This is a genomic window from Neisseria sp. 27098_8_112, from assembly GCF_041433235.1.
GTDB lineage: Bacteria > Pseudomonadota > Gammaproteobacteria > Burkholderiales > Neisseriaceae > Neisseria.
In genome coordinates this window covers 114873-169937 of sequence record NZ_JAPWBB010000003.1, presented here as the reverse complement: position 1 = coordinate 169937, position 55065 = coordinate 114873, and the positions used below count along the sequence as shown (strand labels likewise).

At 49.4% G+C, this 55065-nt stretch carries 67 protein-coding genes (2 of these 67 running past the window's edge); 19 read left to right on the top strand and 48 right to left on the bottom strand.

Annotated features, from left to right (window positions below):
- A protein-coding gene (trpD, locus tag O3682_RS03520) for an anthranilate phosphoribosyltransferase (protein ID WP_371508465.1) crosses the window boundary here: on the top strand, window positions 1–1022 show its 3' portion. Its footprint begins 7 nt before the window's first position; only the last 1022 of its 1029 coding nucleotides appear in the window; its start codon lies beyond the left edge, outside the window; its stop codon occupies window positions 1020–1022.
- Window positions 1023–1085: 63 nt separating this feature from the next.
- On the opposite strand, the gene O3682_RS03515 is transcribed toward trpD, so the two are convergent.
- From O3682_RS03515 to O3682_RS03490, 6 genes are all read right to left on the bottom strand, one after another.
- The gene (locus O3682_RS03515) at window positions 1086–1334 is read right to left on the bottom strand and encodes a CsbD family protein (protein WP_371508464.1); all 249 of its coding nucleotides are present in this window, start codon (window positions 1332–1334) and stop codon (window positions 1086–1088) included.
- Between the two features lie 119 nt (window positions 1335–1453).
- On the bottom strand, window positions 1454–2020 hold the full coding sequence (locus O3682_RS03510; protein ID WP_371508462.1) for an SGNH/GDSL hydrolase family protein: 567 nt from the start codon (window positions 2018–2020) through the stop codon (window positions 1454–1456).
- 122 nt (window positions 2021–2142) lie between these two features.
- Window positions 2143–2400 carry a hypothetical protein gene (locus O3682_RS03505; protein WP_371508460.1) on the bottom strand — a complete coding sequence of 86 codons (258 nt, stop codon included), beginning with the start codon at window positions 2398–2400 and terminating at the stop codon, window positions 2143–2145.
- 90 nt (window positions 2401–2490) lie between these two features.
- Window positions 2491–2973, bottom strand: coding sequence for an SEL1-like repeat protein (locus tag O3682_RS03500; protein ID WP_371508458.1), 483 nt, complete (start codon window positions 2971–2973; stop codon window positions 2491–2493).
- A gap of 71 nt (window positions 2974–3044) precedes the next feature.
- Complete coding sequence (locus tag O3682_RS03495; protein WP_371508456.1) at window positions 3045–5207, bottom strand: heavy metal translocating P-type ATPase; 2163 nt, start codon at window positions 5205–5207, stop codon at window positions 3045–3047.
- A 149-nt stretch (window positions 5208–5356) separates the two neighbouring features.
- Window positions 5357–5566, bottom strand: coding sequence for a heavy-metal-associated domain-containing protein (locus tag O3682_RS03490; protein WP_049344680.1), 210 nt, complete (start codon window positions 5564–5566; stop codon window positions 5357–5359).
- A 144-nt stretch (window positions 5567–5710) separates the two neighbouring features.
- Between O3682_RS03490 and O3682_RS03485 the strand changes: the two genes are divergently transcribed.
- The 3 genes from O3682_RS03485 (at window position 5711) to O3682_RS03475 (ending at window position 9190) form a co-directional block, all read left to right on the top strand.
- Window positions 5711–6883 (top strand): sugar transporter, encoded by a 1173-nt coding sequence (locus O3682_RS03485; protein WP_371508454.1) that lies wholly within the window; start codon window positions 5711–5713, stop codon window positions 6881–6883.
- A 264-nt stretch (window positions 6884–7147) separates the two neighbouring features.
- Window positions 7148–8563, top strand: a complete 1416-nt coding sequence (locus O3682_RS03480; RefSeq protein ID WP_371508452.1) for an SLC13 family permease — start codon at window positions 7148–7150, stop codon at window positions 8561–8563.
- 117 nt (window positions 8564–8680) lie between these two features.
- Complete coding sequence (locus O3682_RS03475) at window positions 8681–9190, top strand: peptidylprolyl isomerase (RefSeq protein ID WP_004519830.1); 510 nt, start codon at window positions 8681–8683, stop codon at window positions 9188–9190.
- A gap of 76 nt (window positions 9191–9266) precedes the next feature.
- Here O3682_RS03475 and O3682_RS03470 read toward each other — a convergent pair whose 3' ends face one another.
- On the bottom strand, window positions 9267–9764 hold the full coding sequence (locus O3682_RS03470; protein ID WP_219088661.1) for a YbhB/YbcL family Raf kinase inhibitor-like protein: 498 nt from the start codon (window positions 9762–9764) through the stop codon (window positions 9267–9269).
- 186 nt (window positions 9765–9950) lie between these two features.
- Between O3682_RS03470 and ypfJ the strand changes: the two genes are divergently transcribed.
- Both ypfJ and O3682_RS03460 read left to right on the top strand, forming a co-directional pair.
- A complete protein-coding gene (gene ypfJ / locus O3682_RS03465; protein WP_371508450.1) occupies window positions 9951–10793 on the top strand; it encodes a KPN_02809 family neutral zinc metallopeptidase in 843 nt (280 codons plus the stop codon).
- Between the two features lie 121 nt (window positions 10794–10914).
- Window positions 10915–12297 carry a phosphomannomutase/phosphoglucomutase gene (locus O3682_RS03460; RefSeq protein ID WP_371508449.1) on the top strand — a complete coding sequence of 461 codons (1383 nt, stop codon included), beginning with the start codon at window positions 10915–10917 and terminating at the stop codon, window positions 12295–12297.
- 104 nt (window positions 12298–12401) lie between these two features.
- Here the strand turns inward: O3682_RS03460 and rpe are convergent, their stop codons facing one another.
- Window positions 12402–13082 carry a ribulose-phosphate 3-epimerase gene (gene rpe, locus O3682_RS03455; RefSeq protein ID WP_371508447.1) on the bottom strand — a complete coding sequence of 227 codons (681 nt, stop codon included), beginning with the start codon at window positions 13080–13082 and terminating at the stop codon, window positions 12402–12404.
- A gap of 277 nt (window positions 13083–13359) precedes the next feature.
- Here rpe and O3682_RS03450 point away from each other — a divergent pair, with 277 nt between their 5' ends.
- Window positions 13360–13788: a Spy/CpxP family protein refolding chaperone gene (locus tag O3682_RS03450; RefSeq protein ID WP_049336552.1), complete on the top strand. Its 429-nt coding sequence runs from the start codon at window positions 13360–13362 to the stop codon at window positions 13786–13788.
- Window positions 13789–13853: 65 nt separating this feature from the next.
- Here O3682_RS03450 and O3682_RS03445 read toward each other — a convergent pair whose 3' ends face one another.
- Together O3682_RS03445 and O3682_RS03440 are read right to left on the bottom strand one after the other, a co-directional pair.
- On the bottom strand, window positions 13854–14720 hold the full coding sequence (locus O3682_RS03445) for an ATP-binding protein (protein ID WP_371508445.1): 867 nt from the start codon (window positions 14718–14720) through the stop codon (window positions 13854–13856).
- 16 nt (window positions 14721–14736) lie between these two features.
- Window positions 14737–15351: a riboflavin synthase gene (locus tag O3682_RS03440; RefSeq protein WP_003683409.1), complete on the bottom strand. Its 615-nt coding sequence runs from the start codon at window positions 15349–15351 to the stop codon at window positions 14737–14739.
- A 125-nt stretch (window positions 15352–15476) separates the two neighbouring features.
- Here O3682_RS03440 and O3682_RS03435 point away from each other — a divergent pair, with 125 nt between their 5' ends.
- The 3 genes from O3682_RS03435 (at window position 15477) to O3682_RS03425 (ending at window position 17847) form a co-directional block, all read left to right on the top strand.
- The gene (locus tag O3682_RS03435; protein WP_371508444.1) at window positions 15477–16322 is read left to right on the top strand and encodes a 23S rRNA (adenine(2030)-N(6))-methyltransferase RlmJ; all 846 of its coding nucleotides are present in this window, start codon (window positions 15477–15479) and stop codon (window positions 16320–16322) included.
- Between the two features lie 129 nt (window positions 16323–16451).
- Window positions 16452–16805 (top strand): hypothetical protein, encoded by a 354-nt coding sequence (locus O3682_RS03430; protein ID WP_371508442.1) that lies wholly within the window; start codon window positions 16452–16454, stop codon window positions 16803–16805.
- 67 nt (window positions 16806–16872) lie between these two features.
- The gene (locus O3682_RS03425; RefSeq protein WP_371508440.1) at window positions 16873–17847 is read left to right on the top strand and encodes a class 1 fructose-bisphosphatase; all 975 of its coding nucleotides are present in this window, start codon (window positions 16873–16875) and stop codon (window positions 17845–17847) included.
- 147 nt (window positions 17848–17994) lie between these two features.
- Here the strand turns inward: O3682_RS03425 and waaF are convergent, their stop codons facing one another.
- Together waaF and guaB are read right to left on the bottom strand one after the other, a co-directional pair.
- Window positions 17995–19014, bottom strand: coding sequence for a lipopolysaccharide heptosyltransferase II (gene waaF / locus O3682_RS03420; RefSeq protein ID WP_371508439.1), 1020 nt, complete (start codon window positions 19012–19014; stop codon window positions 17995–17997).
- Between the two features lie 284 nt (window positions 19015–19298).
- Window positions 19299–20762, bottom strand: coding sequence for an IMP dehydrogenase (guaB, locus tag O3682_RS03415; protein ID WP_003678893.1), 1464 nt, complete (start codon window positions 20760–20762; stop codon window positions 19299–19301).
- 189 nt (window positions 20763–20951) lie between these two features.
- Between guaB and O3682_RS03410 the strand changes: the two genes are divergently transcribed.
- A complete protein-coding gene (locus tag O3682_RS03410; RefSeq protein WP_371460139.1) occupies window positions 20952–21377 on the top strand; it encodes a DUF4124 domain-containing protein in 426 nt (141 codons plus the stop codon).
- Window positions 21378–21447: 70 nt separating this feature from the next.
- Here the strand turns inward: O3682_RS03410 and O3682_RS03405 are convergent, their stop codons facing one another.
- Both O3682_RS03405 and O3682_RS03400 read right to left on the bottom strand, forming a co-directional pair.
- Complete coding sequence (locus tag O3682_RS03405) at window positions 21448–22776, bottom strand: anaerobic C4-dicarboxylate transporter family protein (RefSeq protein WP_371508487.1); 1329 nt, start codon at window positions 22774–22776, stop codon at window positions 21448–21450.
- A 222-nt stretch (window positions 22777–22998) separates the two neighbouring features.
- The gene (locus O3682_RS03400) at window positions 22999–24573 is read right to left on the bottom strand and encodes a glycosyltransferase family 2 protein (protein WP_371508437.1); all 1575 of its coding nucleotides are present in this window, start codon (window positions 24571–24573) and stop codon (window positions 22999–23001) included.
- 329 nt (window positions 24574–24902) lie between these two features.
- Here O3682_RS03400 and O3682_RS03395 point away from each other — a divergent pair, with 329 nt between their 5' ends.
- The 6 genes from O3682_RS03395 to O3682_RS03370 all read left to right on the top strand — a co-directional run bounded on the left by O3682_RS03395 (window position 24903) and on the right by O3682_RS03370 (window position 26711).
- On the top strand, window positions 24903–25208 hold the full coding sequence (locus O3682_RS03395) for a hypothetical protein (protein WP_371508436.1): 306 nt from the start codon (window positions 24903–24905) through the stop codon (window positions 25206–25208).
- Window positions 25209–25248: 40 nt separating this feature from the next.
- Window positions 25249–25590 carry a hypothetical protein gene (locus tag O3682_RS03390; protein ID WP_371508433.1) on the top strand — a complete coding sequence of 114 codons (342 nt, stop codon included), beginning with the start codon at window positions 25249–25251 and terminating at the stop codon, window positions 25588–25590.
- Entirely contained in the window at window positions 25587–25916 is a 330-nt protein-coding gene (locus O3682_RS03385) for a hypothetical protein (protein ID WP_371508432.1), read from the top strand. The genes O3682_RS03390 and O3682_RS03385 overlap by 4 nt, the downstream gene beginning before the upstream one ends.
- Window positions 25909–26115: a helix-turn-helix domain-containing protein gene (locus tag O3682_RS03380; protein ID WP_371508430.1), complete on the top strand. Its 207-nt coding sequence runs from the start codon at window positions 25909–25911 to the stop codon at window positions 26113–26115. Before O3682_RS03385 ends, O3682_RS03380 begins: the two co-directional genes overlap by 8 nt.
- 96 nt (window positions 26116–26211) lie before the next feature.
- Window positions 26212–26427, top strand: coding sequence for a hypothetical protein (locus O3682_RS03375; RefSeq protein ID WP_371508428.1), 216 nt, complete (start codon window positions 26212–26214; stop codon window positions 26425–26427).
- A gap of 50 nt (window positions 26428–26477) precedes the next feature.
- On the top strand, window positions 26478–26711 hold the full coding sequence (locus tag O3682_RS03370; protein ID WP_371508427.1) for a hypothetical protein: 234 nt from the start codon (window positions 26478–26480) through the stop codon (window positions 26709–26711).
- Between the two features lie 74 nt (window positions 26712–26785).
- Here the strand turns inward: O3682_RS03370 and O3682_RS03365 are convergent, their stop codons facing one another.
- The 22 genes from O3682_RS03365 to O3682_RS03260 all read right to left on the bottom strand — a co-directional run bounded on the left by O3682_RS03365 (window position 26786) and on the right by O3682_RS03260 (window position 43776).
- Window positions 26786–26953 (bottom strand): hypothetical protein, encoded by a 168-nt coding sequence (locus O3682_RS03365; protein ID WP_526023249.1) that lies wholly within the window; start codon window positions 26951–26953, stop codon window positions 26786–26788.
- The gene (locus tag O3682_RS03360) at window positions 26937–27281 is read right to left on the bottom strand and encodes a hypothetical protein (protein WP_371508425.1); all 345 of its coding nucleotides are present in this window, start codon (window positions 27279–27281) and stop codon (window positions 26937–26939) included. Before O3682_RS03360 ends, O3682_RS03365 begins: the two co-directional genes overlap by 17 nt.
- Window positions 27262–27420 carry a hypothetical protein gene (locus O3682_RS03355; protein WP_371508423.1) on the bottom strand — a complete coding sequence of 53 codons (159 nt, stop codon included), beginning with the start codon at window positions 27418–27420 and terminating at the stop codon, window positions 27262–27264. Before O3682_RS03355 ends, O3682_RS03360 begins: the two co-directional genes overlap by 20 nt.
- 9 nt (window positions 27421–27429) lie before the next feature.
- Window positions 27430–27903: a D-Ala-D-Ala carboxypeptidase family metallohydrolase gene (locus O3682_RS03350; RefSeq protein WP_049344747.1), complete on the bottom strand. Its 474-nt coding sequence runs from the start codon at window positions 27901–27903 to the stop codon at window positions 27430–27432.
- Between the two features lie 50 nt (window positions 27904–27953).
- Window positions 27954–28262: a hypothetical protein gene (locus O3682_RS03345; protein ID WP_371508422.1), complete on the bottom strand. Its 309-nt coding sequence runs from the start codon at window positions 28260–28262 to the stop codon at window positions 27954–27956.
- A complete protein-coding gene (locus O3682_RS03340; RefSeq protein WP_371508419.1) occupies window positions 28262–28747 on the bottom strand; it encodes a hypothetical protein in 486 nt (161 codons plus the stop codon). Before O3682_RS03340 ends, O3682_RS03345 begins: the two co-directional genes overlap by 1 nt.
- A gap of 123 nt (window positions 28748–28870) precedes the next feature.
- On the bottom strand, window positions 28871–29182 hold the full coding sequence (locus O3682_RS03335; RefSeq protein ID WP_371508417.1) for a hypothetical protein: 312 nt from the start codon (window positions 29180–29182) through the stop codon (window positions 28871–28873).
- 46 nt (window positions 29183–29228) lie between these two features.
- Complete coding sequence (locus tag O3682_RS03330; RefSeq protein ID WP_371508416.1) at window positions 29229–31196, bottom strand: hypothetical protein; 1968 nt, start codon at window positions 31194–31196, stop codon at window positions 29229–29231.
- Window positions 31180–31524: a hypothetical protein gene (locus tag O3682_RS03325; RefSeq protein WP_371508414.1), complete on the bottom strand. Its 345-nt coding sequence runs from the start codon at window positions 31522–31524 to the stop codon at window positions 31180–31182. The genes O3682_RS03330 and O3682_RS03325 overlap by 17 nt, the downstream gene beginning before the upstream one ends.
- Window positions 31524–34574 carry a TipJ family phage tail tip protein gene (locus O3682_RS03320; RefSeq protein ID WP_371508412.1) on the bottom strand — a complete coding sequence of 1017 codons (3051 nt, stop codon included), beginning with the start codon at window positions 34572–34574 and terminating at the stop codon, window positions 31524–31526. The genes O3682_RS03325 and O3682_RS03320 overlap by 1 nt, the downstream gene beginning before the upstream one ends.
- A 10-nt stretch (window positions 34575–34584) precedes the next feature.
- A complete protein-coding gene (locus tag O3682_RS03315; RefSeq protein WP_371508410.1) occupies window positions 34585–35376 on the bottom strand; it encodes a tail assembly protein in 792 nt (263 codons plus the stop codon).
- A complete protein-coding gene (locus O3682_RS03310; RefSeq protein ID WP_371508408.1) occupies window positions 35373–36122 on the bottom strand; it encodes a C40 family peptidase in 750 nt (249 codons plus the stop codon). Before O3682_RS03310 ends, O3682_RS03315 begins: the two co-directional genes overlap by 4 nt.
- Window positions 36119–36841, bottom strand: a complete 723-nt coding sequence (locus O3682_RS03305; protein ID WP_371508407.1) for a phage minor tail protein L — start codon at window positions 36839–36841, stop codon at window positions 36119–36121. Before O3682_RS03305 ends, O3682_RS03310 begins: the two co-directional genes overlap by 4 nt.
- Window positions 36838–37170 carry a phage tail protein gene (locus O3682_RS03300; RefSeq protein ID WP_371508405.1) on the bottom strand — a complete coding sequence of 111 codons (333 nt, stop codon included), beginning with the start codon at window positions 37168–37170 and terminating at the stop codon, window positions 36838–36840. Before O3682_RS03300 ends, O3682_RS03305 begins: the two co-directional genes overlap by 4 nt.
- An 18-nt stretch (window positions 37171–37188) precedes the next feature.
- Entirely contained in the window at window positions 37189–40398 is a 3210-nt protein-coding gene (locus tag O3682_RS03295; protein WP_371508403.1) for a phage tail length tape measure family protein, read from the bottom strand.
- Window positions 40391–40693: a DUF1799 domain-containing protein gene (locus O3682_RS03290; protein ID WP_371508401.1), complete on the bottom strand. Its 303-nt coding sequence runs from the start codon at window positions 40691–40693 to the stop codon at window positions 40391–40393. The genes O3682_RS03295 and O3682_RS03290 overlap by 8 nt, the downstream gene beginning before the upstream one ends.
- Before the next feature lie 17 nt (window positions 40694–40710).
- Entirely contained in the window at window positions 40711–41028 is a 318-nt protein-coding gene (locus O3682_RS03285) for a phage tail assembly chaperone (RefSeq protein ID WP_371508399.1), read from the bottom strand.
- 75 nt (window positions 41029–41103) lie between these two features.
- Window positions 41104–41748 carry a phage tail protein gene (locus tag O3682_RS03280; RefSeq protein WP_371508397.1) on the bottom strand — a complete coding sequence of 215 codons (645 nt, stop codon included), beginning with the start codon at window positions 41746–41748 and terminating at the stop codon, window positions 41104–41106.
- Between the two features lie 67 nt (window positions 41749–41815).
- Window positions 41816–42154 carry a hypothetical protein gene (locus O3682_RS03275; protein WP_314459148.1) on the bottom strand — a complete coding sequence of 113 codons (339 nt, stop codon included), beginning with the start codon at window positions 42152–42154 and terminating at the stop codon, window positions 41816–41818.
- A complete protein-coding gene (locus O3682_RS03270) occupies window positions 42135–42656 on the bottom strand; it encodes a hypothetical protein (protein WP_371508395.1) in 522 nt (173 codons plus the stop codon). The genes O3682_RS03275 and O3682_RS03270 overlap by 20 nt, the downstream gene beginning before the upstream one ends.
- The gene (locus tag O3682_RS03265) at window positions 42640–42972 is read right to left on the bottom strand and encodes a phage head closure protein (protein WP_003681001.1); all 333 of its coding nucleotides are present in this window, start codon (window positions 42970–42972) and stop codon (window positions 42640–42642) included. The genes O3682_RS03270 and O3682_RS03265 overlap by 17 nt, the downstream gene beginning before the upstream one ends.
- A gap of 51 nt (window positions 42973–43023) precedes the next feature.
- Complete coding sequence (locus O3682_RS03260) at window positions 43024–43776, bottom strand: hypothetical protein (RefSeq protein WP_003681002.1); 753 nt, start codon at window positions 43774–43776, stop codon at window positions 43024–43026.
- Between the two features lie 338 nt (window positions 43777–44114).
- On the opposite strand from O3682_RS03260, the gene O3682_RS03255 reads away from it, so the two are divergent.
- Window positions 44115–45140 (top strand): phage antirepressor N-terminal domain-containing protein, encoded by a 1026-nt coding sequence (locus O3682_RS03255; RefSeq protein ID WP_371508392.1) that lies wholly within the window; start codon window positions 44115–44117, stop codon window positions 45138–45140.
- Between the two features lie 23 nt (window positions 45141–45163).
- On the opposite strand, the gene O3682_RS03250 is transcribed toward O3682_RS03255, so the two are convergent.
- From O3682_RS03250 to O3682_RS03200, 11 genes are all read right to left on the bottom strand, one after another.
- Complete coding sequence (locus O3682_RS03250) at window positions 45164–45385, bottom strand: hypothetical protein (protein WP_371508391.1); 222 nt, start codon at window positions 45383–45385, stop codon at window positions 45164–45166.
- Window positions 45386–45590: 205 nt separating this feature from the next.
- Window positions 45591–45908 carry a head-tail connector protein gene (locus tag O3682_RS03245; RefSeq protein ID WP_371508390.1) on the bottom strand — a complete coding sequence of 106 codons (318 nt, stop codon included), beginning with the start codon at window positions 45906–45908 and terminating at the stop codon, window positions 45591–45593.
- A gap of 2 nt (window positions 45909–45910) precedes the next feature.
- Window positions 45911–46120 carry a hypothetical protein gene (locus tag O3682_RS03240; RefSeq protein ID WP_371508388.1) on the bottom strand — a complete coding sequence of 70 codons (210 nt, stop codon included), beginning with the start codon at window positions 46118–46120 and terminating at the stop codon, window positions 45911–45913.
- A 91-nt stretch (window positions 46121–46211) separates the two neighbouring features.
- Complete coding sequence (locus O3682_RS03235; protein WP_371508386.1) at window positions 46212–47447, bottom strand: phage major capsid protein; 1236 nt, start codon at window positions 47445–47447, stop codon at window positions 46212–46214.
- Window positions 47448–47449: 2 nt separating this feature from the next.
- A complete protein-coding gene (locus O3682_RS03230; protein WP_371508385.1) occupies window positions 47450–48295 on the bottom strand; it encodes a head maturation protease, ClpP-related in 846 nt (281 codons plus the stop codon).
- Window positions 48267–49508, bottom strand: coding sequence for a phage portal protein (locus tag O3682_RS03225; protein ID WP_371508384.1), 1242 nt, complete (start codon window positions 49506–49508; stop codon window positions 48267–48269). The genes O3682_RS03230 and O3682_RS03225 overlap by 29 nt, the downstream gene beginning before the upstream one ends.
- A gap of 8 nt (window positions 49509–49516) precedes the next feature.
- On the bottom strand, window positions 49517–51205 hold the full coding sequence (locus O3682_RS03220; RefSeq protein WP_371508382.1) for a terminase large subunit: 1689 nt from the start codon (window positions 51203–51205) through the stop codon (window positions 49517–49519).
- Complete coding sequence (locus O3682_RS03215; RefSeq protein WP_371508380.1) at window positions 51199–51834, bottom strand: terminase small subunit; 636 nt, start codon at window positions 51832–51834, stop codon at window positions 51199–51201. Before O3682_RS03215 ends, O3682_RS03220 begins: the two co-directional genes overlap by 7 nt.
- 137 nt (window positions 51835–51971) lie before the next feature.
- The gene (locus tag O3682_RS03210; RefSeq protein ID WP_371508378.1) at window positions 51972–52229 is read right to left on the bottom strand and encodes an HNH endonuclease; all 258 of its coding nucleotides are present in this window, start codon (window positions 52227–52229) and stop codon (window positions 51972–51974) included.
- A gap of 204 nt (window positions 52230–52433) precedes the next feature.
- Window positions 52434–52814: an RNA polymerase sigma factor sigma-70 region 4 domain-containing protein gene (locus O3682_RS03205; RefSeq protein WP_371508377.1), complete on the bottom strand. Its 381-nt coding sequence runs from the start codon at window positions 52812–52814 to the stop codon at window positions 52434–52436.
- A gap of 114 nt (window positions 52815–52928) precedes the next feature.
- Window positions 52929–53075: a hypothetical protein gene (locus O3682_RS03200; RefSeq protein WP_371508375.1), complete on the bottom strand. Its 147-nt coding sequence runs from the start codon at window positions 53073–53075 to the stop codon at window positions 52929–52931.
- A 136-nt stretch (window positions 53076–53211) separates the two neighbouring features.
- Here O3682_RS03200 and O3682_RS03195 point away from each other — a divergent pair, with 136 nt between their 5' ends.
- Window positions 53212–53358 (top strand): hypothetical protein, encoded by a 147-nt coding sequence (locus tag O3682_RS03195; protein ID WP_371508373.1) that lies wholly within the window; start codon window positions 53212–53214, stop codon window positions 53356–53358.
- A 29-nt stretch (window positions 53359–53387) separates the two neighbouring features.
- Here the strand turns inward: O3682_RS03195 and O3682_RS03190 are convergent, their stop codons facing one another.
- Window positions 53388–55065, bottom strand: the 3' portion of a protein-coding gene (locus tag O3682_RS03190; protein WP_371508371.1) for a DUF5906 domain-containing protein. The gene runs 1169 nt beyond the window's last position; 1678 of the gene's 2847 nt are visible here — the last part of the coding sequence; its start codon lies off the right edge, out of view — the gene reads right to left on this strand; it ends in the stop codon at window positions 53388–53390.

The window sequence follows — 55065 nt, the reverse complement described above, 5'->3', positions numbered from 1 at the left end:
CCCCTCAACAAGCGATTGAACGCCTCATCAGCAACAACGAACTTTTCTACGATGAAATGACCGACCTCATGCGCCAAATCATGAGCGGCCAAGTTCCGCCCGAGCAAATCGCCGCCATCCTGACCGGCCTGCGGATTAAAGTTGAAACCGTTTCCGAGATTACCGCCGCAGCCAGCGTGATGCGCGAATTTGCCACCAAAGTGCCGCTGGAAAACGCCGATGACTTGGTCGATATTGTCGGCACAGGCGGCGACGGTGCCAAAACCTTCAATATTTCCACGACTTCCATGTTTGTCGCGGCTGCGGCAGGCGCGAAAGTCGCCAAACATGGCGGACGCTCTGTTTCTTCATCCAGCGGCGCTGCCGATGTCATGGAACAAATGGGCGCCAACCTCAACCTCAACCCCGAACAGGTCGCCCAAAGCATTCAGCAAACCGGCATCGGCTTTATGTTCGCGCCCCACCATCACAGCGCCATGCGCTATGTTGCCCCAGTCCGCCGTTCGCTCGGTTTCCGTAGCATCTTCAATATCTTGGGCCCGCTGACCAATCCTGCCGGCGCGGCAAACCAACTCTTGGGCGTGTTCCACATCGACTTGTGCGGCATTCTTTCCCGCGTATTGCAACAGCTTGGCTCCAAACATGTTTTGGTCGTGTGCGGCGAAGGCGGTTTGGATGAAATCACGCTGACCGGCAAAACCCGCGTTGCCGAACTGAAAGACGGCAAAATTACCGAATACGACATCAGCCCAGCCGATTTCGGCATGGAGGTCCGCCGCAATTTGGACGAAATCAAAGTCGAAAATGCGCAAGAATCCCTGCAAAAAATGAACGAAGTGTTGGACGGCAAAGCCGGTGCCGCACGCGATATCGTCGTCCTCAATGCCGCCGCCGCGCTCTATGCAGGAAATGTGGTTGCTTCGCTGGCAGATGGTGTCAAAGCCGCTCAAGAAGCCATCGACTCCGGCAAAGCCAAAGCCCAAAAAGACGAATTTATCGAATTTGGCAAACAGTTTGTCTAAACTTTAAAACCATAAACAAAGGCCGTCTGAAAATCTTTCAAACGGCCTTTTATTCTTTAAATATTAAAATTTGCTTTTAATATCATTAATCAAGCTTTCAGCTTTTTCTTTGGCTTCATCAACCAAATGCTCGGCTTCTTCTTTGCCTTTTTGCAAAACATCGCCTGCTTTTTCTTCAATATCGCCGACCACTTCTTTTACTTTGCCAACGCCTTGTTGAACCAAGCCCCCAGCTTCAAGTTTAGCATTGCTGGATACTTCGCCAGCCACTTCTTTTACTTTACCGCTGATTTTATCTAATTCGCCGCTCATGGTTATACTCCTGGATTAATGTTGATAAGATTAGTGCTGCATTACCTTATGTCGGGGGCTTCGTTTCAACTTTAAAGGCCGTCTGAAAGCCAAAACATGACAAAACGAGTTAAGTCAGGTTAATCCATCTGTTTCAATATCGCTTCGGCTACTGCCTCGCCTATCATCTTACTGCCGAACTCATTGAAATGAAGCCCGTCACACAGCATCACATCAGTCAAGTCCTGCTCAAACATCAGACTGTATAAATCATTGATGGCAAAGCCATATTGCTTTGCCAAATCCTCCGCCACACGGTTATAGGCCTTCAAATCAGCCAGATAGCGGCGCGAGGGTTTGACGATATTGTGTACGCTTTCCAAAAACGGCGTACTGCACGCCCAAATAATTTTTGCACCTGTCTGTTTCAGACAATCGAAAATTTGGGTCAGGTTATTGCGGTAGGTTTCTATATCGGCCCCCGGCCCGTTACAGCCTTGATTGTGGCGGATGTCGTGCAAACCGCAGTTGATGTGGATAATGTCTCCCACAGTCGCGCCCTCTGTCCATTGCCCGATATGCTCTAACACATCATGCGACGAACGGCAGTTTTCCGATGGAGAAACAATATCCACCTCAGGCAAAGCGGCGCGCGTGTAAGGCTCCGAAGCAAGCCGAACGGAATCGCCGATTAAGTAAACGGTCATTTTTGTTCTCCTCCCTTTATTTGAACCAACAGTAAGGCCGTCTGAAATATCACTTATATTATTATAAGAGTGCTATTTCAGACGGCCTTAACTTCAGTCAAGTTCTATCGTTAAATCATCAATTAACGCTGACTGTTTTTATAAAAATCAATTAATTGCTTGGCCTGCAACATGGGCAGCCCAAAACGGTCGCTCACGGCTTTCAAATCCTTCCATTCCTGACCAGTCAGATTTTGCCCAACCCATTTGAGGTTTTCCGGATTGCTTTTGATTTTCTCAAAATACGCCTGCTTGCGTTTCCAGTTGCGCGACCACACCAGCAACATGGTAAAAATACATAAAACAATCAATACAATATTGGTTAACAACATCATGTCCATACAACATACTCCCGCTTGGGCCTCAAAATCAGAAAATATGGATTAAAGGCCGTCTGAAAAAACAGTCTTCAGGCGGCCTCAGCGTGACGCTCAACGTTGCATTTCCAGCATCAATGCCTGACAAGCGGCTTCATTTTCCAAAGCACAAGATTGGCTTAATTGATTTAAACGACTGTCTCGGTCTGGTGTATTGCCTTGCGCCATCTCTGCTTTAGTTTCTTCAAGATTGGTACAGGCATTTTCATAACCGCCTTTACAGGCTCGCTCGTAGAGCTTGATCGCAGCGGCATAATCCATGCCTAAACCGCTGGACGGATTGAGATACAGATTACCCAAAACATTGCAGCCGCGCATATTGCCGCCATCGCAGGCTTTTTTCAGAAACGGATAAGCATGAGCAGGCGCTTCAAGATAATCACGCGTCCAAATGGCCGCAGTGACACAACTTTCCAGATTGTTCCGATTGCATTCTCGTATCAGCTTATCGTGCTGCTTCTCGCTGTAATCCCCAGCCTGCACGCTAAACCCAGTAACAACCAATGCCAAGCCAAACAATAAACGAAGTGTTTTCATCTGATTATTCCTTCAAAAATACTTGATGACAGGCCATCTGAAAAAACAGTCTTCAGACGGCCTTTATATTATCACTCAATATTCACCCGTTTCAGGCGCAAGGCATTACTCAATACTGAAACCGAGCTTGCCGCCATTGCCGCGCCTGCGATGACGGGGTTTAAAAAGCCGAGCGCGGCGAGCGGGATGCCTAATATGTTGTAGAAGAAGGCGAAAAACAGGTTTTGCTTGATGTTTTTCAACGTCGCCTGCGATACCAACAGGGCATCGGCGAGTTGGTTGACCGAATGCTGCATCAACGTCGCAGATGCGGTGTGTTCGGCAACATCCGCACCGCCTTTCATCGCAAAGCTGACGTTGGCGGCAGCGAGCGCGGGCGCGTCGTTGATGCCGTCGCCGACCATCGCCACGGTTTTGCCGGCGGCTTTGAGTTTCTGCACTTCGGCGGCTTTATCGCGCGGACTCATATTACCGAAGGCGTGTGCGATGCCCAGTTGTTTGGCAACATATTCGACCGTGCCTTGGTTGTCGCCGCTCATAATATAGACATCGATATTGTGTTTTTTCAGACGGCCTACGGCTTCGGCGGTATCGGCTTTCAACGCGTCTGCAAGTGCGAATGCACCGATAGGTTTGTTATCGACTGAGACTACAACAATGCTTGCAATGTCCCAAACGCCGTCTGAAAACTTCGGCAAGGTCAGTTCGGCAAATTCGGCTTTGCCTGCTTTCACCAAACCCACGCCTTCCACTTCGGCGGTAATACCTGCGCCGACAACGGTTTGCGCGTTTTGTGCGGTAGGAATATCCAAACCGCGCGCTTGGGCGGCGGAGACGATGGCTCGGGCGAGCGGATGAGCGGCGTTTTGTTCGACGGCGGCGGCGATGCGGTACAAAGCGTCTTCGTCAAAGCCGCTGTCGGGAACGCAATAAACGGCGGCAACCTGCGGCCTGCCTTCGGTCAGCGTGCCGGTTTTGTCCAACACGACGGCATCGACGTGAGCGGCTTCTTCCATTGCCGCCGCATCTTTAAACCAAATACCGTGTTTCACTGCTTTGCCCATGCCGACCATAATCGCGGCGGGCGTCGCCAGACCGAGCGCGCACGGACAAGCAATCACCAAAACGGCAACGGCGTGCATCAACGCAACCGTCCAATCGCCTTTCACCAGCCAAGTGGCGATAAAAGTCAGAAGCGCGATGCCCACGACGGCAGGCACAAACACCGCCGCCGCTTTATCGGCTACGCGCGCAATCGGTGCTTTACTGCCTTGTGCTTCAGAGAGCGCATTCATCATGTCGCCGAGCAGGGTTTGGCTGCCGAGCTGCGTAGCGCGGTATACCACGCTGCCTTCGGTCATCAGCGCACCTGCCAACACTTTGCCGCCCACCTTTTTCTCTTCGGGGTTGGATTCGCCGGTAAGATGGCTCTCGTCCGCCCAACCGCTGCCGCTCTCGATGATGCCGTCGGCGGCAATGCGTTCGCCGTGGTTGGCGCGGATAAGGTCGCCGATTTGCACTTGGTCGATGGGCAGTTGTTTCCATTCACCATCGCGTTGCACGTTGACTTGGGTCGGCGTGAGTTTGAGCAGCAAGCCCAAGCTGTTGAGGCTAGATTTTTTGGTGCGGTGTTCCAAAAATTTGCCCAGCGACACAAAACCGATCACCATCACGCCTACTTCAAAATACACGTGTGCCATGCCGTGCGCCGCGTGCGGGCTGAAAAACAGCATATAAACGGAATACAGGTAAATCGATACCGTGCCAATGGTAACCAGCACGTCCATGTTCGCCAACCCGCCCTTAATGCTTGCCCACGCGCTTTTGTAAAACGGCACCGCCAGCCAAAGCTGCACCACGCTTGCCAGCACAAATTGCCATACAGGCGGAATCATCCAATCGTGCCGCCCGATCATCATCCCTGCCATGCCGATAAGGAACGGGATGTTGATGACCAGTAAAAGCCACAGCCTCCAGCCGATATGGTGTTCTGCTTCGGCGTGCGGCAATGTATCTTCCGTTTTTTCCTTTGCGCCGTAACCGGTTTTCTCAATGATTTTGGCAATGTCGGCTGCGGAAGTTTTGCTGTCGTCAAACGTAACCTGCGCCTCCTCGCTGGCGAAGTTCACCCCCGCCGATTCGACAAAATCTTTTTTGTTCAACACTTTTTCAATACGCGAAGCGCAGGCCTGACAGGTCATGCCTTCGATTTGGAAACGGACTTTTTGTTGCACGGCAAAGCCTCCTATTGATTGTTTGGCGGGTGTTTTTCGTGTTTATGTATTATCAAACGAAAACGACATAATGGCAAAAAGTAAGTTATCAAGAGACAAAGGCCGTCTGAAGCGTTTCAGACGGCCTTTATTCAAAATACGCTTATCGGTTACAAAGCCACGTCGTAGCCGCCGTCTTCTACGGCATCAATCAGCGCGTCGGCATCTGTCTTGCTTTCATCAAAAGTAATCACTGCATTTTTATTTTCCAGGCTGACTTCTGCTTTTTCCACGCCTTCTACGCCTTCCAAAAGACGGGTTACGCTTTTCACGCAGCCGCCGCAGGTCATGCCGTCGATGTTGAGGGTAACAGTTTGCATTTGTATTTCCTTTCATTCCAACAAATATGGTTGCCAAATACTTTACTCCTTACACAAACAGCTTGCAAATTCTTCATTAAGGCCGTCTGAAAAATGCAGATAGGCGTACAATAACACCCTTTGCTTCATCAAACGGACATAATAATGACTTCAACATTCAAACAATGGGTTAGTGTATGCGCGCTGGCGGTGGGTGCGTTTATTTTCAATACCACCGAATACATTCCGATTGCGCTTTTGAGCGACATCGGTCAGAGCTTTGGCAAACCGGCAACGGAAGTGGGCATGATGATTACGGTGTATGCGTGGATTGTTGCGCTCCTATCGCTGCCGCTGATGCTGATGACGAAAAACATCGAACGGCGCAAATTATTGCTGATGCTGTTTGCACTGTTTGCGCTGTTTCACGCGCTGTCGTTTTTTTCTTGGAACTTCAACATCCTTTTAGTCAGCCGTATCGGGATTGCGCTGACACATGCGGTCTTTTGGTCGATTACTGCTTCTTTGGCGGTACGGCTTGCGCCCACCGGAAAAACCAATCAGGCTTTGGGCTTGCTCAGTACGGGTACGGTTTTAGCGATGGTTTTGGGTATTCCGCTGGGGCGCGTGGTCGGGCAATACTTCGGCTGGCAGCTCAGCTTCCTGCTGATCGGTGTCTGCGCTGCCGGCGTAATGCTGGTGTTGGCCAAAAACCTGCCTGCTTTACCCAGCCAAAATACCGGCTCTTTAAGCAGCCTGCCGAGTCTGTTCAAACGCCGCAATCTGATGCTGCTTTATGCCATGACGGTGTTGATTATTACGGCACATTTCACGGCATACAGCTATATCGAGCCTTTTGTGTTGCAAGTTGGCGGATTTAAGGCTGAACAAGTTACCATCGTTTTGAGCCTGTACGGTTTGGCAGGCTTTGCCGCTTCTTATCTGTTTGGCAAATGGTTTGCCAAATCGCAACGTTTGTTTATGCTCGGCGCAGTGGCAGTCATCCTGCTCTCTGCCCTGCTGCTTCTGCCGTTTGCCTCTTTCCCGTATGCGGTGTACGCGCTGGTGTTTATTTGGGGCGTGGCCATCGTCATTGTCAGCTTGGGCATGGTGTCGAAAGTCTTGGCATTTGCCTCGGATGCAACTGATGTGGCCAACTCGATTTATTCAGGTTTGTACAACGTCGGTATCGGCGGCGGTGCGCTTTTGGGGCATTATGTGACCACTTGGTTCGGCCTTTCCAATATCGGCATTGCCGGAGCCTTGCTGGCAGCGGCAGGTCTGGCCGTTTGCGGTTTGTTGTTTAAGGAACAAGACAATCTGACGCAAAACGTTTAAATCCATATAAATCAGGATGGTATTACTGACCCGGCCGTAATGTTGGCAGTTTACCGATTTGTCCTAATTCTTATTAACTCACGATGGGCCTTCATTCCGCCGGATAAGCAGTTTTCTTGCTGCTTATCCGGCTTTCATTTCATTTCTAAAAAACAATTTACAATTTGTTTACACTACATCAAATTACAAATATACTGTCGCCTATTAGGCCGTCTGAACGTACGGCTGAAAAGAAAAACCAATCATGTTTCAGAGGAATACATCATGGACTTAAACGCCAAGGATAAGACTCAGCATCCTGAGAACGTCGAGCTTCTCAGTGCACAGAAGCCGATTACCGACTTTAAAGGACTGCTGACGACCATTATCTCTGCTGTTGTCTGCTTCGGCATTTATTACATCCTTCCCTACAGCCCCGATGCTAACAAAGGTATCGCGTTGTTGATTTTCGTTGCCGCGCTTTGGTTTACCGAAGCCGTCCACATTACGGTAACCGCATTGATGGTGCCGATTCTCGCTGTCGTACTCGGTTTCCCGGATATGGACATCAAAAAAGCGATGGCAGGTTTCTCCGACCCGACGATTTACATCTTCTTCGGCGGCTTCGCACTTGCTACCGCACTGCACATGCAGCGTCTCGACCGTAAAATCGCCGTCAGCCTGTTGCGCCTGTCGCGCGGCAATATGAAAGTGGCCGTGTTGATGCTGTTTGCCGTTACCGCCTTCCTGTCTATGTGGATCAGCAACACCGCAACCGCCGCCATGATGCTGCCTTTGGCAATGGGTATGATGAGCCACCTCGATCAAGAAAAAGAACGCAAAACCTACGTTTTCGTCCTGCTCGGTATCGCCTACTGCGCCAGTATCGGCGGCTTGGGCACCGTGGTCGGTTCTCCGCCGAACATGATTGCCGCCAAAGCGCTGAACTTGGACTTCGTCGGCTGGATGAAGCTCGGCCTGCCGATGATGCTGTTGATTCTGCCGCTGATGCTCTTCTCCATGTACGTCATCCTCAAACCTAATTTGAACGAGCGCGTGGAAGTTAAAGCCGAATCTATCCCTTGGACTTTGCACCGCGTTATCGCGCTGTTGATTTTCTTGGCCGCCGCCATCGCTTGGGTATTCAGCTCCAAAATCAAAGCCGCATTCGGTATTTCCAACCCTGATACCGTTATTGCCCTGATTGCCGCCGTTGCCGTCGTCGTATTCGGCGTGGCGCAATGGAAAGAGGTTGCCCGCAATACAGACTGGGGTGTATTGATGCTCTTCGGTGGCGGTATCAGCTTGAGCGCGTTGCTGCAATCTTCCGGTGCATCTGAAGCACTGGGTCAGCAAGTTGCTTCCACATTCTCCCATTCTCCTGCATTGCTGGTGATTTTCGTGGTTGCCACCTTCATCATCTTCCTGACCGAGTTCACCAGTAACACGGCTTCCGCCGCCCTTCTTGTGCCTATTTTCGCCAGCATCGCCGCGCAAATGGGTCTGCCCGAACAAGTCTTGGTATTCGTCATCGGTGTCGGCGCATCTTGTGCCTTCATGTTGCCGGTTGCCACACCGCCTAACGCGATTGTGTTCGGTACAGGCTTAATCAAGCAACGCGAAATGATGAATGTCGGCTTATTGCTGAACATCCTCTGCGTAGTATTGGTTGCTCTGTGGGCTTATGCTGTACTGATGTAAACCATCGACCTAAACAACAAGGCCGTCTGAAAGAATATTTTTCAGACGGCCTTGAAGTTTGTCGTTCAGACACAATTTAACAAATAATTAAAACCGGATTCTAACGAAAGGAAACCCATGATTATCCTGCATACCAACAAAGGCGACATCAAAATCGAACTCGATTTCGACAAAGCCCCCGTTACTGCTAAAAACTTCGAGCAATACGTTAAAGACGGCTTCTACGACGGCGTAATCTTCCACCGCGTTATCAAAGGCTTTATGATTCAAGGCGGCGGCATGGATGAAAACATGAACGAAAAAGAAACCCGCGATCCGATTCAAAACGAAGCGTCCAACGGTTTACCTAACGAAAAATACACCATCGCCATGGCGCGTACTTCCGATCCTCATTCTGCCAGCGCGCAATTCTTCATCAACACTGCCGACAACGCTTTCTTGAACTTCCGTTCTAAAGAGTTGTACGGCAAAACCGTCGTTCAAGACTGGGGCTATGCCGTATTCGGTAAAGTCGTTGACGGTTTTGACGTTGTCGATGCCATCGAAGGCGTTTCTACCAAACGTCACGGCTACCACGACGACGTACCGAGCGAACCTGTCATCATCACTAAAGCCGAAGTGGTTTAATTGATTTGATTTCCCATAAAAACAGCCTGTCCGAATTAAAAACGGACAGGCTGTTTTTCAATAATGATGCATACCGTCACACATCATAAGTACCGACCACGCATGCCGAATCCAAGACATGACCCTGCATGGCAAAATGCAGCTCATTAAAGCGGAAACCGCGCGGTAAATCCAAAACAGTATCCAGCGCGTACACAATCAGTTCATAACGATGGCGGTTGTTCGGTGGTGCCATACCGCCGTAAAAAGAAGCCTCTTCAATTTCAAATTTACCCAACGCACTCGCCCAAGTGTTCGCGCCCTGTGTGAAATCTGTTGCAGAAATACTTTCATTTTCTGCCACGGAAGTACGTTTCAAATCCGAAATCAACCAATGCGTCCATACGAAGCCCGATGCTGAAATGGCATCTTTGTCTTCCAACACCACGGCAAACGATTTTGTTCCTTCCGGCGCATCTTCGATCTCAAAAGGAATCGAATAAGTAGGCATACCGCTCGGGCTGAACTGGCTGCCGCGCTTGCCGTATTTGTCTTCAAATTCGCCGTTGACAATAGCCTTACTGCTGACTTTCATCTTATATCTCCCAATAGTAGGTTGGCTCATTCTAACAAACACCAAGGCTGTCTGAAAGATACTGCCGTTTTCACTTTCCCGATGTCGCATTTTCAGACGGCCTCAAGCAATATTCACAATTCGATCAAACACATTTGGCATTCCATAGTATAATCCGCCGCATGAAAACTACACAGGATACGCATTATGGATTGGAAAGGCCGTGAACAAAGCCAAAACGTCGAAGATCGCCGCGGAAGCCGTGGCGGCGGCGGTGGCGGTAAAACGCCGGGCATACTCGGCATTATCGTGGTTTTGATCGGCGCATATTACGGCGTGGATTTGAGCGGTTTGGTTGGCGGCTCATCTTCGATGGGCATTCCTACCCAGCAAGCTTCCCGACTCGACAGCCAACAAGAAGCCGAGTTGAAAGAACTGTCCCGTGTCGTCCTTGCTGATACCGAAAAAGCATGGAGTAAATATTTCCAGCAACACGGCCAACACTACACACCGACAACCATGGTGTTGTATGAAGGCAGTACGTCCACCGCCTGCGGTACGGGCCAATCTGCCATGGGCCCGTTTTACTGTCCGGGCGACCAAAAAGTTTATTTGGATTTGAGTTTCTACGAAGACATGCGCACCAAGCTCGAATCCGCCAGCGATGCCGCGTTTGCCTACGTTATTGCCCATGAAGTCGGCCATCACGTTCAAAACCTGCTCGGCATTCTGCCTAAAGTCCACAAAATGCAACAGAAAGTCAGCAAAAAAGAGGCCAATGCCCTTTCCGTCAAACTCGAATTGCAGGCCGACTGTTTCGCTGGTATTTGGGGACACTACGCCATCAACAACAATATCTTCAAAACAGAAGACATTCAAAAAGCGATGCTTGCCGCCGAATCCGTCGGTGACGACCGCTTGCAGAAACAGGCTCAGGGCTATGTCGTTCCCGACAGCTTTACCCATGGCTCGTCCGAAGAACGCATGACTTGGCTCAAGCGCGGTTTGGAAAGCGGCGACATCAACCAGTGCAACACTTTCAACAATTGATTCGTCCAAACAACACTGTTCTTTGATGTAACGACAAAAGGCCGTCTGAATTCTTCAGACGGCCTTTTAGCCGTGTTAAAATAACGCCTATTATTTTCCCTTAAATTCAAAGGAAATCCACATGGCAAATATCGCCCGCGACATTTTCAAAGCCTACGACATCCGGGGCATCGTCGGTAAAACCCTGACCGACGAAGCTGCCTACTTAATCGGTAAAGCTATTGCTACCAAAGCCTCCGAAAAAGGCATTACCCGCATCGCACTCGGTCGCGACGGCCGTTTGAGCGGTCCCGGTCTGATGGCACAAATTCAACGCGGTTTTACAGACAGCGGCATCGACGTCCTCAATGTCGGCATGGTTGCCACCCCTATGCTCTACTTCGCAGCCATCAACGAATGCGGCGGCAGCGGCGTAATGATTACCGGCAGCCACAATCCGCCCGATTACAACGGTTTCAAAATGATGCTCGGCGGCGACACGCTCGCAGGCGAAGCCATTCAAGAACTTTTAGCTATTGTTGAAAAAGATGGTTTTGTTGCTGCCGACAAACAAGGCAGCGTAACCGAAAAAGACATCTCCGGCGAATACCACAACAACATCGTCGGCCACATCAAGCTCAAACGCCCGATGAAAATCGCCATCGACGCGGGCAACGGTGTCGGCGGCGCATTTGCAGGCAAACTCTACAAAGGTTTGGGCAATGAAGTTACCGAACTTTTCTGCGAAGTGGACGGCAATTTCCCTAATCACCACCCTGATCCTTCCAAACCGAAAAACCTGCAAGACCTCATCGTCGAGCTTAAAAACAGCGATGCCGAAATCGGCTTGGCATTTGACGGCGATGCCGACCGCTTGGGCGTGGTCACCAAAGACGGCAACATCATCTATCCAGACCGCCAACTGATGCTTTTCGCGCAAGACGTGTTGAGCCGCAATCCTAAAGCCAAAGTGATTTTCGACGTCAAATCTACCCGTCTGCTCGCGCCTTGGATTAAAGAACACGGCGGCGAACCTGTGATGGAAAAAACCGGCCACAGCTTCATCAAATCCACCATGAAAAAAACCGGCGCACTGGTTGCCGGTGAAATGAGTGGCCACGTTTTCTTTAAAGAACGCTGGTTCGGCTTCGACGACGGCATGTATGCCGGTGCACGCCTCTTGGAAATCCTGTCTGCCTTCGACAATCCGTCCGAAGTGTTGAACAAGCTGCCGCAAAGCATTTCCACTCCGGAACTCAACATCGACCTGCAGGAAGGCAGCAACGGCCACAAAGTGATTGAAGAGCTGGCTGCCAATGCCAAGTTTGAAGGTGCGACCGAAATCATTACCATCGACGGCTTGCGTGTTGAATTCCCTGACGGCTTCGGCCTGATGCGTGCTTCCAATACCACGCCGATTTTGGTATTGCGTTTTGAAGCGGATACGCAAGAAGCGATTGAGCGCATTCAAAACCAATTCAAAGCAGTCATTGAAAGCAATCCTGCATTGAAATGGCCGCTGTAAGGGTTTAGGCCAAAACAAAAGGCCGTCTGAAAATCATTTCAGACGGCCTTTAATATTAAACATTGATTATTTAAAGTTTGGAAACCAAGAATATCCCGGCTTAGTTATCCGACTTGCGCCAACTGTTGACGCATTTCATCGATAACAGCTTTGTAATCCGGTTTGCCAAAAATCGCCGAACCGGCAACAAACGTATCCGCACCTACCGCCGCAATTTCAGCAATATTGTCTGTTTTCACGCCGCCATCAACTTCCAATGCGATATGGCGGCCGCTTTGCCGTTCATACTCGTCCAACATCTCGCGCACTTTGCGGATTTTCACCAGCGTATTCGGAATAAAACTTTGTCCGCCAAAGCCCGGGTTGACCGACATCAGCAACACCATATCCAGTTTGTCCAAAACGTTTTCCAGAATATTGACCGGCGTAGCAGGATTCAATACCAAACCAGCCTGACAGCCGTATTCTTTAATCAAACCCAAGCTTCGGTCGACATGGCGGCTGGCTTCAGGATGAAAAGTAATGATATTGGCACCGGCTTTGGCAAACGCATGAATCAAATCGTCCACCGGCTCAACCATCAAATGCACATCGACCGGCACGGTTGCATACGGTTTCAAAGCCGCGCAAACCATAGGGCCGAAAGTCAGATTCGGCACATAATGATTATCCATCACGTCAAAATGAATCAAATCCGCACCAGCGCGGATAACTTCGGCAACCTCTTCGCCCAAACGGGCAAAATCGGCAGACAAAATACTGGGGGCAATACGGTAGTCGGTCATGTTTATTCTCCTAAAGTGTGTTCCTTTATCATTATCGCATTTTTAACCCTATGTTGTATGCTGCCGACAACATCTCTGCCGTCATTTTTATGAATTTACATTTCATATACATTAATGAAACTTATAATCACATAGTAAGGCTTTGAAAATAAATTATTAGGTTACATACATATGCAAAAAAATCTAACATCATTAACAAAAGTTAACTGCATTGATACTGCCTTTCACACGCTTATCGGTTATATTTCCAAACCTGATGAAACATTAGGAAAACACCGTGTCTGTTGCACTTTCCCGCTATCCGACTTTTATTTTCTTAGCACTCGCCCTACTCTGTTCCAGTCTGCCTGCACATGCCGGTCCGTTTCTGGCCACTTTGGACGACTTCCACCCGAATTGCGACATCCGACAGCTCAATTTATCCGCCGACCAACACGCCGCCCTGCGCCGCCTGCGTACCGACTTCAAACAAATCAACGATAAAGCCTACCGCAAAACCGTACGCTCCGACCGCAACCGCCGTCAAACCATCATCAAAATCCTCTCCGGCGACTCATTCGACTCAAACGCCGCCCGCGATTATGTTGAAAACCGCTACCTCTCCAGCATGGACTATGCGGTGGATGAAATGGAAATCCAATACCGCCTCTATCATCTGCTTAATCCGCGCCAACGCCAGCAATGGTTGTCTTCATGCTTGCGCTGATGGATAAATAAAAATACAAAAAGGCCGTCTGAAACCATATTCAGACGGCCTTTACTTTTTCAGCCTTAATCCAGCACTCTTTCTTCCGGCAACCGGCCTGCCCAATCGCAGGCAAACTGCCATGCCGAGCGGCCTGAACGGCTACCGCGCATTTGCGCCCATTGCAACGCGGCTTGGCGCGCCGTATCGTCAAAAGGCACATTGAAATCGCCCAACCAGTTGGCTACGGCAGTCAAATAATCGTTTTGATCGAAAGGATAAAAACTCAGCCATAAGCCGAAGCGGTCGGAAAGGGAGATTTTCTCCTCAACAGCCTCTTTCTGATGGATTTCGCCGCGAGTGCCCGTAGTACCGCCGTTTTCATCCATATATTCAGGAATTAAATGACGGCGGTTGGAAGTGGCATAAACCAAAACATTGGTGCAACGTTGCGACAGTCCGCCGTCTAAAGCCGTTTTCAAGGCTTTATAGGTTTCATCGCCGGTTTCAAACGACAAATCATCGCAGAAAACGATAAATTTCTCGGGACGTTCGGACAACAGCGTCAACAAAGCCGGCAAACTGATTAAATCGCTTTTATCCACCTCAATCAGTCGCAGGCCGCGCTCGGCGTATTCGTGCAACAACGCTTTAACCAAGGAAGATTTCCCCGTACCGCGCGCGCCGGTCATCAAGACATTATTTGCCGGACGGCCTGCCAAAAATTGCTCGGTATTGCGTTTCAGCCTGTCGGTTTGCGAACCGACTGCCGCCAATCTGCTCAAAGGAAACGTATGCGGACGTGGCAGGCTTTCCAAAATGCCTTTTTTGCCCACGCTGTGCCAACGGTAGGCCAAAGCGCGCCAGTCGGTTTTACCGGTTTCGTCAGGCAGGATTAAATCCAGACGGTTTAAAACGGAATTGGCTTTTTTCAAAAAATTGGATAATTTCATTTCGGCTTTCTTTTTTTCAGACGGCCTTTTGCGCCAATACACGCATCACGGTATCGACAACGGCTTGGGTTTGCGGATCGATTTCAATATTGATGAGGTCGCCTTCTTTACGGCTGCCAAACAGGGTACGCTCCAAAGTCTCAGGAATCAGGTGTACGCAAAATTCGCTGTCGCTGACTTCGCCTATGGTCAGGCTGCAACCGTCCAAACCGACAAAGCCTTTGGTCAGGATGTAGGGCTTGAGGTTTTCCGGCAGCTCAAACCAAACGGTACGGTTGAACTCGCTGGATTCGATACGGGAAATTCGGGTAACCGCCATCACATGGCCGCTCATCACATGACCGCCGATTTCGTCGCCAAACCGCGCCGCGCGTTCCAAATTGACACTGTCACCAACTTTCAAGCTGCCGAGATTGGTTTTGCGTAAGGTTTCGTCCATCAAATCAAAGCTGACTTTGTTGCCGTCAATTCGGGTAATGGTCAGGCAGCAGCCGTTGTTGGCGACAGAGGCGCCGGTTTGCAGATTGTCGGCGATTTCGGGGGGCAGCTCGACTGTGTGGGTACGAAAGTCGGGCGAAGGTTGGGCGATGTCTGTAATTTTGCCCATGCCTTGTACGATGCCTGTAAACATGATGTCTTCTTTCCGATGGTACGATAAGGCGGATATTGTAGCATTTTCCAGGCACAAAGGCCGTCTGAAAGCGGTGATGGCGATGGTTTGGGGTATAATCGGATTTTTATTTCCGCAGCCCGATCATGCTCAGCTACCGCCACGCCTTCCATGCCGGCAACCATGCCGATATGCTCAAGCACTTTACCCTCTTCCTTGTCCTCGAATATTTCAACCGCAAAGACAAGCCTTATTGGTATATCGATACGCACAGCGGTGCCGGTTTGTATGATTTGAGCGGCGATGAGGCGCAAAAAGTCAGCGAATACAAACAAGGTATTGCGCTCTTGGAACAAGCTGACAAGCTGCCTGCCGAATTGGCCGAATTTGTGGGCCGTCTGAAACAAATACTGCCGCAAGACAACCTTTACTGCGGCTCGCCTTGGCTGGCACAAGCGCTCACGCGCGACAGCGACAAAATGAGCCTCTTTGAGCTGCATCCTGCCGATTTTGTCCATTTGCAAAACAATATGCGCGAAGTCCGCCCTGCGCGTAAAGTGCAGGTCAGCCAAGCGGACGGTTATCAAGGCCTGATTTCACTCTTGCCTCCTCCGCCTCGCCGCGCCGCCGTCTTGATTGATCCGCCCTACGAAGAAAAACAAGACTACCGCCGCGTCGGCCAAGTCTTGAAAGATGCCTTGAAACGCTTTGAAACCGGCTGCTACATGGTTTGGTATCCTTGCTTGAGCCGCGAAGAAAGCCGCAAACTGCCGGACGAACTCAAAAAAATCGCTCCCGACAATTATCAGCACGCCGAGCTTCATGTCCATACGCCGCGCAGCGACGGCTTCGGTATGCACGGCAGCGGCATGTTCGTCATCAATCCGCCCTATATGCTTGCCGAACAGTTGCAAAACAATCTGCCCGAACTTTCCAAAATTTTGGCGCAAGATGCAGGCGCGCATTATGTATTGGAAAGTAAAACGAAATAAACGCCGTCGTCTGAACGCATACCCAAGCGCTTCGATTTTGCCGCAATACCTGTTCAGACGGCCTTAACCCTTTATACTTAAGCCTTTTTCCACTACAATTCACAACATAACAATTAACGACCGTCCCTCATGAATATACGCACATCCCTAGCCTGCACGCTCCTGCTTTGCGCGTGCAGCGAATCAGTAAAAAACGAATTTAAAGAAGAATTTACCCAAAGTTTCCGCACCGAATTTGTCCGCTCGGCAACCGAAGCCTGCGTAGAAAAAGCCGCAGGAAAAAGCCCGTTTGATTCCGCGACCACTGAAAAAATCTGCCGCTGTATCGGCGAAAAAACAGTCGACCAAATCAATCCTGAAGAAGCAACCTCGCTTTTGGGCGGCAGCGACTCCATGAGCGACGAGCTGAAAAAACGCATCAAAGACACCAGCATCGCCTGCACTAAAGAAGTTTTAGGCATGGCCGAGAGCAAAACCAAATGAACACGCCGTTTTCAGACGGCCTGAAATTGAAAAATATTCGATTCAAACTTAGGAAAAGAGTGAAACCATGAAGACACTGAACCAATTGTTAGCCCAACACCTGCCCGAACACAAACTGCCGCAAGAGCTGGCCAGCGTATTGGAATCCGTAGCCGCCGCCTGTTTGGATATCAACGCCAAAGTCCGCCTCGGTGCGCTTTCCGGCGTTTTGGGCATGGCAGGTACCGGCAACATCCAAGGCGAAGACCAAAAGAAACTTGACGTCATCGCCAACAACATCATGATTGATGTTTTAAAAGCCAATGCCAACATCGCAGGCCTTGCCAGCGAAGAAGAAGACACCTATGTCGCCACACACGAAAACGGCGGCTATTTGGTATTGTTTGATCCGCTGGACGGCTCTTCCAATATCGACGTCAACATCTCCGTCGGCACCATCTTCTCCATTTTGGCGAAACCTGAAGGCGCATTGACTACCGAGTCCTTCCTGCAAAAAGGCCGCGACCAAGTGGCCGCAGGTTATGTTTTATACGGTCCGCAAACCCAACTGGTACTGACTGTCGGTCACGGCGTATTCGTCTTCACTTTGGACGATGCCAACCAATTCCTGCTGACCAAAGAAAATCCGCGCGTTCCCGAATCCACTAAAGAATTTGCCATCAATATGTCCAACCAAAGACATTGGTTCGCCCCTGTTCAACAATACATTGACGAATTACTGGCAGGCGAAACCGGCGTACGCGGCAAAAACTACAATATGCGCTGGGTAGCCAGCATGGTTGCCGAAATTCACCGCATCCTGATGCGCGGCGGCGTATTCATGTATCCGCAAGACAAACGCGATCCATCCAAACCGGGCAAACTGCGCCTGATGTACGAAGCCAACCCGATGAGCCTGCTTATGGAACAAGCCGGCGGCGCATCAAACAACGGCATCGAAGCCATGCTCGACATCCAACCTACCGGCCTGCACCAACGTGTTGCCGTATTCATGGGCAGCCGCGAAGAAGTGGAATACGTTTATAATCTGCATCAAAAATAATCAGATGTATTGATTTCAAACCGACAAAATGGCCGTCTGAAATATGATTTTCAGACGGCCTTTTTGTTAAAAAACAAAAGAAATGAAAAATCAAAGGGCAGATTCAAATCTATCCTTTGCTGCTTTCCAGTCTATATCTTTATTGGATTATGCCGAACGAGCCAGCTCTTCCGCGGCTTTTTGCACCCTATCCGGCGTCAGCTTGTTCAAACAATCCGTATGCCCCAGCGGACATTCGCGTTTGAAACAAGGCGAGCAATCCAAATTCAAACTGACGATTTTTGCCTTTTGGCTTAGAGGCGGCGTATGGTCAGGGCTGGATGAGCCGTAAACCGCAACCAATTTCCGATCAAGCGCGGCCGCAAGGTGCATCAGACCGCTGTCATTGCACACGACCGTATCGGCGCAAGACAACAGATCAATCGCCTCCGGAAGATTGGTTTTGCCGCAAAGATTGGTACACAGGCCGTCTGAAAGTCGGTTGATTTCATCTGCAATATCAAAATCTTTTTGCGAACCGAACAGCCAAACCTGCCAGCCCTTGGCCAAATATCGGCGGCCGAGTTCGGCAAAATGACGCGCAGGCCAACGCTTGGCCGGGCCATATTCCGCACCAGGACAAAATGCCAAAATCGGTTTATCCGTCGTCAAACCATGTTTTTCTAAAGCGGCTTGACGGCTTTCAGGATCAATCGTGAAACAGGGATTATCGGAATACCCGTTAAAATCCGCTTGGGTCGGATGCGCCAGCGCAGTATAGCGGTCAACCATCAGAGGCAACGCGGCCTTATCCAACTTGCGGATATCGTTCAGCAAAAAATAGCGCGACTCGCCGACGTAGCCCGTACGCTGCTTAATGCCCGTAGCCAAGGCAATGATGGCGGATTTGAGCGAACCGGGCAAAACAATTACTTGATCATAGCCTTCTTTTCCCAATTCACGCCCGATACGCCAGCGTTTTTTCAATTCCAACGCACCATGTCCAAACGGATTTTCCATCACACGGTTGATTTCAGGCATACGCTCAAATACGGCCATCGACCATTTGGGTGCAAAAGCATCAATGGTGCAGCCGGGATGCAGCTCATGCAAACGGCGATAAAGCGGTTGGGTCATGACACAGTCGCCAATCCAGCTTGGGGTAATAATCAGGATTTTTTTGGACATAATGGAATGTGTTTTTAATTTTGGCTTATTGTAATACGATTTTTAAAAGGCCGTCTGAAACTCGGTTTAATCGCCTTAATCAGAACGTACTAGTTGATACATGTCATTTCAACAGATGCACTCTGGTTTGAGCGCGTGAAGTGTTTGTCTCCCCAATTATTCTGCAAATACCACGCCCCAAATACTAAGCATAACGGCAGCAAACAATATCTGCTTCATTTTTAAAACCTTATAAAAACAGAAAGGCCGTCTGAAATATTTTCAGACGACCTTTTTATAGTGGTTTAACGATGGTAGTTAGGCGCTTCTTTGGTGATTTGTACGTCGTGAACGTGGGATTCGCTCATACCGGCAGAAGTGATTTCCACAAATTCTGCTTTCTCGTGCATTTCAGCAATATTGGCGCAACCCAAATAACCCATGCTGGAGCGCAGACCGCCGGTCAGCTGGTGGATGATGTTCACAATCGGGCCTTTGTAAGGAACGCGACCTTCGATACCTTCAGGAACATATTTGTCTGTGCTGTCGGTTTTGTCTTGGAAGTAGCGGTCGGCAGAACCTTGGCTCATCGCACCCAACGAACCCATGCCGCGGTAAGACTTGTAAGAGCGGCCTTGGTAGAGTTCGATTTCGCCCGGTGCTTCTTCCGTACCGGCAAACATACCGCCGAGCATGACGCTGTATGCACCTGCTGCCAGAGCTTTGGCAATATCGCCGGAGAAGCGGATACCGCCGTCGGCAATCAGGGGAACGCCTGTACCTTTCAGGGCTTCGGAAACATTGTGAATCGCAGTCAGTTGAGGCACGCCCACGCCGGCCACGATACGGGTCGTACAAATCGAGCCCGGGCCGATACCGACTTTAACGGCATCTGCACCGGCAGCGACTAAATCCAAAGCAGCTTTAGCAGTCGCGATGTTGCCGCCGATGACTTGAATGTGCGGATAAGTTTCTTTTACCCAGCGCACACGATCGATAACACCTTGGCTATGACCGTGGGCAGTATCGACCACAATCACGTCCACGCCTGCTTCTACCAATGCTTTGACGCGCTCTTCGGTATCGCCGCCTGTACCCACCGCGGCACCGACGCGCAGACGGCCTTCGGCATCTTTGTTGGCATTAGGGAATTCGGTTGTTTTCAGAATATCTTTAACTGTAATCAGACCTTTGAGTTCATCTTGGTCGTTCAATACCAAAACGCGCTCAACTTTGTGCGCATGCATGATTTCGCGGGCTTCATCGATGCTGGTACCTTCAGGAACGGTCACCAAACGGTCGCGGGGAGTCATGATGGCAGAAACCGGCAGATCGACACGGTTTTCAAAACGCAGGTCGCGGTTGGTCACGATACCGACCACTTTGCCGTTTTCCACAACAGGCAGACCGGACATTTTGCGTTTGCGTTGTGCGCGCATTTCCAAGACCTCGCGGATCAATGCGGTCGGCGCAACGGTAACGGGATCTTTCACCACGCCGCTCTCATGGCGCTTCACTTTGGAAACGGCACGCGCTTGCAACTCCGGCGTCATGTTTTTATGGATAATGCCGATGCCGCCTTCTTGAGCCATAGAAATGGCCAGACGCGCTTCGGTAACGGTATCCATTGCAGCAGAAAGTAGAGGGAGGTTGAGCGTGATATCGCGGGTGAGTTTGGTTTGGAGTTTGACATCTCGAGGCAGCACGTTTGAGTGCGCTGGAACCAACAAAACGTCGTCGAAAGTATAGGCTTTTTCTACAATACGCATGATGCTCGGTCTTTCAGTTTGTGCAAGATGCACGGCATTATATCACACCGGCTTGATGCTAACATTGGCAATACATGTTTTAACGTTATTTTTTTACATGATTTGATCTGCAGTACAAAAATATGCCAACGCATTGCAGTTTCAAGTAAAATAGGTTGGATGAGAACATCATTTACATAAGGGAAACCCATGAAATCTTCCGTACTCAAAACCTGTCTGACAGCAGCCCTTCTCTCTTCCGCCGCCCTGACCGGCGCGGCCGAGGTTTACACTTGGAAAGGCGCATCGGGCAACAGCTATTCCGATACACCAAACCACCTACAACCGAAGCGTTCCGGCGTGGTCAACATCCGCACGCACAACGTCAAACCCGCCGTTGCGCCTGCTGTTGCGGCATCTGAGCCGGTTGCCGAGCAGCCCAATGAACAGGTTGCGGAACAAAACAAACAAATCGAAGAGCGCAATAAAAAAATCGAAGAGCAAAACCGCCAAAACAAGCTGGAAAACTGCAAAATCGCCAAAATCAACCGCCAAGTCGCCGAAAGCGCACGCTTGGCCAATCGCGACAGCCTAATTAAACAATACCAAAACGACGTTAATAAATACTGCAATTAAGCTCTCGAATAACAATATCAAAAAGGCCGTCTGAAATTTAATTTCAGACGGCCTTTATTTTTTCAGCCTATCAATAATACACCTGAACCAACAACAAGCCGATGGCTAAGCTGAATGCCATGCTCAACAGGCCTGGAATCATGAAGCTGTGGTTGAAGATAAATTTGCCGATTTTGGTCGAGCCGGTTGTATCGAAGTCGATAGCGGCAATAATCGGACCGTAGTTCGGAATGAAGAAATAGCCGTTTACCGCAACAAATGTGCCGATAATGATGGGCGCAGGAATACCTAGTTTGATGGCGATTGGGAACAACGTCGCTACTGTCGCGCCTTGGCTGTTGACCAATACCGACAAGACAAACAGGGCAAAGGCAAAGGTCCATGGTGCAGACTCAACCAAATGGCTGACGGTCGATTCCACTTCTGCCAAGTGGCCGCTCATCAAGGTATCGCCCAACCAAGCCACGCCAAATACCGCAATCACGGCACGCATACCGGCATGGAATACCGAACCTCGGGTAATCGCATCGCCATTGGGTTTACACGCCAGAATAATCAGCGCAGAAGCAGACAACATCACGATTTCAATCGTATGCGCCATGCCCATAGGCTTGATCGCGCCATCGTGTTCAAAAGCCGGACGCAGCTCAGGCAGCGCGCCCATTACAACCACCAGCAATGCCGCAGTCAAGAAAATACCGACCGACAATTTGGCTTTCGGCGAAATAGCGACATCGGTTTGTTGTTCCTCCACATCGATGTATTCTTTCACATAATTCGGGTCTTTCAGCAAAGCCTGATAATGCGGATCGTCTTTCAATTCTTTGCCCAGTTTGTTTACGAACACGCAAGCCAAACCGATACCCAAAATCGTGGACGGAACGGTTATTTTCAACACATCCGCCATCGTGATGTGTTGCGGCTCAAGCATGGTGACGCAGGCAACAACTGCGGCGGCAATCGGGCTGGCGACAATCGCAAATTGGGAAGCGATAACAGCCATCGTCAGCGGACGGGAAGGACGGATGCCATTGCGACGGCTGACTTCGGCAATCACGGGCAAGACCGAGTAAGCCACATGGCCCGTACCTGCCAATACGGTAAAGGTGTAAGTTACCGCCGGCGCGATAAAGGTGATGTATTTCGGATTGCGGTGCAACACGCGCGTGGCAATCTTAATCATATAGTCCAAACCGCCGCTGGCCTGCATGGCCGCGGCGGCAGACACTACCGCCATAATCATCAGCATCACATCAATCGGAGGGCTGGTCGGCTGAAGATGGAAACCAAAAGACAATACAGCCAAGCCGATACCGCCGAGCACGCCCAAACCAATACCGCCAACCTGCGCGCCAATCAGGATACACAGCAGTACAACGGCAAACTGGATAAAAAACATAGTTGACATCACAACTCCCAAAATCCGGCCTTAACCGAAATATAATTACAAACGGTCGAATTATAGAGCAAACCCTCTTTCCTAACCATACTTTACCGAACTATACATACTGATTTACATCAAATAAATAATATTCTCATTTAACCGCTAGGTTTTTAAAAATACAAAAAAGGCCGTCTGAAGATTTTCAGACGGCCTTTATGATTCAAAAAGATGATAAGGCTATTTCCCGGCTACTTCTTCATCTTTTATAAAATCCGATACGCCATGAACACAGCGGATTTTGCGTTCCGACAAAGTTGCCTCCAATAAGGCATCGTTTTGCGGCAAGGAATCGCGTTCTGCCTCATTGTGCCAGAGGTGGTACGCAATGCCGGCAAATTTCAAATTATGGCGTTTCATACCGTTATGATAGCAACGGGCGACAAATTCGCTGTCTTCCCTGCCCCAACCGACAAAGCTATTGTCAAACCCGTTGACGGCAAGCGCATCGCTGCGGAAAAAGCCCATATTGCAAGTTTTGATACCTTTGTGTTTGCGGTTGCCTTTTCGGCCTGCCAATTTGGCCAAACAACGGCAGCGCAGAGCGGAAAGCCGTTTTTCTATCCCAGAGCTAAACATGGATAAGGCAGGCAAATCGCCTTCGTTCAAAATATCCTGCGTTTTATCCTCAGTCAAAATCACGCGGGAACCTTGTATCAGACGGCCTTTGCGGGCAACCTTCAAATGATCGGCAATAAAAGACGGATCCAAGACCATATCGCCGTCAATCAACACAATATAATCGCTTTTCGCCTGCGCCAGCGCACGGTTGCGCGATTCGGCGGCACGAAAACCCCTATCCGGCTGCCATGAATGCTTGACCGGAACGCTTGTTCTGCGGCGGATAAAATCAACCACTTCGGCGGTTTCCTGCCTTGAGCCGTCATCCGCGACAATAATCTCATCCGGCAGACGGGTTTGCGATAAAGCCGATTTCAACACCAGCTCCAAAGCATCAGGGCGGTTGTAAGTGGTGATGATGAGGGAGACGGTTATCGTGCGGTTGCGCTCGTAGAGTTTGACATATTTGTAATACGAACCTTGTGCATTGGAAACTGAAATCGTCAGGCCGTCCGCCCCATAGGCAAAACCGCGCTTGAGCAGGTAATTCTTCACAAACGATACGCCGCCATGCAGCAAAGCCTTAAACGGCGAACTGTCTTTCTTGAAGCGATTTTCTTCCGCATATAGCGAACTGTACTGCTGCATTTTCTGAATCAGCCCTTCGGCGTTTTCAAAAGAATAATGTTTCAGACGGCCATCGAGTTGTTTAACCTTAGCTTCCTGCGGCAACACCAAAGACTCATGCACCTGACGGTCGGAAAAACGGGTAAATCTGCGATGATAAAGGCGTGGAATAATATCCGGATACCAGCCGCAGCCTTTAATCAGTCTGCCGTGATAATGGTTCAAACGAGAAAGCGAAAAAATATGTTCCTTCTCATTTTCCAAAACGGCCGCACGAATGGATTCGATTAAAGCCTCATCCGCCACTTCATCGCTGTCTATGCTAAAAATCCAATCGTTTTGCGCCAGTCTGGCCGCCAGATTTTTCATCGGGCCAAACCCGATAAAGTCATGCTTGTAATAGCTGACATTGGGAAAATCCTTGGCAATTTCAAAAGTACGGTCGGTCGAGCCGTTGTCCAACAGCAGGACTTCGTCAAAGTCTTTCAGCGCACTCAAAACTTCTGAAAGATAACGTTCTGAATTTTTTACCAACATGGCGGCGGTTGCCGGAATTGTGTGCATCATAAAAAGGCCGTCTGAAAAAGGAAGCTGTATTTTAACCGATATACCGCTACAATATGTCCTCCTTTTTTCAGACGGCCTGACTCATGCAGCTTATTCTTGCCCCCATGCAGGGTAATGCAATATTTTATTAAATTAATATATAAATCAAATATTTGAACAAGTTTTATAAAAAAAGGTGCAAATAAGGTGCAAATAAAATAAAAATATTTTCAAAAACCTCTTGCATTACCGCTAAAATAGCGGTAATATACACACATCGGCAGACAACACAAACCGCCGAAAACATGATAAACCAACTGACCGCCTTCGGGCGGATAGGAGCAAAAAAAATGAAAGCGAATCTTTTAAAAACCATGAGCAGCGAAGCACGCGAAGTTCTTTTTTCTAAATTGAACCCTGAAAATGACTACATTTGCCAAGCTTTAAAAAAAGCCCAAGACGAATTTAACGAAAAACTTAATCAAGCTGCCCAACCTAATGGATTCTTTGGCCGCGCGATGATTGACGAAAAATCTGTTTTAGGTGCGGATGACTTTTTAAAATACCAACGCATCGGCAAAATTCTGGCAGCGCGCGAAGAGATGCTCTCAAAAAGAAAAAACCTTATTTTAAATTTCTTGGGCTTTTTTAATTAATTTTTAATACTGCCGCCTTCGGGCGGCAGAAAGGTCAAAAATGAAATTCTTAATAAACATCATCAAAACCGAAAAAGTTGAAGTAAAACGCCAATACGAAACTGTCACACGATTTAATCGAATCAACACGGGCGAAACAAAAGAAGTGGAGTTCAATCATGAACAAAATCTTTTAATCGTAGATGGGCAAGAATTTAAGGTACACGAAGTCTTGTCCAAACAACTCACCATCGGGAACGAAGACGTTCTAACAGCCCAAATCATGACATACAAAAACGGCGAACAACATTTATTCTACTCGCTTGATGTACCGGCATTTTGGGATATGTTCGATGATTTAAATTGGGGCAAAAAAGTTTTCGGTGGTTATATCGCTAAATGAATAAAACTAAAAGCCGCCTGATTTACTCAAGCGGCTTTTTTATCGGAGGCATTATGGCAAAAAACCGAACAAGCATCACCGAGCGGCTCAAAAAGAGCCAAAAACGAGAGGCGCGCCGCGATATGGCGCATGATTGGGCAGATAAGTGGGAGCAGGATTATTTGAGCATAATGTCTCAAATCAAACAGGCAATCAGCAAAGGAAACGATGACGATCTTATCGACTTATTTGCCGATTTACGCGCGCTGCAACAGCCTAAATTTGAGGCATTGCATCGAGTGATTGACGAGCTTATCACACCGACACGGGAGCTTATTGATGATTGATAATATTGAGTTTGGTTATACACCAAACAATCTAAAGGCCTTGCGCCAAAAACACGGATTGACACAACAAGCAACTGCCGATCTATTAGATGTAAAAATATCAGGATTCCAGCGCTGGGAGGCCGATGTAAATCTTAAAAGCCATACAGACATGCCGTTAAAAAAATGGTTTGAGCTTTTACAAAAACTAACAAAATAAATATTGCATTACCGCTAAAATAGCGGTAATATACACATATGGATTCAGCGCACCCGCGCAAACCGCGCCTCGGGTAATCAGGGGTAAGGAACTAAAATGGACTTAGCATACGAACTCAAACAACTTGAATCTTATTATGATATTTGCAACTATCGTGGCAAACTTAGAGCAGATAGCCTGATCCATGGAATTAACTGTATTTTAGAAGGCAAAGAAAGAACAGTTGACATTCATGATTCAACAAGAGAAGAGTTAGAAAATAGAATTTCTGCCTTTTATAAAGATATTGATGATTATTTGACAAACCGGTAAGAAAACAAAGGCCGCCTGAAATATGGCGGCTTTTTTGAAAGGAAAAATGAATGCCTCATCAGAATAGAAACTGGCAGCGTCGATGGTCGGTTGATTTTGAAACACAAACGGCGAGCCATGAAGATGGCTGGATTTTTGAATTTACAAAAGTCTCAGACGGCGTGTTTGACGGTCGGCTAGTTGCTCAGCCCAAAAACCTCACATTAGAGCAAATCAAAAACGCACCCCGAATTGCCAAAGAAGCCGGCGAAGCATGGGAACGCGCCCGAAGAAACAGACAATAACGAATCTTATAAGTAGCCGTCTGAACTCAGACCAGCCCCGTGCAAAAGGCCGTCTGAACTCAGACGGCCTTTATTTATTGAAAAGTATCAGACAACGCCTTATGCCGCGCTTTGCAGTCATTGTATAAGCCGATGACTTGCAACGACCACGGCAACACGTCCGCGCCTGTTCCGCCCTCAAGTTTAGGCAGGTTTGGGCATGGTTGCACAAGGTCGGCCGGCGGTTTAATCGCCGTCGGCAATGGCGGCGTTGATGACTGACAACCCATCAGAATCGACGCAAACATTGCGAAAGACAGGCTTTTCGACAATCTTTTGCACTTGGACATATCTCACACGCTCCTTTTCTTCACGCACGGCTTTTCCTGACTGATACTTTTCAGAAATAACCTGATCGGATTTAGCTTTTTCAATTGCGGCATCTTTCAGACGGCCTGAAATTTCCGCCGCCATTGATTCACGTCCGCGCTTGTATTGGGCGGCATGGTCGTATTGCCACGCGCTGACAACAAGCATGGCACAAACCAGCACCGTAATCAGCTTCCAGTTTTTAAGTAGCAGGCTGTTCATAGGTTTTCAACATCGCTTTGTAGTTTTTAATTTCGCTTTCGGCAAATTCAAACGCTTTCAGGTCTGCTTCTTCGCCTGCCTGTTTGCGCTTCTCTTCCCATTCGGCGATACGCGCTTTCAGAAATTCGACAGGATTCATGATTACCCCTTAAACGTGCAAGCCAGGCAAATAGACAGTCTTGCCGTTCTTCTTGGTTGCCGTCATGATTTGGTTGCGCATTGGGCTGTTTCGGCGGAAACCTACATGCACCCATGCACCATCTCCACGTTCAGGGAACTCAAGAATCAACTGGTCAAATGTGATTTTCCCTTCATCGCGCATTTTGATAATCTCTTTCGCAAACGCCAAAGAGGTTAGGCCAACAGCATCACAATCAGCCGCCAAGCCGAAACGATGGGCGGACGTTGGACTGCCACCTACCAGCTTGTTTACGCGCTCACTGCGGAAACAGCTTGTAACGATGATTCCGCGGCCAACATAGGCGCGGATTTTCTCAAGCTGTTGCGCCGTGTAATAGATGTTGTCCATTTCGGCAGATGACGGCTTGTTCTCAATACCGGCACGGCGTGCAGATTCGCTGCGTGTCAATTCTTTTAAGCTAAAGTGTTCAGTGATTTGCATTTTTACTTCTCCATTAAAAAAGGTCGTCCGAACTTTCAGACGACCTGCCGTTACTCTTTACTATCGATAAATTTGTCAGCCGTTTTCTTCGCCCACTTCTTCATCATTCCCGGGGCAAGGGTTTTGACGGTATCCATCGCATGACCTGTCAAAATGCCGACAAACGCGCCAGCAATAGCACAAGTCCAAACTTGGTTAACCATCAAAAACCGTTCCACTACCGCCGCCGCTGCCACTGCCGATACAACCGCCTCGAAAACACTCGAAACGATTTTGTCGTGGTCTTTAATGCTTGACCACGCACTACCGACAATGCCGCCCCCTATGGCAAACAGGTAGCCAAATTGGAAAAAATCCATTATTCCCCCTTTAGGCTGTCTTTCAATTTTTCGCCCGAAAACAAGAATTTAAGTGAGTTATTGCCAGCCAAAAGGCACAAAAAAGACAGAATCGGCGGTATTACCATACCCGTGTGAGCAGGCGGGAACGCTCCCCAAAACGCCTGCGCCGTCAGATACCAAATAAACGCCGACACTAGCAACAAATAGCCTGAAAAGACGTTTCCGCGGTATGACTGCCAGTACATCGCCGCCAACTGTAACAAACCGATACCGCCGAAAACTGGAATCAGGATAGATTCGGGTATCGTTTTGAATTTGTAATAGATAGGCCAGTTATAAATATCGACAGGCGAGAACGCGAAAACGGCGGCATAACCAATCATCGACAACCCACTGGCAAACTCGACAACACGCGTCCCCGTACCAAACAGCCACTTCTGAAAACGCACAGGCAAAAAACGCCATTCCAAAACATATTTAACCCATTTCAATGAGTTACTCATTTTCCATCTCCAAATAAAAAGGCCGTCTGAATATTCAGACGGCCAGTTAGCAAGTAACGAGGGCCTTTGCCATTCTCGCCTGCGACATGCGTGACCAATGGTTCGGACATTTCTCCACCCCTATTATTTATCTTTGACCAGTTCTGCACCCGAAAAAGGGCTTTTCTCGTTTGCCGTATCCGCCACGGATGACAACGCCCAATCAATTAAATCAACATCACGCGGCGGCGGAACATTGAGCATCAACTGAACAGAATTGACCATCTTCTTACCGGCTTTACAGCAGCTATCGTCATAATAGCTACCAATAGTAACCCCATAAACACCATAGCCATAATCCAAAGAAATTCCCGCTACAACATGGAACGAAGTCGGCACTCCCGTTTCTTCATCAACAATATTTTTTCGCAAACCGATAATATTTTTACTACTCATACAACCTCCATAAAAAATCCGTCTAAAAATAATTAGACGGCAAACATTAAAAATTAGGCGATTGGCACATTAACCAATTTTCCGGCGCAGCTTTTCGGGTTGTTTCACTATTATTTAACGCCACCGGCACCAAAATCTGCAACGACGTATCAGAATGACGATACCCACAACCACCCCAAAACGTAGCATTTCCGTATCTACTGGTATTAATATTCAAAAGATTTCCCAACTGATTCATCAGGGCAAAAGCGTCATTAAACTCTTTTTCCTGCCGTTGCGCCCATTCATTTCCCATTTGCTCATACCATGCGGCGGCGGCATTGCTTCGAGCCAAAGATTCAGTCTGCAACTCTTTCGCCAAGGCATCTTCCGCATTCTGAATCTGATCTTGATAATACTGAGTCTCAGAAACAGGGTTAGCTTTGCTGTAAAAAACAATATCCCCGCCACGCACTACCTTTGACACTTCGAGCATCTTATTGTACTGCTTGTAAGATGCCGCCAAATTTTCCGCCATCCGACCATTGAACGCCGATAACAGCCCAACCTTGAACGACTGCCATTTCGATAAATTAAAACGCGGATCACCATCCCATGCGTCTTTTAAATAATCCGAATATTTATAGTTCAAAATCGGCTGATAACGAGGTATATTGCTCAGATTCCATCGAAAGACATCATCAGGCGTAGGTGCCGGCGTCCGAATACCGGAAGCCGACCAAAGACTATGAACACCCGCACTCATACCTGGATCAATTTTCTGACCGAGCAGATATTCGGCTGACTCGTAGCCCAAAATACCAACAGGCTGGCAAACCCGATTAAACAGATACCCGCCGGTGACAACATATTTATAACCATCACCAGACGGCATCTTTTGCACGCTGCTTGCATCAGGATTGATACTCCCAAGCAATTTCAAAGGCTTCATGCTGCTACTGTATTGCTCGTACTTTAGCTTTAATTTCGGGCTGCCTTCCAAATAGGTTGTAACCCTATCCCTTAAGGCGGCATCTTCACCGCTGGATAAAGTCGCAACAACGTTCGCCAAGCTTTCACGCGGCTGCCTTTTATCGACGCGCGAAGTAAAGAACCATCGCGCCCGCTCCACCTGACCAGTAATCAGATTTGACGGACGAGCAGGCAAACCGAAAGTCTCCGCAGTTGCCGAGCTATCACCTGTCGCCATTACATAATTTAGTAACGGCGACGAAGGGTTGTACATATCCAACCCAAACTCTTCAAACACATGCACCGTCGAACATCGACACAAATACTGATACGGCAAACCTGCGGTTTCGTAGAAAAAGATTTCAAGCTCCGTTCCACCCGTCATTTCAACGACCATAAATCCCGCGCCAAGTGACACATTGCTATATCCGCTATGCTCATGCTCAACGGTTGCAGTACTCCGAAAGGACATAGTTACAGGCATTCCCGACACAGGATTACGACCGGACTGCAAACTGCGTAATACAAAATTCCGCTGCTCCTCCTCAGTCAACACACCCTGCATCTTCTTCCTCAACAACGCCGCATTTTGAATATCACCACCCGATTTGAGCGCATTGCACATTAATTCAGCCATTTCCCATTTTTCACGGTCGTAGCCGTTGCCCCAGCCGTGTATTACCGACGGAACAATACCTTTTGCACCCTCAAAAAACCATTGATCACTGTACAGCGGCAGCAAAAAACGAATGCCCCGATTCAGCGAATTGTAATAGCCCGGATTAGAAATATTACCAACCGGATTATTCAAATTCATGGGTCGGATAGAAATAGAACGACCGAGATGATGACTAAACGGCAAATTTTTACTGGCATCATCAATCGCCAACTCCCGCCCATCTTCAGCAACAATCCGCAACAAAGATGGGTGAGTCCCCTGGTTAAACGGATATCTCAATTTCAGACGACCTATATATCTCGGAACGAATACCCCGTAATTACACAAATCAACGCCGTTGTCGTTGTAAATCGACAAACCCCAATCATCAGTTGAAATAGCCATACAAAAAATTCCGACCAGCAAATGCCCCACCGCCAAAATAAATATCAGGCCAGAAGCGGGAATGATAAAAATTATGCGCCCAACACAGCATCCCATTTTTAATATAAAGCGGAGATAAATGCTCCACCTCCGGCGGAGCATTGAAATGAGATTGCGGCATCAGGAAAATACCCTTAAAAAAATGACGACGAGGGAACAGCATATCAATCGGAACCATGCCCGTCTCAGAATTGCCAAGATACAAAACACCTTCAACAACCAACGAAGATTCCAGATTCAAATCAATTTGCCGCCCATCGCTGTCAAAACAAAAAAGTCCGTAATCCATTACCACAATCCCGGGCGATAGCCCAACAAAATCCGCAATCCGCCTGACGAATCGCGGGCAACAAAACCATGCTGGTTCATTACCACACTCCCGCCACCTGCCGCAGAAGACGATTGAAAATCTCCATTCGGATTGACGCTGAACGTCCCCATCCGCAACGTACCCGCAACAATCGTCGGCGATTGAATCGTCTGACTTGCCGCAATATGCCGACCGTGAATCGTACCGTCTGCAATCAAATCGCCATTCAGACCAAGCGTTGACCGTCCGTTTTTCACATCCACAACCATCGCAGGCACGATCTGATTGCTGTTCGGATCGACAAACATAACCTTATCGGCCATCATCATGATATGACCTTCGGCAGTCTTGCTGTCCGCACCTACCGCAATACCGGAAATCGCCCGTCGTCCGTTGCCGAATGCCTGAGTCTGCAACGAATACAGGCTCTTCATATTGCCTTCCAAGTCACTGACGACCTTTTTAACTTCGGTTACAACGGCCGTGTCAATTTTCAGCGCCTTGACTTCCTGCTTGACCTGCTCGGAAATTGCCCGACGGTCTGCCTCGCCCAAACCTTTAGGCTGATTGACCAAAGCAAACAAATCACGCGACAGCTCGTCTTGAGTGATGCGACCACGCATCTGCGCCAAAATCGGAGCAGGGTCGGGGTCGGAACGACCCGCCACAGCGGCGGAAAACTCCCCCGCATTACCGGCATTATCGACAATACGCACCCAAAAATAAAAAGCGTCCGTTACCGAAACACCTGCAAGCGTGTAGGTCGTTTGCGGATACGCAACCGTCGCCAATTTTGTTGCGACTTCAAAATTATTTTCCCGCGCATACCAAATTTCAGACGACACATTCTTCATGACCGTATCGGGCAGATACCAATCAAGCTGCACCGCGTTCATCTTCGCCGTTGTCCGAACACCGCTTACCGTGTAATCAACACTCCAACCTTTCTCAATCGGAGAAGACAACACCCCGCGCGCATTCCGCCCGCGAATTTCCGCGCGATACTGACCATTTGGCAGGTTTTGCAGCGAAAGATCAGCCGTCTGAGCATCAGGAATATGACGGTACAGCTTATTATTGCGGTAAATCTTAATATCATAAGATAAAACGCCGCCGTCAGCAGTTAAGTTATCCCACGAAATTAACAACTTATCTCCGTCCGACTTCACATCAGGCAAAGACAGTTTCGGGACGGCTCCGTGAAGCGTCGTAACATCTGTATCAAACCGCGCGCGGTTATCGACCGCGGCGTATTTTTTCGGGTCGTGCAAAATACCCGAAACCTCAAAAGTACCGTCGGCGGCGTTTTCTTTCGTCCCGATAACCCGATACAGGCGTGGTTTGACGCGTCCAATTAATACCCAAACGCCGCCAGCCGCCGAATCGACAACCTCAGCAAGCTCCAAGCGGTTTTTCTCAGGCTGCGCCATCACTTTCAGCGACTTGATACCCACCGCCGTCTCGACAGACAACTGCTTACCGACCGCATCTTCGACATCGCGGTCAAGCGTTACCGACAAGCCCGAAACAGCAACCAAACGCCCAGACACTTCCGCGCCCGCATAATCGTTGTCCATGATTTGAACAACGTCATACGGCAAATGGCGCAAACCCTCACGACCGACGGTAAACTTGATTGCCGACTGTTGCCGCAACTCCGTTTCCAGCATCCACGCGCCGTATCGCGCTGCCTGACCGCGAGAATCGCAGCCAAACGCCGTGATTTGCTTGATATTCAGACCATAACGCTTGATTGCCTGCTGGTCTTCGACGTATTCCGTTTTCGTTCGGTACCCGTCGTATTTGTCCACATACTGCACGATGACCGCCGTCGTAATCGACTTGTACGGAACGCCCGAATACGCAAACAGCCCGTCTTTGACATTGCTGTTGTTGTAAATGGCAACCGGGTCGGAATCCGCGTCCATCACCAAAGAAAAACGGCTGCCATCCCAAACAGGCAGCCCGCGGAACACGCTCGCCAAATCCAGCAGGAACTCACCCGCCTGACGCCGATTGGTAATATAGGCATTACAAACAAAACGCGGCTCCTTGCCGCCGAAGCCGTCATCGACCAACTCATCGCAGTATTTGCCGATCTGATACAGCGTCCATTTATCAATATCAGCAGATTTCAGACGACGTGCCAACGTGGAATAACGCGGCTGCGTCAACACATCATAAAAAACCCAAGCCGGGTTGTTAGTCCAAGCCTTTTTAAACGAGCCGTCCCAAACCGTACCCGAATAAGTCCGTTTATCAGGGTCGTAATTAGACGGGACATTGACCAACATCCCGTCAATCAGATAATTTCGGCGCGGGTTATTGCTGCCAAACTGGTCGGAATCCATCGCCAACGCCGCCAAAGCCGTATGCGGATAACTCAATTTCGCATCGATAATCTCGACATAGCTGGCGAAATACGTTTTATTGACTACCTTGTCAGTATTACTATCAGGCGTAGCCCGGGATACACGGATATTGAACGGTGCAGACGGCAAATTTTCAAACAACACATCCTGATAATATATACCGCTTGATTTTTCAGTAAATTCAACCGTCTTAGACGCATAAACACCCTTATTGTCAATAACTTCGACAACCATAGCCGTTTGAGCCGGATTCGTATCGCCATTTTCTTCGACGCGGTAATTTCGCTCGACACCGACCGTTACCCGCAGGCGGCTGACCAACTCATCAGACACCGCCCGCACCACCTGCGCGCGGTTTTTGACCTCGACCGACACAGGCACGGCACGCTCCGAAGCATCAAAGCCCGGAATATAAGTTTGATCGGGCGTACCGCGCTGAAAGAAGCCGACCACGCCCTTAAAATTAAAAGACCCGTCAGGATTCTGAACGGGCGTATCATCAAAATAGACAGACTTCCACGGCTTATCGTTGCCATTGGCGAAACCCCTGATTTCGCCTTCACAAATCGCATCGATAATCCGCAAAGACTGCGCCGAATTCAACGTATTCGGAGCTTCATACGGCGTAGATGCGCCGCCACCTGATTTACCGCCCATTCCAAAATCCTCAATCTACCGTATAAACCGCCTCGTAATTCATCGCGCGGACGGAGTCGTTTTCAAAATCAGTGTTATATTTCTGACCGTTCGGCGCCGTTGCCGCAACGCCAGTCACAAAAGTTTTCTTCATGCCCAAAGTCAAATCCACCGCCATCGGGTCGGAATTGCCATTAGGATTTTTAATTTTCGCCGCATCAAAAACCATACGGACGACGCTGTTGCCGTTTGCCGCCGTACTGTTGCCCTCAATCCGCCGAGATTCGATACCCTGCGACACCACGCGGCTGCCGCAATAAATACGGCCATAGGCAAGCGGCATCGACTGCCCTTGAGCCGCCGTATTGCTCAGATTCGAGAACGAGCTGTTCCGGCTGCTTTCAACGCCTTTTCCCTGTTCAAATTTCGGCGGCTTAGTCAGCATTTGAGCCACGCCGCCAGCAACCATACCGACACCCGCCACAACAAGGCTCGCACCGCCCGACCAACTCGTCAGCGCACCGACAACAATCAGCGCCGCGCCTAAAACCGTCTGAATGATTCCGCCGTTTTTGCCCGCGCCTTGAACGCGCGGCACAATATGCAGCACACCCTCGGCAGGCTGACCGAATCCGCTTTTCAATTCGCCCTCAGACCAATCGCGCCGACCGAAACGCACCTGATAAAACCCCTGCCGCAGCTTTTGCCGCAACGCTGGAATCTGCACCGTCAGCGCGTGAACCGCCTCAGCAGGGCTGGCAACCTGCAAATCAAAACGGCGGCCGCATTCGCGCAAACCGCCGTACAAACACACCGTAATCATAAATCCACCGAATGCAGCAAATCATTTTCGACCGCCTGCAACATTTCAGGCTCAAATTCATGGAGTCGCCAAACGCTATGCACACGCTCAGACCACCACTGATTAAACGGCTCTCGCCGGCTCAACTGGTTATAAGCATGATGCAAGATTTGCCCATCGCCCAAATACAAAGCCGCGTGGTTCGCATGACCGCCATAACTGGTCAAAATCACATCCCCGCCGCGAAGGCCGTCTGAAACACGGACAAACCCGACACGCTCGAAATGTTTGCGCAAATACTCATGCTCAGCATCATCATCAATATCGCCGCGCGTGTGATCGGGCAAATCAATCCCCATCAACATAAACGCATCACGAATCAATGCCCCGCAATCAGCCTTGCCGTACTCAAACACACGGCCACGCAAATGCGGACAACAGCGGAACTGCTTTAGACGACCGCCAACTGCCAAAATCCACGGCAAACCCGTCTGAATCTGCATCTGACGGTCAGCTCCCGATAAGAACGGCTCACCGTTTGGATGAGAGTGGACAACCGCGACGATTTCGCCGTCTGCCGCCAACGCCTGCCAACCTTTCGGATTCATCTCAAAAGTTTCTTCTGGGTTTTCGGCAATATTGTCTATGGCAAAAAAACGCCGACCCTTATCATGAATATCCGCAATCGCACCACACATTTCCTGCGGCGCGTACCCGTCAGCAAACCAAAAAATCAAATCTTGTATTTCGTCCGAAATCTCAATCATGCCCCACCCACCTTATCCGCACTCGGAAACCCGCCAAACGGCAACACAGCCGTCGCACCAAACCGCGCCCGACAGCCCGTCAAGGTCCCACTGCAAGCATCCTTTTTAATATCATCCGTCGGCATATCCAAACGGTCGGCAACCGCACGACCCGCATAACCGCAGCCCTCGCCGCGATACTGCCAAATACAGGTATTCGCCATCATAATACGCGACGGGATGACCGAGCCGTCCGATTCAGACGGCGCAGCAAGTTCAAAGACCGCCCATTCCGCCGTCAGACTCGTCATCTGCTCAATGACGTACTTCCCGATAATTTCCTGATTCGGATCGGCGGTCGGATTGCCGTCTTTAAAGTTCGCCGCATCCAAAAACTTCGCATACGTCAGACGACGGACGACATCCACCCCGACCAATTGGTTATACTGGTCAGCCGCGCCGGTCACAAACCCGAGCAGGTTTGAAACCGTCAGCGTCGGACGGTTGCCCGCCCCCTGCGAAGTCGTTTCAAAGCCTTCGGCAGAAATAGGGCATGGCGTATATTCCTGCCCCTTCCAAACGACTGCCTGATTCAGTTCGTTTACCTGATTGCAGAAACGGAAAACTTCCCCGCCCAAAGCGCGGAAATCCACCTCCCACATCTCAACCAACGCATCCTGCTGCGTAGCCGACAACGCCTTGAGCATCGTTCCCGACATCGCCTTCATTCGCGCATTCATGCCATCACCTCTTCAAATTCCGCCGACAGCTCATACACCTTGCCGCCCTTCGGAGTTTCCGTGTACTCGACAACCTTGACCAACAAACGCTCACTACCGGGCGGCGTCCAGTAAAACGGCTCCACCCCGCCACACGAATCAAAAAAGCCTTTGATTTCGCTAATCAAAGGCTTTTTACCCGCAATACGAATCTGCCAAGTCTGCATTTTTGGTTTCAGCGTCAATTTCTGCCGCTGCTCATACCCATTGCCAAACTTGACCGTCCGAACATTAAACGAGTGTTTCGCCGTACTTTCCGACGTAACCTGCCACTTAAAAACCTTAGCCATAAAACCTCTTAGACCGAATCAACGGCTGCTGTGATAACGACCGCCGACCCGTGCCACATTATTGACATACCAATTTTCAATCATCGCAGGCAGAGCCGCGCCCAGTTGCTTCGCCATCTCAACATCACCATCAACCGACGAATCAGAAGACCCATCACGATTAATCGTAATGTTTACCGTCATGCCACCCGTACCGCCGCCCAAAGCAGCGACCTGCGGCGCAACGCCGACCACTCCGCCCGAAGCGTAGCGGTTTTTATTGATAGCCTCCAACAAAGCACGATGACGGCGGGTCGAAGCCGCATTAATAACGAACTCGCCATTAGACAGCAACGCAGGGATACTGTCGCTCGTCGCCGTACCAGCCCCCCAAACAGCACCGCCGTTGGAGAATTGCTGCACAACACCGCCGTCTTTGAATCCGCCACCACCCCAAGCACTCATCGCCGCCTTCATCGCGTTGAACAACGCCATCTTAATCAGCATCTTCGACAAATCTTGCAGGATAGACACAGCCAAACTGCGAAAATCAGCCTTGCCCGTTGCCACGAAATCAGCTAACGCATCAGACATCTTACCGAGCGACCCCGACACAGCATCAGACATACTTTCGCGCATCGACTTGAACGAATCCGAATAATTCCGCATGCCGTCCGAAATACCCGCCAGCCAATTGTTATCAAACGCATCCTTGGTTTCTTTCTCCAAGCGCAACCGCTCTTGCAGGCGGCCGTCATTATCAAGCTTGGCAGTCTGCAACCTCTTAATGACATCAGCACTAGCACCCGAAGCAATAGCCTCAGCAATCAGCTTGTCGTACTTCCGCGCAGCAGTCAGCCGCTCAACCTCCTCACGCGACTTACCCAGCAACGACAACTCAAACAACTGGTCGTCGAAATCACGCTGCCCTGCCGTCTCAAGTTCGCGCAGCGCATCCGCGTATTTCTTCGCATCTTTCGTCAACTGAGCCTGATTGTCAGCCTTGACCGCCGAATCCATAGCCGCCTGACGCTCAGAGGCCGACCATTTCTCAAAGGTTGGGTCAGACAGCAACCGCAACTGTTCCGCGTAGGTTTTATTCAGATTCGCAGCAGACAACGACAGCTCAGCACTCGCAGCGAGCTGGCGTTTCCCGAACTCCTGCTCCCATTTCTGATAGCCGGTCAGCTCAGGCTTACGCTCTCTCGCCTCAGCAAACAAACCGGAGCGGGCCATCGCCTTAGCTTGGCCGCCAACACCGCCGGCAAAACGTGCCGCCGCCTCTTGAGACCGCCAATTAAAATGCCAATGGTCAGCCGTCGATTTCGTGCCATTCTTGTTGACCTGCCCGCCGACTTCAAATTTCACATTAAAGTCTTTGCCGTCTTTGAAGCCCAAAGACTCAAAGTATTGCTTAATCTGCCGCGCAACCTTCGCCTTGTCTTCACTCTTCAAAGACAGATTAGGAGTCATGTCAAATGCCAAACCCTTATTGTGAAAACTATTTTTCCCAATATGGTATTTGTCGTTTACCGCACCAAATCGAACCAGTTTATTGCCCAAAAACTGCTGCATCGCGTGCATCGCAGCATAAGTACCGCCAAACGCACGACCACCTGCCTCAGCACCGGGCTTTAAACGCAGACCGGCAGAAGTAGTCGGAAATAAATTTTTATCCCCGGACGACCTCGATGATTTCTTAGCCTCACGCGCCTTTTCAGCCGCCAATTCTGCTTTGTGCTGCTGACGCAACTGAGCAAGGTACTTTTCCGCATCGGCAATCTGTTGCTTACTGCCATGCTTCCTAAGTTTATTAAGCTCTTCCTGCCAGAACTGTTCTTCGCGCGCAAATCTCTCAGCCTTACTCTGAGTCTGGTCTCTCAGACGGTCGAAATTAGCGGCAGCACTGACCGAATCAGCCTGCTCCTTTCGGATAGCGGCGGCCTGCTTCTGCGCCTCATCACGCATCTTGATTTGCTTTTCCAACAAATCAATTTCGCGCTTCGCCGCGTCAACCTGCGGCTGCGTGTACGGATTTTCAGGAATTTGCTGCAGAAACAGCCGCTTTTCAGCCAACCGGCTTTCCAGCGTAGCCTCCCGCCCGATGGACTTCATATCCTCCCAGGCTTCCGAAGCTGCCTTCTTAACCGCATTCCAGCCGCGCTCAATCGCGCCCAGATTCTCCAAAACACGCTCAGACATCTTCTGAGATTCGTCCGAGAACTTACTCTGCACCAAAGCCACAGCTTCCTGCTGTCTGCCTTGCTCAATCAAAGCCCGCGCCTGCTCATAGACATCTGCATTCAGCGTTTGGTACACGCGCGAAAACTTGACGACGGCCTTCAACGGATCGTCTGCGATTTCCTCATAGACGCGCGCCAAATCCTCCACGCTCTTGCCCGTAGCCTTAGACTGCAAGACCACAGACTCAGCAAACCGACCATAGTTTTCAGCCGCTACCGAGCCGCTCTCCACAAAAGCCAATATCGCCGAGCGAGCCTCAGACCATCCGCCCGTCGCATTACCGACAGAATCGGCAACCGACAGCAGCTTACCGGCCGATGCGCCGGCGCTACCACCGGCAAGAATAACAGCCGCAGAAAACCGTTGCGATTCCTCCGATCCGTCGTAATACGCCTTACCGACAGCCCCCAATCCGGCAATCAATCCGCCAAGAGCCACCGTCGCAGGATTGATGCTTGCCGCCAATCCCTTGAACATATTGCCGAAGCCGCCGAACGAATCACGGAGCTGACCGCCTTGTTGCAAAGCGACCATAAACGGATTCTGACCGCCGGCCAACTGCGTAATAATATCCGTGAATTGCGCCGGAACCATACGCATTGCGCTGTTGTATTGGCCAACAGTAATATTGTTCAGCTTAAGCTGATTCTCCTGCTGCTTCAGAGATTTCGTCACCTCACGGATTTTGGCCACATCCGCGCCGCGTTGCCGCGCCAACGTCTCATAATAAGCAGCCGTACCACGGCCACCGGCTTCACGCACTGCGATTTCGCGCTGCACAGAATTAATAATCGACTGAGTCGCACGCTCCTGCTTCTTGGTCAGCCGTTCGGCCTCTTTGCCAGCCTTATCATACCCGGCCGCTACCGCCGCCGCGCCTGCCGCCGATTCCTTACCGGCTTCCTTCGCCGCCTTGCCGATATTGCGCAGCGCGACTCCTGCCTTCTTCGCACCATACTCAATTTCGGTGACATCCAACCCAGCCTTAATCGTATTTTCAGCCATCCTTCTTTTCACCCATTATCGACAAAGCCTCGCGTTCCATCACGCGCAAAAAACCAAACAACTTTTTTCGGCGGCGTTTTTTGATACCCATCATATCCATGGCAACATCAACGGCGTTGTAATCTAACGCGTAGGCTCCCGCCATGTTGACTCGCCACTGCCCGGATACCGCCAAAAACAACTGCACCGCCTCCCAATTGTTCGGCCACACTTCCACCTCATCAGACAAGACATCGGAATCGTCAAACCCGAAAAGGCTCAACGCAGATACCGTCTTCTCATCGTCCGAAAACATCGCACGGACGGCGGCAATTAGTTTTTTTCGCGTGCACCGTCATAGGCCAAATAATAGGCATCAATAATTGCCACGCCGGACTGGGGATATTCGTTCAACAGGTAAGAAATATTCTCAGCATTCAGCTCATCATCGAAGCCCCAAGACTTGACGATGTCCAAAACAATTTCAGAATCGCTGACAGAACTGTCTTTGAGTTTGTCGCCCAATTCCACCAACGCAGGGCGGTTTTTCCACACAAACTCAAACTCAACAGCCAAATACTCGCCGGCAGGAACAGGGATTTTTACTTCAGTTTTAAACGTAGCGGCATGAGCCAATTTCAATTTAGACATTACTTTTTTCCTATAAAAAAAGCCGTCCGAAAACGGACGGCAAACACTCAACCCAAAGAGAAAGAAACCATAAAATCAAAAGTAGCGGTTAAACAAACCTGCCAGCGAATACGTCATATTCGCCGTCATGATTTCGTTACGCACCACAGTCGGCATAGCGCTCATGCTCACATAGCCGTTGTAAACGACCACGGATTTATTCTTCAGCACAATGCGCAACGGAGTCAGCTTGCCGCTGTCGCTTGCCGCTTTCGCAGCCTTATAGCCTGGCAAGTTCGGGTCGTCGGCAATTTTGAAAGTCATCGAACTGGCAGACTGAGTTGTCGGAATCTTACGGTCGACGTCTTCTTCCAAGAAGCCGTACTCGTAAAATTGCTGCTCACCGCCCTCAGACGACAGCTCCATAATCTGCGTAATTTGTTGCCAAGAGATAACCTTTTGGCAAGAGCCTGCGCCCGAGCCGGCAGGATATTTATTCAAATCGCGCGTATCAATACCATCGAGCTTGAAACTGTTTGCATCAACGCTTGTCACACGGAACACGCGCTCATTCAAACCGCCCCAACCCGAAACGATGGCAACATAGTCGCCATTCACCAAACCATGCGCAGCACAAGTCGCCACAGCCTCTTCCGCATTGGAAATTGCCGTGATTTTCTTCTCTGCTGCCAGCCCAGTTGCAATCTGCACAATCGAGCCATTTGCCAAAGTAACAGCCATAATAAAACCTCAAAAAATACCAAATAAAAAGGCCGTCTGAAACAGACAGCCGCCGTCAAACCGCAACCTAAGCGGTAATCACAAAATCTTGAACCATACCGCGCCGGTCATCATCCAAAACAACCGACTCAGCCGCCGACACAGCATAAGCCTCAAGCGAAGACAAGACCGACTTTTCAATCTCAATACTCTTCGCAACCGCACCCAGCCTGTCAACATCCCACACCGAAACAGAAAACCGCACCTGATAGCCGTCTTCCTCCAGCGGGTCGATAAACAAATTACCTGCGCCGCCAACGCGCTGCACAATCACCAACGGAAATTCAGCTTCTTCCGGCGCGAAGTCATGGTACACATCAACATCAGGCACAGCCTGATTGATGGCCCTAATCAGCAAGCTGTCCATTGACCACCTCCAAAACCGCATTCAACATCGCCGCTTCCATCTTTTCTTCTTGGACCTGCAACGCAATCGATACAAACGGACGACCGGCGATAGACTTGCCGTTTTTACGCTTTACACCGTTATGCACCATATAGCCATAAGGGACAGCCTTCAGCGAATCCCCACCATAACGGCTGTTGCTACCCTCTCTAGCACGCCAGCCGACCTGATACACAGCGCGGCGGCCGTCAACCGATGCCGACTTATCGTAAAAAGCAAAAACTGAGCCGCTTAAATCGCCCGGCTCAAAAACATAACGCTTTTTACTGCCATCCGCATTTCGACTGCCCTTACTGTAAAAATAATGGCGTTTCTCACTACGAGGAGCCTGAATCTTGACCTCATCACGCAACAATTCCACGCCTTTAAACGCCGCCCAGCGCAGTTTCTCGCCTACTGCTTCCGGCAAACTGTCAAACCGCGCAATCGCATCGGAAAAATCCGCATCAATTTCCACTTTCATCAGGCAGGCTCTCACACGTCAAATCCAAAAATTCACGCCGGCGCAAATCAGGAATGACCGCGCGAATCACATAAATCCCATTCTCCGTCTTGACGCGCATATCAGCAGAAATACCCGTTCGCCAGCGAATCCGCACAGAAGCGCGTACCGAAGCCGTCAACACATCATTCCGCATCGTCTCCGAACCGGACACATGGCGCACATCAGCCCACAATTTAGCCAACGGCCGCCAAACAGACACCGTCGCACCCGACTTGTCCTTTTCTTTCACCCGTTGGAGAATCTCCACACGGTGACGCAACTGCCCAGCATTCATACCTGCTCCAAACAAAAAGGCCGTCTGTATGTTCAGACGGCCTGTTTAACCTTAAATCTTCTTAATACTTTCTTCCCACTGCAAACGCTCCTCCTCCTCAATCGCCCGCTTTTCGGCCTCTTCTTTTTCCTTTTTCTCGTCCTGAAGCCTATTCTCTATTTTCTCCACTTCATCGGATACATTGCTGTCATAAACCATAATGTATATTTCATTATCAGGGCATCTTCTTCGATCATACAAATATAGATTGCTCCCACTTAACGGATTTCCTGACAAATCATCTAAAAAGTTTTTGAATATGCCCGCATTCACGCCCTCTATGGAGGGTAATAAAATGATAAATCTCTTCGCCTCTTTTACATGAATGCAACTTGAGCTGTTTATCGCTTCTTCCTCGACAGATTCAATACCGTACTTATCCGTCAAAGCCTTAGCAATATGGAAAGCCTCATTCCTATCTTCAACAGCCCTTGCAACACCACCCATATCTCCAAGGTCATACGCATCAAGCGTATAATGTACTGCTATGTAGTACAACCTGCCTTGATGAAACTTCATCAATATTTCTGGAGCGGTAAAATCTTCGGTCAAAGCCAAATCTTCATACACCCATCTGTAAGACGACGGATAAAGGTCATCTCCTTTCAAAAGCCTCGGTTTCTTACCCTGTTTCTTGGCAATCATTTGTTTGACGTACTGCTCGGAATCACCAATCTTCAGAAAACCGATACCGTCCACCAATGGTTGCGCAACCGTAGCAGCAGATATCAAACAACCAACTACCAAAGCTGCAAAGCGTTTCATCTTTACATTTCCTTGCTTGATTTAATCAAATTTCATCATGCCAAATTATATTTCTCTTGACAAGCATTTTCTTTCTGCTTTACATTCCGATTCACGAGGCGTCGAAAACCTCAAAACAAGCGGCATTCACCCCGTCAGCGTGAATTTTTTACGTCCATTCGATTCTTTGGTTTCCTTTTGTTTGTTTTGATACCACCGAAGTTTCCTATGGCCGCGAGGGCTGAGAATACAAGACCTGCTTCGGCAGGGAATAATCACGGCCTTTCTTGTTTAGGTTTTCGAACCTCGCGGCCGCCCAACTTGGGCAAAACTTCGAAATCAAAACAAGGAAACTTCAAATGAACCAAGTTCAAAACATCTCTTTCCACGGCCAAACCGTATCTGTTTTTTCTCAAAACAACCAACACTACGTCGCCATGAAGCCGATATGCGAAAATATCGGACTGCAATGGGAGGCACAGTTAAAACGCATCCAGCGAAACGCTATTCTGAATACAGCTATGTCCATGATGGACACACCTTCAAACGGAGGCAAACAAAAAACCGCTTGCCTACCCATCGACTACCTCAACGGCTGGCTTTTCGGCGTGGACGCAAAGCGCGTTAAACCCGAAATCCGCGAACGCCTGCTCACTTACCAACGCGAATGCTTCCGCGTACTCAACAACCACTTCAACCAGCCAAAACAAACCATCAAGCTCCCCGCGCCGGCAAATGCCGATATTTTGGCAACCCGGGCAGAAATGCACAGCATCCTGAACGCGCTTCAAGCCGCATCGACCAGCTCCTTCGTCGATACCTACGGCAGTTGGGACGCGAAAATCAGAGGCATGGTCGGAAACCGCCTCCATGATTTAGACTTTTACCAACTCTCATCGCTGATACAAAAACTCATCAAAGATTTACCCAAATACATCTTGGAAAAACACCCCGAAATCCTAAGACGGATTAAGGAAGAACGCTACAGCTTCGACCGCCCCGCCGAAAACCTGCCCACCCTGCCGGACGCGGCGGAGAAAAAACCGCGCCCCGCACCCGCAAACGCCGCGCCCGCCGCCCCAATGTATGACGAGAAGCGCGACCGCCGCCAGCGCGACGAACTGGCGCAACGCTACGAATCCGACATCGCCAGCCTGCTGCTGTATTACGGCGAAGCCACCGACCGCAAAAACGAATGGGCGCAACGGATCAAATGCGACGCACTCATGCAAACCGCCCACCTGACGCGGGTATTGAACGAGGTTTGGAATAATTTCATCCACGACGAGGAAAACCAAAGCCTTTCCGACTACGACTTCAAACAGGCCATACTCGAACTGAACCGCCTGCACTGCACGATTTCGGATGCGGCAAACGGCTGGTAAGCCCCGTACAGGCCGTCTGAATTTCAGACGGCCTCTTTTTTCTCAACCGGATAAAACGTAGAGATACCACGGAAAAAACGCTCACCGACCAAACCCTCGTCGCAAAGCGCGCCAATATCATTTCGAGCAAAAATCCAGCCGCTCCAACGCCATTTGCCAAACACCTCATTGGCAACAGCCGTCGCCGTGCAACCCGGATTGTTTCGGATATACGCCAAAACCGCTTTCTTATTTGAAGTTTCCATAATATGTAATGTGTAAAATCAAAAAACCGCCCGAAATCTGCCGTTCGGACGGTTTTTTATCTTGGCTCACACTCAAACACGGCAGCCGTAAGCCTTAGCTGCACTCGAAGAAGTCGGGAAACGCCGTATTAATCCCTAATCAGAATAAAAAGCAGAAGAGCGTTTTTTGGCGGCACGGTTTACGCTTAACCGTCAGGGGATCCGGCTACACACCGGGCAAATTTCGATACGGCTCCAACAACCTCCGAGCCGCGCGTGGCAATCCGGCAGGACTATCCTCTCGGACGGAGTACAAATAGCCGACAGTCATCAGGACGGCATTCTGAATAGCTGGATTAAGCACCACCCCATTCGTTTCGCCGTTTTCCTCAGCTTCCTTCGCCGCCGCAGTATCTCGATACAAAGGACGGTTCAGATATGCAATACAGTCAGCCGTGGCCGCATCTAAATAAAGGCGAAGCAGATCATCTTCATCTTCACCATCAATACGAAGATGAAGCTTGACCAATTCCAACGTAATCATCGCTATTCCGTTTTATCTTTTTGGCCGTCATCACCTTGACCATCACCGGAATCTCTGCGTTGTTTTTTACCGCCTTTACCACTTACTTCGACAGCACCCAATTTTTCGGCCACTTCCAAAAATTCTTCCGGAATCTCATCGCCGACATTGTAGCGGACAGGATAAATCTCACCGTTCGGCACACCATAAAAAGATTTAATAAACTTTGCCATCACATTTCCTTTTCAAATAAAAACGCCGCCTGAAAACTAAAACGCCGCTACCCATACAGGCGGAAGCTCGCTTTCAGACGGCCTGTTCAAATTAAGCCGCTACTTTCAGCAACACGCAGGCTTCCGGATTATCTACACCGCCGCCAACGCGTTTAGTGGTATAGAACTGAACGAACGGCTTATTCGTATATGGGTCACGCAGAATGCTCACACCCTTGCGGTCAAGAATCATATACGCGCGTTTGAAATCGCCGAAAGCGATACACAGCGCATTAACGGCAACATCAGGCATATCGGCAACCTCATAAACCGGATAGCCGCACAAAGTGGACGGCTGGTCTTGCTGATAGCTAGGCTGCCAGAGGTAATTGTTCTGACCGTCTTTCAGTTTGCGGACGGCGGCAAGCGTGTTGCGGTTCATCATAAAGCCCGCGCCTTGCGAGTATTCGGCAGGCAGCGAATAAACCAAGTCAATGATGGAATCCGCAGAAAGCTCCGTCTCGAAGCCGGTCTTGACAACCTTGATCGCGCCCAATGGATGCTTGGTTGCATTGGTGCCGCCTTCGGCATAGGTCAACAAGCCGGTCGGCTTACCGTTCTGACCGTCACCGCTGATAAAGGCTTTGTTTTCGGAAACAGAAAATTCAGTTTTCACTTCGTCTGCAAGGAAGGTTTCCAAATTGATTTCGGCGTCGTCCAACATTTGCTGAGTAGCAGCCGGATTCGCATAAATCTCGCCTGTTTCAAAATCCAAAGATTTGAAAGTAGGCGTATTAGTTTTAGTGCGGGCATCTTCTTCACCCACCCAGCCACTACCAGCACCGTGCATATTGTACAGTTTGCTGAATTTCGGCTTCGATGTCGGCTGAACCTTAAACAGCTTACGCAGTGGCGATACGGCACGCAGCTTATCGGTAATGGTGCGATCCCATTCTTTCGGCACCAAATAGCCGCCGTTGGAATCATCAGATTTCTTCAAATCAGCGCGGACTTCACCGGACTTCATGAACGACACAGTCGCGTCAACCGCCGCCTGCGCTTCCTTATCCAACTTACCGGCACCGCCGTTCATTTGAGCGGCGGCCATCTGTACGGCAAGGTCGTCGATAGAAGCGCGCAAACCGGCCATCTCAGCATCGGCTTTGGCGGCGGCTGCTTTAGCTTCTTCACTGCCTTGCTGCAACGCAGCAATTTCTTTTTCTTTGCTGTCTTTAAATGCAGCAAAGGAATTGTTCAATTCTGCGAGCAACGCGCCAACATCGGGCGCAGTATTGCCGGCATCGGCAAAGGCGGCAACCAAGCCGCGGACAATCATTGATTTTTTCATACTTAACCTTTCATGGTCTGAATTAAATTTTGCAAGGCTTCCGCCGTTTTCATATCGCCGCCAGCGCACGGCTTGACAGCAGGTTCGGCAGCGCGTGGCGTGCCGTGAAATAAATTGTTGAACACATCACGTCTTTGGGCGCGACTGTATCCCTGTTGAGCAAGGCTTGACTCAATCAAAGCCATCGCCTTCTTCTGCTCACTGTCGCCGGACTGTTCGATTTCCTTCACATCGATTTCGCCGTCAGCAAAACCATCTTCAAGTGCTTTTGATTTCCCAATCCAGCTTTCACGATCCATCATGCCGACGATTTCCGCTTTCGACAGCTTGGAACGCGCGGCATATAAATCAGCCATAGCATCATCAATCTGCGACAACGTATCAATACTGCTTGCCAAATCGTGTCGGTTGCCAATAGCAAGACTCCACGCGTTATGTATCATCAAAAACGAACCGTCACCCATCAGAATCTCATCACCGGCCATCGCAATCACAGAGGCGGCAGAGGCGGCAAGGCCGACAATCTGAACCGTTACCTTTGCCGGATGTTGCGCCAACAGGTTGTAGATTGAGATACCCTCGAAGTAGTCCCCGCCTGGACTGTTGATATTGACGATGACCTCTTTATCGCCGATGGCGCGAAGTGCAGCAGCAACGCGCTTGGCCGTCACGCCCTCGCTCCAAAAGCTTTCGCCAATTTGGTCGTATATCGTGATGACATTGTCGGTTTCGGTTTTCGCCTTGACACCGCTGTCCCAACGGTTTGCCGCATCAGGGCGCATATCGAAAGACAGCGATTTCGGCATAGCAGATAACGCACTAATCTGCGGCAGTTTTTTCAGGCTCATAATTCTTTCCTTGTTGCGCCTGCCTCAAAGTATCGGCAGACTTATCTGTTGATTTTGGCAGGTCGGAAATTTCACGCACTTCATTTTGCGTCATCCATGCGCCGTGTCCGCCACTACCCAAAGCTTTGGCAAAAAATTCCGCCTGATTCTCCAAGCTGCCGCGCAACAGCGCACCGGCATTAAACTTGAATATCAAGCGGTCTTGCTCAGCAGGCGTAAGCAGAGATCGTGTTAATGCCTGCTCCCACATCGTGAACCAAGGCAGAAGTCCGTATTTCAGGAAAAACACCCCCAATTCACTGATACCACTACCCCACGACGTGTCATCCATCATCAGCAACGGGCGCGGAACACCAAACATCCGCGCAATTTCCTCGATTTGATGATTTCGGTTTTCAATATGCTGAGCATCAGAAGCAGTGTTTCCCCACTTCTCAGCCTTCAGTCCTTCCTCCAAAATCATAAAACGGCCGGCATTCTCCTTACCGCTATACCGATTCTGTAATGATTCCTGAAGCTGGTTGTACGCCTTATCGCTTAACGCCTTATCTGTTGCCAGATAACCGCCAGCCATTACACCTTCCGAGAAAATACGGCTTGCCGCGTCCTCAGCATCAAAAGCAATACCCAACGCCCGCTTCGCCAACTTCACACGGCTCATACCCTCCAAGCCGTCGTCGGTTAAATCTCGCAGGTGCAATATCTCTTCCGCTTCAAAATCCAGCAAACATCCGTCTTTTCGTGTAACCACATAATGCACGCTCCAATCATCACGCTGCTTCACCTGTACAGATTTCGGATGAATCGGCACAAGCTGGATGACCTGACCCCGTGAACGGATAATCAGCGCATAGGCATTGCCATATTGCAAAACATGGCTTTGCATCAAACTCTTGAACTCATAGGCCGTCTGAAACTTATTCGGCTGCCGTTTCAGCAGTTTCCAAACAGGATGCTCCGTAGCAGTCTCACGCCCGTCATCGTTATGCAGCACATTCAGCGGCAACATCCCGATACTTTGGCTGATTAACGTGACACACCGATACAGCGCGGCATTGCACAAAGCCTTTCGCCCATCAATACCCACACCGCCGCCGATTTGACCGCTACGGATAAATTCCAACAACGCAGGGTCATTCAACCCCTCAAAAACTAAGCCGCCCGAGTCAGCACGCGGGCGGCTTTTGTTTTTGGCTTTCTTTTCTTTCGCCATATCCTATCTCACAACATTCTGATTCCGCGTGTTTCATAAACCGATGCGCCTTTTGCAGTCGGATTTAGCGACAAAAGCGACACCGCATCAAACATTGCCATCAGCGGGTCGATTTTCGCCGAGCCGCTCGCCTGCTTGGTAATCAAAATACCATTGGCACGCGGCTCGACACGGGCATTCCCAACCACCCAATTCATCATCGCGCTGCCGCTATGGATAAAACAGCCCTCTGCCAGCTTGCGCTCCGCCGTCTTAATCGCTGCGCCCAGCTTCCAGCCCTGCGACACCCCGACCACAGCATCTTCCGGAACGCCATATTCCAACATCGCGTCTAAAATCGCACCGACCCCGTGCGGGTCAAGGCCGCATTTATCCAGCAAACCGCTCTGATAAACCCGAGCAACAAGCCCAGCCACCTCATCGCTGTCATCGCCGATACGGTTGACGATGGTCAAATCGCCATGCTTGACAAAATCCAACAACGCCGGCGCGATTTCCTTGCGCCGCTCCAACACCGACGGATGCGCCCAAGCATGAAACCACGCCGCCCACATCCGTGGATTGTCTTTCAGACGGCCAACGGCAGAAATACCCATTAAGTCATCCAATCCGCCGCCGTCAACGCCAATATCGATGACCTCGCAGTGTTGAAGCATCCAATCCAAGTCGATTTCGGGATTTTTCCCGCTATCCTCCCAAAACTCAGCACCGGGCCAATAATCAGCAGTTAGCGACAAGGCAATCTGCACATTCAAATGCTTTGCCATAAACCGACGAAGCGCGATTTCGCCATCTGCTTTAGCCGTTTCAAATTCACCCATAAGGTAAGCTTCTGAAACCGAAGCTCCAATATTAGGGTTCGTGACATAAAAGTTTTCAGGCAGACGGTACGTTCCGTTATCCAACATCTCCTGCGGGTACTCATACAAGACCGGCAACATACGGTTATCAACACGCTTACCGTCTCGGACTTCACGCGCTCGCTTGAGTAAGTCTGCGAATACGCCTGCCGGTGCCTCATCGGACATCGTCGAGAGGTAAATCACAAAGCCTTCCGGACGACTGGCCAAGCCACCTTTAGCCTCGGTAAACATATCAGCCGCTTTTGAGCGTTTTCCAAACAGCCAAACCTCCTCGATTAAAACGCCGGTGCCTTTGATACCGGCAACGGTATCGCTTTCAGCGGCAAGAATCTTCAGCGTTGCCCCAGTGGTTCGGTGCGTGATCGTCCGCGTATGGTCTTGCACCTGAAATAAGGCAGAAAGCTCTTCATCGGCCCGTATCATCGCTTTCGCAGGCTTAAAGCTATTGTTTGCGACCTCAACAGTAGGGGCGATAATGAAAAATTCAGCTTCACGCCGCCAATTCAGAATCAGCGCAGTCAACATTACCCCGGCCGCCAAGGTAGATTTCATGTTTTTCTTGCTAATCAACAAGAAAAACTCCTGAATCAACCGTACACCGGAATTAGGGTCGTATGCGCCAAAAATAGCCGAAACAAAGTCATATACCCATTCGCGCGTGACTTCGCCCATCATTGGCTCACCAGGCACATCCACCAAGCGCAACTGCTTGAAAATGCGCAACGCCATTTCGGCAGGCTCCTGATACAACGGAGGAAACGGAATCAGGCTTTTCCTGCCTATAATTCGTTCTTTCCAATCAGGGCAAGCGGTTGACCAAGCTTTTTTCAACATAATCTACCCTGCACCGGCTCAGGCGGCCTCATTGGGCTGAACTTACCGCCAGCAACATCATGGGCGCGTTCGCGTTCGACATCCTTTTTGCCCTGATCTGCAACCTTGCCGTGAAAATATCCCAACAACGCCTTGGCAGCATCAATCTGCTGCCGATTTAAAGAAATCACCCCCAAAGAACACAAAATCAACTGGTCCTTCGGGTCGGTTTGGTCATAGCAAACGCCATCCAATTCAATCGTAGTGCCACGAACGACAGCACGCTCACGCGCCGACAACGCAATCCTGTCCAAACTTTCCGATGCCTCCGTAGGCTTTTCCGAAACAGGCACAGCCTGAACCGGCTGCACATCCGAAACTCCCGCCGCCGGAGATGGTTCGATAACAGTAACCGGCTCAGGAGGCTGAAAGAGCTTCAGGCGTTCGATTTCCGCCAAAACATCAACATCTTTTGCCAAACGACTGCCGCTTGCGCTGGCCGTCTTTTCGCTATATCCCGCTGCAATCGCAGCCTCTCGGTTCGACAACCCTCGCAATTTCGCTTTGGCAAACAATTCCTTTTGTTCGTTCATTGCCATAGTGAAATTCCAATAAAAAAAGCCGCTTTTTAAAGGCGACTTTTGTAGCATAAAATGCTAAAAATTCAATGTTAAACAAGCTGTTAAAATGTAGCTTTAACAGTTTCACAGAAGAAAAAATTCTGCACATGGGAGGGCGGGGGGTTTCCGAGGGCAAGCCCTGTGAACTTTTGACACCCCCACCCTTATCAACCAAATCCGCGCCGACGATTTTCGCCGGCGGATTTTTCGGCATGACAGATTTTGCAAAGCGTTTGCAGATTTTCCATTTCATCTCTGCCACCATCCGCTAACGGAACGATGTGATCACACTCGGCATTCTTTGGAAGCACCACACAACCGCACTGCCTACACTGATACTGGTCACGAATCAACACAGATTCGCGCAGGCTCATCCAGCTACGACCGCGCATACGTTTTTCCGCCGTCTTTGGCGGTTGCTTCACGGCGATTCTGTTTTGCTCAACAGGTCGGAGCCGTGAAGCAACTTGTTTTAATCGACCCATAAAATTCTTTCCAAACGCAAAAGGCCGTCTGAAAAATCAGACGGCCTTGCCACGCTTTTTTTGACTGAAAATAAAAAAGCCGCGTTTCCTGCTCACACAGTAAAACACAGCTTGACATAATTTAAACAGATTTCCCCCAAAGGGTCAATAGGCTTTTAACAACTTTTTAACAGATAAATCCGCCACCAAGTTAAGCCTAGCATTTGAAAGCCGCCGCTCATAAGCCTTTCGCGTAATTCCCAATGCCTTCGCTTTTGCTTCTTGAGTACCTATTCGCCGGTATTCAACCATAATTACTTGTCGGCGATTAGGATTAAGACGGCAGATTGCTTGGTCAACCAAACTCCCTATTCCATCTCCGTCAACGCCATAAGGCAACAATGCCCGGAAATCATCACGCGGCGGAAGCTCGCCCGACGCCATCAACCGATTGAACCGGCTACAACCGAAGCCCAAGCCGTTATCCTCTCGCTTGGCAGACCAATCAGCCCACCATTCCAACAATGTTTCAAGTTCAAATTTCATTTCCAGTCAGTCTTTGTTTCACGCTGACCATCCCTAGCCGCCGTCGGAATCCGCAGGGCTTTATTTTTGAAGGGATATTATATCAAAATTTGAATAGAAAAATTCAAAATGAAATTATTTTTTACGATGAAAACTTGCAAGCCAATAACAATATGGGCTTGTGCCATAAATTTTAAAAACCTGTGCCATTGTGCCATGCGCTGTGCCATATTTTAAATCGCTGAAAGCCTTATGGGGCATGGCTTTGTGCCATTGTTCCATAAATTTTTTATAAAATCTCGCATAAGAAAAAAAAATTATCCAGCCACAAAAAAATATGACACGGTATATATACACCGTGTCATATTTTGAAAACCTATAAATTTTTTCTCGCGTAAAGCAAAAATCGCTGAAATTTATGGAACAATGGCACAAAGCCATGCCCCATAAGGCTTTCAGCGATTTAAAATATGGCACAGCGCATGGCACAATGGCACAAATTTATGGCACAACCAAAAATCCAAACTACAAAACGCGCCCGACAACTCTGCCGCACGCGTTTTGAAAATATCATACATATGTCAGACTCAATCGTCAAACTTCTTCACCGCTGCGATACCTCCAACCAGCGCTGCGGAATCGTAAAACCTCATTGCCCAGGGCATCCATTTCCGGCAATCCGTCAGCCGCTTGCCAGCCAGCCGGCTTAAAAATCCAGTTTTGACACGATACGTCGCCATCTTTATTTTTCGTCCGCCACCAGCGCCGCGCCCGCGGCATCTTTTCAGCAATATGTTGCAGAAACTTGGTTTTGCCCATTTCTCGCTCGCCGTTTTGCCTGCACCACTCTTTGTAAACCAACCAAAGATCGTCAGTAATGCAACAACAAAATGGCAGGTCTTTGATACCACCGCCAGCCCACTCCGAATAAAACGTCTGCCAAGCATATCGGCCATAGGAAATGACGTTTTGTTTCGCCGCAGTCATCGGCGGCGGCGTGTTTGGATCGAATCTTACAGGCTCTTCCAGTTTGATTACTTTGTATCCTTTTTCGTTTTCTGCTTCCTGTTGCCCGTAAGTCAGATAAAAATTCCAACACAGCAGGAAACTGTAAAACAGGCGGACGCCATCATTTCCGATACAGTCTAAAACTTCATCGCGCAATTTTTTGTCCAACTTTTTCTCAGGCCATACAACGAAATAACGGCGGTCGTTTTCCTCAATTTTGAAAGGCTGAGATTCATTACTCAAAAACACACAATTCATATGGTTTGCTTCTTCATAGGCATCCTGAAATTTCCGCTCGACGCGCATCGTCTTGCCGGTAATCATGTGCTTTTGGCTGCCTGTTTTATTGTATTTTTGCTGATTCGTATAAACCTCTTCAAAAATACCAAACATTTTGCCTGAGCGGTTTGCCGTATAGTTACTTTCCAAGTCTTCTTGACCGTATGTTGCGCCGTATTCTCCGTACATTGGTTTGACGATTTCCTCGAAGAAAAACGATTTACCCGCGCCATGAATATGACCGTGCATGACAACAGCGGTCGTCATCTTTGCGCCCACGTTTTGCAACGGATACGCCAGCCAATTCAACAAATATTCGACCTGTTGGTAGTCTCCATTGCACAAATGGTTAATCAAATTCAGAATCGGCTTGATTTCAGGGAATAATCTATACAATTCGTAGTTTGTTTTGGGCATATCCTCTTTAGGAATCGGGAATTTCGGCTCAATCGGCATGCCTCGAAAGATATTAATATAGTCATCAGACAACACTCGACCAGGCTCAAAGACCAATCTATCAAACCGTTTTACAATGCGGCTCGGGCTGTTGACCCAAATTTTGAAACCATCAGGCGTCATCGATAGACGAGCCGCCTTTTCAGGGACAACGCGCCATAATTTGTTGTCCCAAATCGATGCCGAGCCATCAAGATAAATAAACCGCTCCATCATTCCCTGCGTATCATCATCCTTTACCGCCTGAATCAAAGCATAGTCTTTTTTCAGCCGATTAATTTCATACATGGTCAGCACCGGCGCACGACCCCACTCATACCAAGCATCGACAACATCTTTACCGAAATGAACAGTCATTGCCTTTCGGGTATATGTAACCCCTGTTTTTCTGTTCACGCCGTGGTCTTTACCTTCAACCAGCCCAAATTCTGATTTCAGTTTTTGCAATTTGGCCAAATATTCGTCATCCATATCCCCCGCACCCCCTTGATTGCCTGTTACTTCAGGAGATTCGGGCAACTGTTCGGAC

Coding starts and splice junctions, on each gene's coding strand:
- O3682_RS03290 (WP_371508401.1), bottom strand. CDS start 40,693: ATGTTTTCGGACGATGAGAAGACGGTATCTGCGTTGAGCCTTTTCGGG.
- O3682_RS03435 (WP_371508444.1), top strand. CDS start 15,477: ATGCTCAGCTACCGCCACGCCTTCCATGCCGGCAACCATGCCGATATG.
- O3682_RS03400 (WP_371508437.1), bottom strand. CDS start 24,573: ATGATGCACACAATTCCGGCAACCGCCGCCATGTTGGTAAAAAATTCA.
- O3682_RS03370 (WP_371508427.1), top strand. CDS start 26,478: ATGCCTCATCAGAATAGAAACTGGCAGCGTCGATGGTCGGTTGATTTT.
- O3682_RS03300 (WP_371508405.1), bottom strand. CDS start 37,170: ATGGCTAAGGTTTTTAAGTGGCAGGTTACGTCGGAAAGTACGGCGAAA.
- O3682_RS03250 (WP_371508391.1), bottom strand. CDS start 45,385: ATGGAAACTTCAAATAAGAAAGCGGTTTTGGCGTATATCCGAAACAAT.
- O3682_RS03375 (WP_371508428.1), top strand. CDS start 26,212: ATGGACTTAGCATACGAACTCAAACAACTTGAATCTTATTATGATATT.
- ypfJ (WP_371508450.1), top strand. CDS start 9,951: ATGGATTGGAAAGGCCGTGAACAAAGCCAAAACGTCGAAGATCGCCGC.
- O3682_RS03490 (WP_049344680.1), bottom strand. CDS start 5,566: ATGCAAACTGTTACCCTCAACATCGACGGCATGACCTGCGGCGGCTGC.
- O3682_RS03205 (WP_371508377.1), bottom strand. CDS start 52,814: ATGAAATTTGAACTTGAAACATTGTTGGAATGGTGGGCTGATTGGTCT.
- O3682_RS03500 (WP_371508458.1), bottom strand. CDS start 2,973: ATGAAAACACTTCGTTTATTGTTTGGCTTGGCATTGGTTGTTACTGGG.
- O3682_RS03235 (WP_371508386.1), bottom strand. CDS start 47,447: ATGAAAAAATCAATGATTGTCCGCGGCTTGGTTGCCGCCTTTGCCGAT.
- O3682_RS03315 (WP_371508410.1), bottom strand. CDS start 35,376: ATGATTACGGTGTGTTTGTACGGCGGTTTGCGCGAATGCGGCCGCCGT.
- O3682_RS03510 (WP_371508462.1), bottom strand. CDS start 2,020: ATGACCGTTTACTTAATCGGCGATTCCGTTCGGCTTGCTTCGGAGCCT.
- O3682_RS03410 (WP_371460139.1), top strand. CDS start 20,952: ATGAAATCTTCCGTACTCAAAACCTGTCTGACAGCAGCCCTTCTCTCT.
- O3682_RS03340 (WP_371508419.1), bottom strand. CDS start 28,747: ATGAGTAACTCATTGAAATGGGTTAAATATGTTTTGGAATGGCGTTTT.
- O3682_RS03430 (WP_371508442.1), top strand. CDS start 16,452: ATGAATATACGCACATCCCTAGCCTGCACGCTCCTGCTTTGCGCGTGC.
- O3682_RS03480 (WP_371508452.1), top strand. CDS start 7,148: ATGGACTTAAACGCCAAGGATAAGACTCAGCATCCTGAGAACGTCGAG.
- waaF (WP_371508439.1), bottom strand. CDS start 19,014: ATGTCCAAAAAAATCCTGATTATTACCCCAAGCTGGATTGGCGACTGT.
- O3682_RS03260 (WP_003681002.1), bottom strand. CDS start 43,776: ATGAAACGCTTTGCAGCTTTGGTAGTTGGTTGTTTGATATCTGCTGCT.
- O3682_RS03230 (WP_371508385.1), bottom strand. CDS start 48,295: ATGAGCCTGAAAAAACTGCCGCAGATTAGTGCGTTATCTGCTATGCCG.
- O3682_RS03360 (WP_371508425.1), bottom strand. CDS start 27,281: ATGAACAGCCTGCTACTTAAAAACTGGAAGCTGATTACGGTGCTGGTT.
- O3682_RS03270 (WP_371508395.1), bottom strand. CDS start 42,656: ATGAAAGTGGAAATTGATGCGGATTTTTCCGATGCGATTGCGCGGTTT.
- O3682_RS03485 (WP_371508454.1), top strand. CDS start 5,711: ATGACTTCAACATTCAAACAATGGGTTAGTGTATGCGCGCTGGCGGTG.
- O3682_RS03385 (WP_371508432.1), top strand. CDS start 25,587: ATGAATAAAACTAAAAGCCGCCTGATTTACTCAAGCGGCTTTTTTATC.
- O3682_RS03440 (WP_003683409.1), bottom strand. CDS start 15,351: ATGTTTACAGGCATCGTACAAGGCATGGGCAAAATTACAGACATCGCC.
- O3682_RS03350 (WP_049344747.1), bottom strand. CDS start 27,903: ATGCAAATCACTGAACACTTTAGCTTAAAAGAATTGACACGCAGCGAA.
- O3682_RS03380 (WP_371508430.1), top strand. CDS start 25,909: ATGATTGATAATATTGAGTTTGGTTATACACCAAACAATCTAAAGGCC.
- O3682_RS03195 (WP_371508373.1), top strand. CDS start 53,212: ATGGAACAATGGCACAAAGCCATGCCCCATAAGGCTTTCAGCGATTTA.
- guaB (WP_003678893.1), bottom strand. CDS start 20,762: ATGCGTATTGTAGAAAAAGCCTATACTTTCGACGACGTTTTGTTGGTT.
- O3682_RS03310 (WP_371508408.1), bottom strand. CDS start 36,122: ATGATTGAGATTTCGGACGAAATACAAGATTTGATTTTTTGGTTTGCT.
- O3682_RS03395 (WP_371508436.1), top strand. CDS start 24,903: ATGAAAGCGAATCTTTTAAAAACCATGAGCAGCGAAGCACGCGAAGTT.
- O3682_RS03325 (WP_371508414.1), bottom strand. CDS start 31,524: ATGGATTACGGACTTTTTTGTTTTGACAGCGATGGGCGGCAAATTGAT.
- O3682_RS03220 (WP_371508382.1), bottom strand. CDS start 51,205: ATGTTGAAAAAAGCTTGGTCAACCGCTTGCCCTGATTGGAAAGAACGA.
- O3682_RS03320 (WP_371508412.1), bottom strand. CDS start 34,574: ATGGGCGGTAAATCAGGTGGCGGCGCATCTACGCCGTATGAAGCTCCG.
- O3682_RS03345 (WP_371508422.1), bottom strand. CDS start 28,262: ATGGATTTTTTCCAATTTGGCTACCTGTTTGCCATAGGGGGCGGCATT.
- O3682_RS03275 (WP_314459148.1), bottom strand. CDS start 42,154: ATGGACAGCTTGCTGATTAGGGCCATCAATCAGGCTGTGCCTGATGTT.
- O3682_RS03200 (WP_371508375.1), bottom strand. CDS start 53,075: ATGGAACAATGGCACAAAGCCATGCCCCATAAGGCTTTCAGCGATTTA.
- O3682_RS03255 (WP_371508392.1), top strand. CDS start 44,115: ATGAACCAAGTTCAAAACATCTCTTTCCACGGCCAAACCGTATCTGTT.
- O3682_RS03265 (WP_003681001.1), bottom strand. CDS start 42,972: ATGAATGCTGGGCAGTTGCGTCACCGTGTGGAGATTCTCCAACGGGTG.
- O3682_RS03305 (WP_371508407.1), bottom strand. CDS start 36,841: ATGAATGCGCGAATGAAGGCGATGTCGGGAACGATGCTCAAGGCGTTG.
- O3682_RS03390 (WP_371508433.1), top strand. CDS start 25,249: ATGAAATTCTTAATAAACATCATCAAAACCGAAAAAGTTGAAGTAAAA.
- O3682_RS03470 (WP_219088661.1), bottom strand. CDS start 9,764: ATGAAAGTCAGCAGTAAGGCTATTGTCAACGGCGAATTTGAAGACAAA.
- O3682_RS03475 (WP_004519830.1), top strand. CDS start 8,681: ATGATTATCCTGCATACCAACAAAGGCGACATCAAAATCGAACTCGAT.
- O3682_RS03425 (WP_371508440.1), top strand. CDS start 16,873: ATGAAGACACTGAACCAATTGTTAGCCCAACACCTGCCCGAACACAAA.
- O3682_RS03355 (WP_371508423.1), bottom strand. CDS start 27,420: ATGAATCCTGTCGAATTTCTGAAAGCGCGTATCGCCGAATGGGAAGAG.
- O3682_RS03285 (WP_371508399.1), bottom strand. CDS start 41,028: ATGTCTAAATTGAAATTGGCTCATGCCGCTACGTTTAAAACTGAAGTA.
- O3682_RS03515 (WP_371508464.1), bottom strand. CDS start 1,334: ATGAGCGGCGAATTAGATAAAATCAGCGGTAAAGTAAAAGAAGTGGCT.
- O3682_RS03445 (WP_371508445.1), bottom strand. CDS start 14,720: ATGAAATTATCCAATTTTTTGAAAAAAGCCAATTCCGTTTTAAACCGT.
- O3682_RS03240 (WP_371508388.1), bottom strand. CDS start 46,120: ATGGCAAAGTTTATTAAATCTTTTTATGGTGTGCCGAACGGTGAGATT.
- O3682_RS03225 (WP_371508384.1), bottom strand. CDS start 49,508: ATGGCGAAAGAAAAGAAAGCCAAAAACAAAAGCCGCCCGCGTGCTGAC.
- rpe (WP_371508447.1), bottom strand. CDS start 13,082: ATGACCGACTACCGTATTGCCCCCAGTATTTTGTCTGCCGATTTTGCC.
- O3682_RS03295 (WP_371508403.1), bottom strand. CDS start 40,398: ATGGCTGAAAATACGATTAAGGCTGGGTTGGATGTCACCGAAATTGAG.
- O3682_RS03460 (WP_371508449.1), top strand. CDS start 10,915: ATGGCAAATATCGCCCGCGACATTTTCAAAGCCTACGACATCCGGGGC.
- O3682_RS03405 (WP_371508487.1), bottom strand. CDS start 22,776: ATGTTTTTTATCCAGTTTGCCGTTGTACTGCTGTGTATCCTGATTGGC.
- O3682_RS03505 (WP_371508460.1), bottom strand. CDS start 2,400: ATGGACATGATGTTGTTAACCAATATTGTATTGATTGTTTTATGTATT.
- O3682_RS03330 (WP_371508416.1), bottom strand. CDS start 31,196: ATGGCTATTTCAACTGATGATTGGGGTTTGTCGATTTACAACGACAAC.
- O3682_RS03280 (WP_371508397.1), bottom strand. CDS start 41,748: ATGGCTGTTACTTTGGCAAATGGCTCGATTGTGCAGATTGCAACTGGG.
- O3682_RS03335 (WP_371508417.1), bottom strand. CDS start 29,182: ATGAGTAGTAAAAATATTATCGGTTTGCGAAAAAATATTGTTGATGAA.
- O3682_RS03245 (WP_371508390.1), bottom strand. CDS start 45,908: ATGATTACGTTGGAATTGGTCAAGCTTCATCTTCGTATTGATGGTGAA.
- O3682_RS03215 (WP_371508380.1), bottom strand. CDS start 51,834: ATGCTACAAAAGTCGCCTTTAAAAAGCGGCTTTTTTTATTGGAATTTC.